General features: G+C 68.5%; 55 protein-coding genes (1 of these 55 only partly in view). 31 read left to right on the top strand and 24 right to left on the bottom strand.

What is annotated here, in order from left to right; translation table 11 throughout:
* Positions 1 to 553 carry the 5' portion of an NAD(P)-dependent oxidoreductase gene (locus tag PC39_RS00275; protein ID WP_353251353.1) on the bottom strand. It extends 314 nt beyond the left edge of the window, so the window shows 553 of its 867 coding nt (coding positions 1-553); it begins with the start codon at positions 551 to 553; its stop codon lies beyond the left edge, outside the window.
* 90 nt (positions 554 to 643) lie between these two features.
* On the opposite strand from PC39_RS00275, the gene PC39_RS00270 reads away from it, so the two are divergent.
* A complete protein-coding gene (locus PC39_RS00270) occupies positions 644 to 3,118 on the top strand; it encodes a DUF748 domain-containing protein (RefSeq protein WP_353251352.1) in 2,475 nt (824 codons plus the stop codon).
* 15 nt (positions 3,119 to 3,133) lie between these two features.
* Here the strand turns inward: PC39_RS00270 and PC39_RS00265 are convergent, their stop codons facing one another.
* Together PC39_RS00265 and speA are read right to left on the bottom strand one after the other, a co-directional pair.
* The gene (locus PC39_RS00265) at positions 3,134 to 3,961 is read right to left on the bottom strand and encodes an SDR family NAD(P)-dependent oxidoreductase (RefSeq protein WP_353251351.1); all 828 of its coding nucleotides are present in this window, start codon (positions 3,959 to 3,961) and stop codon (positions 3,134 to 3,136) included.
* 637 nt (positions 3,962 to 4,598) lie between these two features.
* Positions 4,599 to 6,440 (bottom strand): biosynthetic arginine decarboxylase, encoded by a 1,842-nt coding sequence (speA, locus tag PC39_RS00260; protein ID WP_353251350.1) that lies wholly within the window; start codon positions 6,438 to 6,440, stop codon positions 4,599 to 4,601.
* 182 nt (positions 6,441 to 6,622) lie between these two features.
* On the opposite strand from speA, the gene speE reads away from it, so the two are divergent.
* A complete protein-coding gene (speE, locus tag PC39_RS00255) occupies positions 6,623 to 7,489 on the top strand; it encodes a polyamine aminopropyltransferase (protein WP_353251349.1) in 867 nt (288 codons plus the stop codon).
* Between the two features lie 21 nt (positions 7,490 to 7,510).
* On the opposite strand, the gene PC39_RS00250 is transcribed toward speE, so the two are convergent.
* The 3 genes from PC39_RS00250 to PC39_RS00240 all read right to left on the bottom strand — a co-directional run bounded on the left by PC39_RS00250 (position 7,511) and on the right by PC39_RS00240 (position 9,360).
* Positions 7,511 to 7,933, bottom strand: a complete 423-nt coding sequence (locus PC39_RS00250; protein ID WP_353251348.1) for a PIN domain-containing protein — start codon at positions 7,931 to 7,933, stop codon at positions 7,511 to 7,513.
* The gene (locus PC39_RS00245; RefSeq protein WP_353251347.1) at positions 7,930 to 8,166 is read right to left on the bottom strand and encodes a CopG family transcriptional regulator; all 237 of its coding nucleotides are present in this window, start codon (positions 8,164 to 8,166) and stop codon (positions 7,930 to 7,932) included. The genes PC39_RS00250 and PC39_RS00245 overlap by 4 nt, the downstream gene beginning before the upstream one ends.
* Before the next feature lie 138 nt (positions 8,167 to 8,304).
* Positions 8,305 to 9,360: a fatty acid desaturase gene (locus tag PC39_RS00240; RefSeq protein WP_353251346.1), complete on the bottom strand. Its 1,056-nt coding sequence runs from the start codon at positions 9,358 to 9,360 to the stop codon at positions 8,305 to 8,307.
* Between the two features lie 253 nt (positions 9,361 to 9,613).
* Between PC39_RS00240 and PC39_RS00235 the strand changes: the two genes are divergently transcribed.
* Positions 9,614 to 10,624: an AraC family transcriptional regulator gene (locus PC39_RS00235; RefSeq protein WP_353251345.1), complete on the top strand. Its 1,011-nt coding sequence runs from the start codon at positions 9,614 to 9,616 to the stop codon at positions 10,622 to 10,624.
* Positions 10,625 to 10,659: 35 nt separating this feature from the next.
* Here the strand turns inward: PC39_RS00235 and roxC are convergent, their stop codons facing one another.
* Positions 10,660 to 13,137, bottom strand: a complete 2,478-nt coding sequence (gene roxC, locus PC39_RS00230) for a putative rubber dioxygenase RoxC (protein WP_353251344.1) — start codon at positions 13,135 to 13,137, stop codon at positions 10,660 to 10,662.
* Positions 13,138 to 13,275: 138 nt separating this feature from the next.
* On the opposite strand from roxC, the gene PC39_RS00225 reads away from it, so the two are divergent.
* Genes PC39_RS00225 through PC39_RS00200 form a run of 6 tightly spaced genes read left to right on the top strand, consistent with a single transcriptional unit; the run spans position 13,276 to position 17,549 of the window.
* Complete coding sequence (locus PC39_RS00225) at positions 13,276 to 13,911, top strand: TetR/AcrR family transcriptional regulator (protein ID WP_353251343.1); 636 nt, start codon at positions 13,276 to 13,278, stop codon at positions 13,909 to 13,911.
* 46 nt (positions 13,912 to 13,957) lie between these two features.
* Positions 13,958 to 14,482, top strand: a complete 525-nt coding sequence (locus PC39_RS00220) for a TlpA family protein disulfide reductase (RefSeq protein ID WP_353251342.1) — start codon at positions 13,958 to 13,960, stop codon at positions 14,480 to 14,482.
* Positions 14,479 to 14,688 (top strand): DUF4266 domain-containing protein, encoded by a 210-nt coding sequence (locus PC39_RS00215; RefSeq protein ID WP_353251341.1) that lies wholly within the window; start codon positions 14,479 to 14,481, stop codon positions 14,686 to 14,688. The genes PC39_RS00220 and PC39_RS00215 overlap by 4 nt, the downstream gene beginning before the upstream one ends.
* On the top strand, positions 14,675 to 15,892 hold the full coding sequence (locus PC39_RS00210; protein ID WP_353251340.1) for a DUF3570 domain-containing protein: 1,218 nt from the start codon (positions 14,675 to 14,677) through the stop codon (positions 15,890 to 15,892). Before PC39_RS00215 ends, PC39_RS00210 begins: the two co-directional genes overlap by 14 nt.
* A 36-nt stretch (positions 15,893 to 15,928) precedes the next feature.
* A complete protein-coding gene (locus tag PC39_RS00205) occupies positions 15,929 to 16,825 on the top strand; it encodes an FAD:protein FMN transferase (protein WP_353251339.1) in 897 nt (298 codons plus the stop codon).
* A 19-nt stretch (positions 16,826 to 16,844) separates the two neighbouring features.
* Entirely contained in the window at positions 16,845 to 17,549 is a 705-nt protein-coding gene (locus tag PC39_RS00200; RefSeq protein WP_353251338.1) for a GNAT family N-acetyltransferase, read from the top strand.
* A 735-nt stretch (positions 17,550 to 18,284) separates the two neighbouring features.
* On the opposite strand, the gene PC39_RS00195 is transcribed toward PC39_RS00200, so the two are convergent.
* Positions 18,285 to 19,520, bottom strand: a complete 1,236-nt coding sequence (locus PC39_RS00195) for an ISL3 family transposase (RefSeq protein ID WP_353251337.1) — start codon at positions 19,518 to 19,520, stop codon at positions 18,285 to 18,287.
* 210 nt (positions 19,521 to 19,730) lie between these two features.
* Here PC39_RS00195 and PC39_RS00190 point away from each other — a divergent pair, with 210 nt between their 5' ends.
* Positions 19,731 to 20,222: a hypothetical protein gene (locus PC39_RS00190; protein ID WP_353251336.1), complete on the top strand. Its 492-nt coding sequence runs from the start codon at positions 19,731 to 19,733 to the stop codon at positions 20,220 to 20,222.
* Between the two features lie 140 nt (positions 20,223 to 20,362).
* On the opposite strand, the gene PC39_RS00185 is transcribed toward PC39_RS00190, so the two are convergent.
* The gene (locus PC39_RS00185; protein ID WP_353251335.1) at positions 20,363 to 21,373 is read right to left on the bottom strand and encodes a hypothetical protein; all 1,011 of its coding nucleotides are present in this window, start codon (positions 21,371 to 21,373) and stop codon (positions 20,363 to 20,365) included.
* A 38-nt stretch (positions 21,374 to 21,411) separates the two neighbouring features.
* Here PC39_RS00185 and PC39_RS00180 point away from each other — a divergent pair, with 38 nt between their 5' ends.
* From PC39_RS00180 to PC39_RS00170, 3 genes are all read left to right on the top strand, one after another.
* Complete coding sequence (locus PC39_RS00180; RefSeq protein ID WP_353251334.1) at positions 21,412 to 22,143, top strand: glutathione S-transferase family protein; 732 nt, start codon at positions 21,412 to 21,414, stop codon at positions 22,141 to 22,143.
* A 20-nt stretch (positions 22,144 to 22,163) separates the two neighbouring features.
* Complete coding sequence (locus tag PC39_RS00175; RefSeq protein ID WP_353251333.1) at positions 22,164 to 22,541, top strand: hypothetical protein; 378 nt, start codon at positions 22,164 to 22,166, stop codon at positions 22,539 to 22,541.
* A 193-nt stretch (positions 22,542 to 22,734) separates the two neighbouring features.
* Positions 22,735 to 22,947 (top strand): cold-shock protein, encoded by a 213-nt coding sequence (locus tag PC39_RS00170; RefSeq protein WP_353251332.1) that lies wholly within the window; start codon positions 22,735 to 22,737, stop codon positions 22,945 to 22,947.
* Between the two features lie 61 nt (positions 22,948 to 23,008).
* Here the strand turns inward: PC39_RS00170 and PC39_RS00165 are convergent, their stop codons facing one another.
* The gene (locus PC39_RS00165; RefSeq protein WP_353251331.1) at positions 23,009 to 23,416 is read right to left on the bottom strand and encodes a hypothetical protein; all 408 of its coding nucleotides are present in this window, start codon (positions 23,414 to 23,416) and stop codon (positions 23,009 to 23,011) included.
* A 171-nt stretch (positions 23,417 to 23,587) separates the two neighbouring features.
* Between PC39_RS00165 and slyD the strand changes: the two genes are divergently transcribed.
* The 3 genes from slyD (at position 23,588) to PC39_RS00150 (ending at position 25,983) form a co-directional block, all read left to right on the top strand.
* Complete coding sequence (gene slyD, locus PC39_RS00160) at positions 23,588 to 24,067, top strand: peptidylprolyl isomerase (protein WP_353251330.1); 480 nt, start codon at positions 23,588 to 23,590, stop codon at positions 24,065 to 24,067.
* 79 nt (positions 24,068 to 24,146) lie between these two features.
* Complete coding sequence (gene purT, locus PC39_RS00155; RefSeq protein WP_353251329.1) at positions 24,147 to 25,328, top strand: formate-dependent phosphoribosylglycinamide formyltransferase; 1,182 nt, start codon at positions 24,147 to 24,149, stop codon at positions 25,326 to 25,328.
* A gap of 52 nt (positions 25,329 to 25,380) precedes the next feature.
* A complete protein-coding gene (locus PC39_RS00150) occupies positions 25,381 to 25,983 on the top strand; it encodes a lysophospholipid acyltransferase family protein (protein ID WP_353251328.1) in 603 nt (200 codons plus the stop codon).
* Here PC39_RS00150 and PC39_RS00145 read toward each other — a convergent pair.
* Together PC39_RS00145 and PC39_RS00140 are read right to left on the bottom strand one after the other, a co-directional pair.
* The gene (locus tag PC39_RS00145) at positions 25,980 to 27,620 is read right to left on the bottom strand and encodes an AMP-binding protein (RefSeq protein ID WP_353251327.1); all 1,641 of its coding nucleotides are present in this window, start codon (positions 27,618 to 27,620) and stop codon (positions 25,980 to 25,982) included. The two genes, PC39_RS00150 and PC39_RS00145, sit on opposite strands and share 4 nt — an antisense overlap.
* Before the next feature lie 37 nt (positions 27,621 to 27,657).
* On the bottom strand, positions 27,658 to 28,599 hold the full coding sequence (locus tag PC39_RS00140) for a helix-turn-helix transcriptional regulator (protein ID WP_353251326.1): 942 nt from the start codon (positions 28,597 to 28,599) through the stop codon (positions 27,658 to 27,660).
* A 176-nt stretch (positions 28,600 to 28,775) separates the two neighbouring features.
* Between PC39_RS00140 and PC39_RS00135 the strand changes: the two genes are divergently transcribed.
* A complete protein-coding gene (locus PC39_RS00135) occupies positions 28,776 to 30,212 on the top strand; it encodes an amidase (RefSeq protein WP_353251325.1) in 1,437 nt (478 codons plus the stop codon).
* A gap of 623 nt (positions 30,213 to 30,835) precedes the next feature.
* On the opposite strand, the gene PC39_RS00130 is transcribed toward PC39_RS00135, so the two are convergent.
* The 4 genes from PC39_RS00130 to PC39_RS00115 form a co-directional block, all read right to left on the bottom strand.
* Positions 30,836 to 31,342, bottom strand: a complete 507-nt coding sequence (locus PC39_RS00130) for a DUF1993 domain-containing protein (RefSeq protein ID WP_353251324.1) — start codon at positions 31,340 to 31,342, stop codon at positions 30,836 to 30,838.
* Positions 31,339 to 32,409: a synaptic vesicle VAT-1 family membrane protein gene (locus PC39_RS00125; protein WP_353251323.1), complete on the bottom strand. Its 1,071-nt coding sequence runs from the start codon at positions 32,407 to 32,409 to the stop codon at positions 31,339 to 31,341. Before PC39_RS00125 ends, PC39_RS00130 begins: the two co-directional genes overlap by 4 nt.
* Positions 32,410 to 32,434: 25 nt before the next feature.
* Complete coding sequence (locus PC39_RS00120) at positions 32,435 to 32,749, bottom strand: HPF/RaiA family ribosome-associated protein (protein ID WP_353251322.1); 315 nt, start codon at positions 32,747 to 32,749, stop codon at positions 32,435 to 32,437.
* A gap of 67 nt (positions 32,750 to 32,816) precedes the next feature.
* Entirely contained in the window at positions 32,817 to 33,725 is a 909-nt protein-coding gene (locus tag PC39_RS00115) for a DUF3014 domain-containing protein (protein WP_353251321.1), read from the bottom strand.
* 138 nt (positions 33,726 to 33,863) lie between these two features.
* Here PC39_RS00115 and PC39_RS00110 point away from each other — a divergent pair, with 138 nt between their 5' ends.
* A complete protein-coding gene (locus PC39_RS00110) occupies positions 33,864 to 34,346 on the top strand; it encodes a hotdog fold domain-containing protein (protein WP_353251320.1) in 483 nt (160 codons plus the stop codon).
* Between the two features lie 193 nt (positions 34,347 to 34,539).
* Here the strand turns inward: PC39_RS00110 and PC39_RS00105 are convergent, their stop codons facing one another.
* Both PC39_RS00105 and PC39_RS00100 read right to left on the bottom strand, forming a co-directional pair.
* Positions 34,540 to 35,286 (bottom strand): enoyl-CoA hydratase/isomerase family protein, encoded by a 747-nt coding sequence (locus tag PC39_RS00105; RefSeq protein ID WP_353251319.1) that lies wholly within the window; start codon positions 35,284 to 35,286, stop codon positions 34,540 to 34,542.
* Positions 35,283 to 35,699: a DUF1499 domain-containing protein gene (locus tag PC39_RS00100; RefSeq protein ID WP_353251318.1), complete on the bottom strand. Its 417-nt coding sequence runs from the start codon at positions 35,697 to 35,699 to the stop codon at positions 35,283 to 35,285. The genes PC39_RS00105 and PC39_RS00100 overlap by 4 nt, the downstream gene beginning before the upstream one ends.
* A 67-nt stretch (positions 35,700 to 35,766) precedes the next feature.
* Between PC39_RS00100 and PC39_RS00095 the strand changes: the two genes are divergently transcribed.
* Positions 35,767 to 36,360, top strand: coding sequence for a hypothetical protein (locus PC39_RS00095; protein ID WP_353251317.1), 594 nt, complete (start codon positions 35,767 to 35,769; stop codon positions 36,358 to 36,360).
* A gap of 4 nt (positions 36,361 to 36,364) precedes the next feature.
* On the opposite strand, the gene PC39_RS00090 is transcribed toward PC39_RS00095, so the two are convergent.
* Positions 36,365 to 36,889: a hypothetical protein gene (locus PC39_RS00090; protein ID WP_353251316.1), complete on the bottom strand. Its 525-nt coding sequence runs from the start codon at positions 36,887 to 36,889 to the stop codon at positions 36,365 to 36,367.
* 249 nt (positions 36,890 to 37,138) lie between these two features.
* On the opposite strand from PC39_RS00090, the gene PC39_RS00085 reads away from it, so the two are divergent.
* Positions 37,139 to 39,016, top strand: coding sequence for a cation:proton antiporter domain-containing protein (locus PC39_RS00085; RefSeq protein WP_353251315.1), 1,878 nt, complete (start codon positions 37,139 to 37,141; stop codon positions 39,014 to 39,016).
* 65 nt (positions 39,017 to 39,081) lie between these two features.
* Positions 39,082 to 39,948 carry a carotenoid biosynthesis protein gene (locus tag PC39_RS00080; protein ID WP_353251314.1) on the top strand — a complete coding sequence of 289 codons (867 nt, stop codon included), beginning with the start codon at positions 39,082 to 39,084 and terminating at the stop codon, positions 39,946 to 39,948.
* Positions 39,949 to 39,967: 19 nt separating this feature from the next.
* On the opposite strand, the gene PC39_RS00075 is transcribed toward PC39_RS00080, so the two are convergent.
* Positions 39,968 to 40,264, bottom strand: coding sequence for a DUF3634 family protein (locus tag PC39_RS00075; protein ID WP_353251313.1), 297 nt, complete (start codon positions 40,262 to 40,264; stop codon positions 39,968 to 39,970).
* A 218-nt stretch (positions 40,265 to 40,482) separates the two neighbouring features.
* The gene (locus tag PC39_RS00070) at positions 40,483 to 41,379 is read right to left on the bottom strand and encodes an alpha/beta hydrolase (protein WP_353251312.1); all 897 of its coding nucleotides are present in this window, start codon (positions 41,377 to 41,379) and stop codon (positions 40,483 to 40,485) included.
* Positions 41,380 to 41,533: 154 nt separating this feature from the next.
* On the opposite strand from PC39_RS00070, the gene PC39_RS00065 reads away from it, so the two are divergent.
* Positions 41,534 to 42,094: an EF-hand domain-containing protein gene (locus tag PC39_RS00065; RefSeq protein ID WP_353251311.1), complete on the top strand. Its 561-nt coding sequence runs from the start codon at positions 41,534 to 41,536 to the stop codon at positions 42,092 to 42,094.
* A gap of 33 nt (positions 42,095 to 42,127) precedes the next feature.
* Here the strand turns inward: PC39_RS00065 and PC39_RS00060 are convergent, their stop codons facing one another.
* Positions 42,128 to 42,490, bottom strand: a complete 363-nt coding sequence (locus PC39_RS00060; RefSeq protein WP_353251310.1) for a flagellar biosynthetic protein FliO — start codon at positions 42,488 to 42,490, stop codon at positions 42,128 to 42,130.
* A 148-nt stretch (positions 42,491 to 42,638) separates the two neighbouring features.
* On the opposite strand from PC39_RS00060, the gene PC39_RS00055 reads away from it, so the two are divergent.
* From PC39_RS00055 to PC39_RS00015, 9 genes are all read left to right on the top strand, one after another.
* Positions 42,639 to 43,181 carry a prepilin-type N-terminal cleavage/methylation domain-containing protein gene (locus PC39_RS00055; protein ID WP_353251309.1) on the top strand — a complete coding sequence of 181 codons (543 nt, stop codon included), beginning with the start codon at positions 42,639 to 42,641 and terminating at the stop codon, positions 43,179 to 43,181.
* Between the two features lie 4 nt (positions 43,182 to 43,185).
* Positions 43,186 to 43,512 carry a DUF3301 domain-containing protein gene (locus PC39_RS00050; RefSeq protein ID WP_353251308.1) on the top strand — a complete coding sequence of 109 codons (327 nt, stop codon included), beginning with the start codon at positions 43,186 to 43,188 and terminating at the stop codon, positions 43,510 to 43,512.
* A gap of 8 nt (positions 43,513 to 43,520) precedes the next feature.
* On the top strand, positions 43,521 to 43,949 hold the full coding sequence (locus tag PC39_RS00045) for a DUF6918 family protein (protein WP_353251307.1): 429 nt from the start codon (positions 43,521 to 43,523) through the stop codon (positions 43,947 to 43,949).
* A 274-nt stretch (positions 43,950 to 44,223) separates the two neighbouring features.
* Positions 44,224 to 46,371 (top strand): Ig-like domain-containing domain, encoded by a 2,148-nt coding sequence (locus tag PC39_RS00040; RefSeq protein WP_353251306.1) that lies wholly within the window; start codon positions 44,224 to 44,226, stop codon positions 46,369 to 46,371.
* A 34-nt stretch (positions 46,372 to 46,405) separates the two neighbouring features.
* On the top strand, positions 46,406 to 48,838 hold the full coding sequence (locus PC39_RS00035) for an Ig-like domain-containing domain (RefSeq protein ID WP_353251305.1): 2,433 nt from the start codon (positions 46,406 to 46,408) through the stop codon (positions 48,836 to 48,838).
* Positions 48,839 to 49,084: 246 nt separating this feature from the next.
* Complete coding sequence (locus tag PC39_RS00030; RefSeq protein ID WP_353251304.1) at positions 49,085 to 49,318, top strand: type II toxin-antitoxin system Phd/YefM family antitoxin; 234 nt, start codon at positions 49,085 to 49,087, stop codon at positions 49,316 to 49,318.
* A gap of 3 nt (positions 49,319 to 49,321) precedes the next feature.
* Entirely contained in the window at positions 49,322 to 49,717 is a 396-nt protein-coding gene (locus PC39_RS00025) for a type II toxin-antitoxin system VapC family toxin (protein WP_353251303.1), read from the top strand.
* Positions 49,718 to 50,141: 424 nt separating this feature from the next.
* Positions 50,142 to 50,450 carry a helix-turn-helix domain-containing protein gene (locus tag PC39_RS00020; protein ID WP_353251302.1) on the top strand — a complete coding sequence of 103 codons (309 nt, stop codon included), beginning with the start codon at positions 50,142 to 50,144 and terminating at the stop codon, positions 50,448 to 50,450.
* Positions 50,440 to 51,645 (top strand): type II toxin-antitoxin system HipA family toxin, encoded by a 1,206-nt coding sequence (locus PC39_RS00015; RefSeq protein WP_353251301.1) that lies wholly within the window; start codon positions 50,440 to 50,442, stop codon positions 51,643 to 51,645. Before PC39_RS00020 ends, PC39_RS00015 begins: the two co-directional genes overlap by 11 nt.
* A gap of 112 nt (positions 51,646 to 51,757) precedes the next feature.
* Here PC39_RS00015 and PC39_RS00010 read toward each other — a convergent pair whose 3' ends face one another.
* Both PC39_RS00010 and PC39_RS00005 read right to left on the bottom strand, forming a co-directional pair.
* Positions 51,758 to 53,989: an Ig-like domain-containing domain gene (locus PC39_RS00010; protein ID WP_353251300.1), complete on the bottom strand. Its 2,232-nt coding sequence runs from the start codon at positions 53,987 to 53,989 to the stop codon at positions 51,758 to 51,760.
* A gap of 120 nt (positions 53,990 to 54,109) precedes the next feature.
* The coding region (locus PC39_RS00005) for an Ig-like domain-containing domain (RefSeq protein ID WP_353251299.1) at positions 54,110 to 56,022 on the bottom strand (1,913 nt) is incomplete at its 5' end.

Below are 56,022 nucleotides of genomic sequence, written 5' to 3'. Positions count from 1 at the left end.
CCTCGCCCACGGCCTGGTTGATGCCGGCGGCCATCACCTGGTTCACCGCCTTGGTGGCCTGGCCGCTGCCGACCGGCCCCATGTGCACCACGCGGCCACCCATGGCGTCGAGCGCCGGCCGGGCCTTGGCGAAGGCCGACTCGTCACCGCCCACCATCATCGACAGGGTGCCGGCCGCCGCGCCCTCCGTGCCCCCGGACACCGGCGCGTCCAGGAAGGCGCCGCCGGCCGCCGCCACTTTGTCCGCCGCTTGGCGGGCCGTGTCGCTGGCGACGGTGGAGCAGTCGACCACCACGGCATCGCGGCGCAGGCCCGGCAGCAGGGCCTCGACCACGGCCAGCACGTCGACGTCCGCGGACACGCAGGTGACCAGCAGGTCGCACTCCCGCGCCAGGGCGGCGGGATCGTCCGCGACCGTGACGCCGTGCTCGTCGGCGAAGCGCGCGGCGGTATCGCGCCCGCGGTTCCAGACCGCCGCCAACAGGCCCGCCCGTCGCAGGTTGGCCGCCATCGGGTAGCCCATCGCCCCCAGCCCCAGGAATCCCGCTCGCATGCTCGTCCTCCGTCGTCGGATACCGTCGCGTTCCCGCCCGCGATGGTAAGGTCTCGTGGATAAAGGGCAAGTTCAGGAGGGGACCACCGAATGCCGCGCCTGCCCGCGATCCGACGCCGATACCGCATCGCCGCGGCGGTTGCCGCCGCGATCCTGCTGTTCCTGTGGCTGCTGCCGATCGGCCTGCGCCTGGGCGCCGAGCACTGGCTGGAATCGCGCGGCTACACGGCCGCCATCGACAACGTCGACCTCAACCTGTTCACCGGCCGACTGGCAATCGACGGCGCCCGGGCCGAGGACACGGCGGGCGACGGCTTCCACATCGGCCATGCCGCGGTGGACCTGCATTACCTGCCGCTGTTCGACCGCCAGTTGCACCTCGCCGGTCTTACCCTGCACGACGCCGCCCTCGACCTGCGCCGCGACGACGGCCTGCGCGTGGCCGGCTTCGATCCCGCTGCCGGCGAAACGCCCCCCGAGGATACCCCGGCGCCCGCCGAGCCTTGGGGATTCGGCCTGGACAGCGCCGACGTCGACGGCCTCACGCTGCGCTACCACGAGCCCGGTTTCAGCCGCGAGATCACCCTGGCCACCTCCACCGCCTCCGACGTGGCCACCTGGACGCCGGGCAACCCGTTCCCGCTGGACGCGAACCTGCGCCTGGGCGACGCGCGCGTCGCCGTCGAGGGCCGGCTGCGTCCCTTCGGCGACCGTGTCGCCGGCGAGCTGTCCCTGCGCGTGGAGAAACTGACCCTGCAGGCCTTCGCGCCCTTCGTGGAGGGACGCGGCGGCGTCGAGCGGCTCGCCGGCACCTTCGGCGCGGACCTGGACATCGCCGTCGACTATGCCGGCGATACGGGGCTCGACCTGGACGTCACCGGGCAGGCCGGTCTCGCGGACGGCGAGATCGAGCTCGTCGAGATCGCCACGATCGCGGCCGGCATCGACTGGCAGGGCGAGATCGAGGCGCGCCTGCTGCGCCCGGACGGCGGCGACCGCGTCGACACCGACGGCCGTCTGAGCCTGTCGAACGCCAGCGCGGGCCTGGCGACCGCGCCCTACGATATCGCCGCGCGCGAGCTCGCCTGGGAAGGCCGCGCCGGCCTGCTGCCCGGCGCGGATGCCGTGCCGGCCGACGCCGAACCGCCGGTGCGCGTCGCCGGCACCCTCGGCGGCAGGGATCTGCGCGTCGACGACCGCAACCTCGGCCGGCGCCTGCTGCGGGCGGCGGACCTGACCGTCGAGGGCATCGACCTCGCCGGTCCGGCGGATCTCGCGATCGCCCGGGTCGCGGCCGCGGACGTCCAGGCCCTGGCCCGCGCGGCGGATGCGCCGTCCCGCGACGACTACCCGCGCACCCTGGACCTCGCCGGCCTGGAGGCGACCGGCCTGGCCCTGACCGGCGGCGATCGCCTGACGATCGAGCGGCTGGCCCTGGACACGCCGCGCGGCATCGTGGTGCGCGACCCCCAGGGCGGTATCGAGCTCACCGAGTGGTTCCCGCCCGGCGGCGACGAGACCGCCGACGATGAAGAGGGCGGCCTGCGCGTGGCCGTGGCCGAGATCGCTATTGGCGGCGACGGACAGTTGCGCTTCGAGGACCGCGGTGTCGAACCGAGCGCGGTACTGGACTTCAACAAGCCGGAACTGACCCTGCGCGACCTGGATACCGGCGCGCCGGCGCAGGCCAGCCCGCTGACATTCGCCACCGGTGTGGGCCGCTACGGCCGGATCGAGATCGACGGCGACATCCGGCCGCTCGCCGACCCCCTGTCGCTGGACCTGACAGGCCGGGTGCGAGCACTCAACCTGACCCCGGCTTCGGGCTACATCCGGCAGGCGCTGGAGCGCCGCATCGAGCAGGGCATCCTGGACGCAGAGCTGGACCTGGCGGTGGACGCCGGCGCCATCGACGGCCTGGCCGAACTGAACCTGCGCAAGTTCCGGCTCGGCGGGGTGGTCGGCGACAGCGGCACGGTCGAGCGCAGCCTGGGCCTGCCGCTGGACCGCGCCCTGTCCCTGCTGCGCGACGAGGATGGCAGCATCGGCATCGACCTGCCACTGGGCGGCGACCTGGAAAACCCGCAGTTCTCCCTCAACAGCGTGGTCCGGCAGGCGGTGCTGGAGGGGGTGCAGGTCGCGATCCTCAGCTACTACTCGCCGCTGGGCGTGATCAAGGTGGCGGACACCCTGGTGGATCTGGCGACCGCGCTGCGCTTCGAACCGGTGCCCTTCGAGCCCGGCAGCGCCGAGCTCGGCGGCGACGCCCGTGCGTATCTCGACCGCATGGCCGGGCTGCTGGAGGAGCGCCCCCAGGCCCGCTTCGTGGTCTGCGGCCGGGCCGTGCCCGCGGACCGCGAAGCCCTCGCACCGGACGACGAGGAGGACAAGACCGCCGCGGCCGAGGATCTCCGCGAGCGCCTGCTGGCGCTGGCCGGGCAACGCACCTACGCGGTCACCGGCTACCTGGTCGACGCCGGCATCGACGGCCAGCGGCTGGTGCCCTGCAATCCGAGCGTGGACGACACCGAGGGCGCGGCGCCGCGCGCCACGATCTCGCTCTGATTCGCGGCACCGGCCTCAGGGCATGGGGTTGGTGGGCGGCCGTTCCTCCAGGATGTCGTGCATGCGCGCCTCCACCGCGCCCTTGATGCGGGGATGCGTGAGGATATAGAAGCGGTCGTCCTTGACCGCGGCCACGGTCGTCTCCGCCACCTCGGCGGCGGATATCCGGCCCGAGCGCACCGCCTTGCGCACGCGCGCCTCGTATTCGGCGGCCTGCGGATTGGTCTCGCCCAACTCCGGCGGCCGGTTGCGGTCCGACTCGGCGATGCCGGTGTTGACGTACGCGGGGCACAGCAGCGACACGCCGATCTCCGCGCCGGCGGCGCGCAGGTCGTGGTAGAGGCACTCGGAGAGGGTCACCACGCTGTGCTTGGTCACGCAGTAGACGCTGGAGCCGGGCACCGACAGCAGACCGGCCACCGAGGCGGTGTTGACCACATGCGCCGGCCCGCCGCGGTCCAGCATGCGCGGCACGAAGCTGCGGATGCCGTGGACCACGCCCATGACGTTGACGTCCAGCATCCATTTCCAGTCGTCCAGGGTCGCCGTCCAGGCCGGGCCGGCCACCGCCACGCCGGCGTTGTTGAACAGCAGGTGGGTACCGCCGAACCGCTCATCGGCAATGTCGGCGAGACGCTCGACCTCCTCGGCCCGGGCGACGTTGCAGGTCACACACTCGGCCTCGGCGCCGTCCAGGCGCTCGACGGTGCCGTCCAGGCCGTCGCTATCGACGTCCGCCAGCACCAGCCGCATGCCCTCGCCCGCGCAGACCGCCGCCAGCTCGCGGCCGAAGCCGCTGCCGGCGCCGGTGATCACCGCGGTCTTGCCGCTGAGTTCCCGCATGCTTCTCCTCCGGTGATTGGTGATCCGCGGATTAACGCCGATTGACGCCAATGCATCCACAGATTACACCGATGACACGGATTTCCTGAAAACGGTCTTCAATCTGTGTATATCTGCGTAATCAGTGGACTATTAGCTTTCTAGGCCAGGCGAATCGGGCGCCCCGGCGCTTCGCGGTCAGCCTGGACGATGACCGACGGGTTCCGGGCCTTTTCTTATCCGCAGATGCACGCCGATTGACGCTGATTTTCCGTGGGCAAGCCTTAGTGCATCCACAGATTACACCGATGACACGGATTTCCCCGAAATACTCTTTAAACAATCTGCGTTCAACCGCGTCAATCTGCGGATTATTTTCTTTCTGACTCAGACGATTCGAGCGCCGCGGCGCTTCGCGTTCAACCTCGGCGACAACCGGCGGACTCCCGGTTTTTGTTTATCCGCAGATGAACGCCGATTGACGCCGATTTGCCGTAGAGCCTCTCGTGTATCCACAGATTGCACGGGTTACACTGAATTTACTGAAAACAGTCTCTAATCTGCGTCCATCTGCGGATTATTTTCATTCTTGATGAATCAATTACCGAATGACTCTTCAATCAGTGTATATCTGTGTAATCCGTGGATTGCTTCCCCTTCAATCCAGAAGATACGTGTAGCCGGACAAGCCGTCCTCGAGCAGGGTCAGGCAGTCTTCGCGGGCGGCGGTGTCGAGGTCGGACGCGGCCAGCTTGTCGCGGTAGGCGGCGCGCAGGGATGCCGGCTCGAAGTGGACGTAGCGCAGCAGCTCGTCGGCGCCGTCGCCGCGCTCGGGCTCGGTCAGGCGCCAGCCGCCGTCATCGGTCTCCACGTTCACCGCGTCCGTGTCCCCGAACATGTTGTGCATGTCGCCCAGGTTCTCCTGGTAAGCCCCCACCATGAAGATGCCCAGGCGGTAGGGCTCGTCCGGGCGCAGGGCATGCAGGGGCAACGTGGTGTCCAGGCCGTCGGCGTCCACATAGCGGTCGATGCGGCCGTCGGAGTCGCAGGTCAGGTCGCACAGGCGCACGCGGCGGTCCGGGCGTTCGTCCAGCCGCGCCAGGGGCAGGATGGGGAAGATCTGGTCCAGGGCCCAGACGTCGGGGATGGACTGGAACACCGAGAAGTTGCAGAAGTACTTGTCCGCCAGCTTCTCGCGCAGCGCGTCCAGGGCCGCCCGCTGCTCGGCGTCCGCCGGGTCGAGCCGTGCCGCCAGCGCGCGCAGGGCGCCGTAGCATTCGCCTTCCACCGCCGCCCGCGCCGCCAGGTCCAGCTCGCCATGCACGAACCCGGCCTGGGCCTCGTCCAGCCGGTGCTGCACCGCCCGCAGGGCGGTCAGCGGCGGCTCGTCGCCGGGCACCGGCGCGCTGCCGCCGTCCAGCGACTCGCTGTCGATCACCTCGGTCAGCAGCACGGCGTGGTGGGCGGTCAGGGCGCGTCCCGATTCGCTGATCACGTGGGGGTGCGGCAGGTCATGGGCACGACAGGTCTCGGCCAGGGCCGCCACCACCAGGTCGGCATAGTCCGGCACGCCGTAATTCATCGAGCAATAGCTGACGTCGCCGCGGCCTTCGTAGTCCACGGCCAGGCCGCCGCCGACATCGACGCAGTCCACCGGCGCGCCCAGGCCGCGCAGGCCGCGGTACAGGCTCGCGGTCTCGGTCATGGCGCGGCCCAGGGCGGTGCGGTCGGCGACCTGCGAGCCCACGTGCACGTGCAGCATGCGCAGGCTGTCCAGATAGCCGGCGTCGCGCAGGCGCCGGACCGCTGCCACGGCCTGGCCGGCCGTGAGGCCGAACTTGGACTTGTCACCGCCGGTGTTCTGCCAGTGGCCGGCGGCCACGCCCGCCAGGCGCACGCGCAGGCCGATGCGCGGGCGCAGGCCCAGCTCGTCGGCGAGCGCCAGGATGTCGTCCAGTTCGGAGGGTTTCTCCACCACCAGATAGACCGGGTGGCCGAGCTGCTGCCCGGCCAACGCCAGGCGCACGAAGGCGCGGTCCTTGTAGCCGTTGCAGACGACGGTGCAGCCGGGCGGCGCCAACGCCAGCACTGCCATCAGCTCCGGCTTGCTGCCGGCCTCCAGGCCGACACGACCGTCGCCGGCGCGCACGATGTGCTCCACGACCGTGCGCTGCTGGTTGACCTTGACCGGATAGACCGCCGTGTAGCCGCCCGCGTAGCCGTGGCGGGCGCGGGCCTCGTCGAAGGCCGCGCACAGGCCCCGCACGCGGTCGCCGAGGATGTCCGTGAACCGCACCAACACCGGCAGGCGCAGACCGGCCGCGGCGACCGCGTCCGCCACCTCGGGCAGTGGGATGGCCGACCCGCCCCGCCGCGGCCGCGCCACCGCCCGGCCGGTGTCGTCGATGTCGTAGTAGCCCTCGCTCCAGGCGCCGACGCGGTAGAGCGCGCGCGCCGCAGCGGGCGACCAGTCGTCGTCGCGGGTTGGGTCTGAGGTCATGGCCGCCCTTATACTCCGGGGTCCGATTCACGTTTCGCAACCAATTCGCCACAGGGCGGCCGTGCCGGGCCGCGGGACCGTCGGCGGCCAGGACGGCCGCCGTCGAGCCTACAGGGACGTATTCACGGCGTGTCCCGCGGGCCGGCGCGGCCGCCCTCCCCGGCGCCGAACACGAGGCCAGCATGATACGGGATGACAAGTGGTTCACCGAAGAGGCGGAGGAGATCGGCACCGCCTTCTCGCTGCGTATCCACGACAAGCTGCACGAGGAACGCAGCGACTTCCAGACCATCGCGGTCTACGACACCACGCATTACGGGCGGCTGATGACCATCGACGGCTACATCATGCTGTCCAGCCGCGACAACTTCGTCTACCACGAGATGATGACCCACCCGGCCATCCTGGCCCACGGCGCGGTCCGCGACGTGGCCATCATCGGCGGCGGCGACTGCGGCAGCCTGCGCGAGGTGCTCAAGCATCCCGGCGTGACCGCGGCCACCCAGATCGACATCGACGAACGGGTCACCCGCGTCGCGGAACAATATTTTCCGGAGTTGTGCGAGCGTAACGACGACCCCCGCGCGACCCTGGCCTTCGCCGACGGCATCGCCTGGATGCGCGAACGCGCGCCGGAAAGCCTGGACCTGATCGTGGTCGACAGCACCGATCCCATCGGTCCGGCCGAGGGGCTGTTCAACGAGGCCTTCTACCGCGACTGCCGGCGCGCCCTGCGGCCCGGCGGCATCCTGGTGCAGCAGAGCGAGTCGCCCCTGGCCCATACGCAGCTCATCTGCGCCATGCACGCCGCCATGACGGCGGCCGGCTTCGCCCGGACCCACGTGCTGTCCTTTCCCCTGCCCGTCTACCCCACCGGCTGGTGGTCCGCCACCCTGGCCCGAGTCGACGACACGCCCCTGATCGAGCCGGAGGATGAGGATATCGGCGACCTCGCCACCGACTACTACACCGCGGCCATCCACCGCGGCGCCCTCGCCCAGCCGGCCTTCCTGCGGCGGGAGCTGGCGGAGAAGCTGCCTGCCGATTGACGCGCCCCGGCCGCGCGGGAATCAGCGAGGCTTGAGCCGGACCAGGAATCCGGACGGACCCTCCACGCGGGCATACGCCGGCGGCGCGGCGATCAGGGCACGGTCCCCGGTCACCAGCAGGCCGTTCTCGATGGCCGCCAGAAGCCGCCACAGGTGATCGTCGCCGCGATCCGGCGCCGGCGGCGCCGCCACGGGCTCGCGGAATACGGCATAGCGGACGATCTCCGTGAGCAGGCGGTCGACGCCCTCCGCCGGCAGACCGTGGCGGGCGCATAGTTTCGGGCGCAGCAACACCCGGCGGTATTCCGCCAGCAACTGGTCCGACAGCAGGCAACGCATGTCACCAACCAACATGGCGTCGAGGATCCGGCAGACCGGGGAGTGGCGATCCGCGGAGAGCAAGCCCGCCGCGACTACATTGGTATCGACGACGGCCGGGGTCATCCGCCCCGCTCTTCCCGTACCTCCGACACGGCCAGGTCGATGGCCGCCGCCTCGTCCATACCGGCGGCGCGACGCGCGCGCTCGACCAGCTCCCGGGCCTCGTCGCCGGTCTTGATGCCGTAGGCCTCGAGGCTCTCCTCGATCAGGTGACCGATGGTCGTGTTGCGGCGGGCCGCCGTCTCCTTGAGGGCGCGCTGGCGCTCATCCGACAACGTGATGGTCAATCGTCCCATGGCGCGAAGTCCGGTCCGTATCACCGAGACACTATAACACCAAAACACTAAAGAACAGCGGAGTCGGACGACGGGCGAACAAAAAGCCCGGCCCGCCAGAGGCGGACCGGGCCAAGGTCCTCCCGCGTTATGGCGGGTTTACGCGTTCTGCGCGCGCTCGCGGAAACGGTTGGCGCGGCGGAAGGTGCCGAAGTCGTTGAAGCGCACCCCCATCTCCCGCATCACCTTGTGCGCCGTGCCGGCGGTGGCCTGGCGCACGTAGAAGGGCTCCTTGACCACGAAGTGGTGGATGGCGTGGGTGGAGCCGAAGTTGAAACAGAACAGCTGGAACGGCGCCAGCCACCAGGGGTTGAATACCTGGGTCTGCTGCATGACGTTGCCGTCCTCGATGTCGCCGAAGTAGTGCATGTTCGAGGACACGAAGTGCAGGCAGAAGCTGCGCAGCACGTTCGGGCCGATCAGCACCACCACCATGAAGTTGGTGAAATCGACGAACGCCAGGGTGCCGGCCGACCAGCCGGGCTCGATGCCGGCCAGCGCGGCGGCGCCGTTGGCCGCGTGGAAGCTCAGGAAGAACCACCACAGGCCCCAGTGGAACCAGCCCAGCGGGAAGTAGGCGATCAGGCCGCGGACGACCATGCGCAGGCGCAGCTTCGCGGTGGGGGCACGCTGCAGGCGCAGCAGGATCGACAGAAAGCCGTCGCCGGTCATCAGGAAACGGCGGATGCCCCACTCTTCGCCGTTGGTGATGGCGCGCTCCTCCAGGTCGCTCTCGGTGCCCGAGTGCTTGTGGTGGTGCAGATGCATGTGGCGCCGGATCCACGGGTTGATGGTGGACGGCCGCGCCAGCCAGGCCAGCGCCAACATCAGGTTGTGCGCCACCTTGTTCTTGCGGAAGTACATCAGGTGGATCAGGTCGTGCTCGAGCTCGTGGGTGAACGAGGCGAACAGCGCCACCAGCGGGATGCAGGCCCAGGCCGGCAACGCGCCGATGTAATAGAGCCAGCCGCAGGCCAGCATGCCCAGGAGCGAGCCCGCCAGGATGGACGCGCCGATGGCGTTCTGGCGCCGCAGCCACGGATGGCGCTCGCGCAGGTCCTCGCCCGCGGCCAGGACCACCTTCTTGATGTGGGCGGTCTTCTCCGCGTCGCTCATGCTCGTAACCGGCTTGGGCGGCGTGGTGTCGATGGACATGGATCGTTTCCTCCGATACAAACGACTGCAACCCAGGGGCTGCTGAGAAAGCGGCCCCCGGCGCGGGACAGGGATGTCCCGCCGCCGGTCAAGCACGTAAGCGCTTGATCGGGCGAAGCCGAGGCCGGACATGTGCCGGGCTCGACGCGCTGAAAAGGACAGGACAGTCCTTTTTCAGCATGGCCCTAGAGTAAGTGGCGGCCGCCACGGCCGCCCGACCGATCGCGCCAATCCCCTGACCGTACGCGCCAACATGACCCGCACCGCGACCGCCCTGGCAAGCTGGATCAACGCCATCCGCAAGACCCTGATCGCGCGGGGCGTGGACGCGGACGCCCTGATGCACGAGGCCGGCCTCGACGCCGGGGCGGTCGCCGATCCCAATGCCCGCTACCCGGTGGCCGCGACTACCCGGCTCTGGCGCCTGGCGGTGACGGCGACGGGCGACCCCGCCCTGGGCCTGGCGGTCTCGCGCCAGGTGAACCAGACCACCTTCCACGCCCTCGGCTACACCCTGATGGCCAGCACCACCCTGGCCGAGGCCTTCCGGCGGCTGGTGCGCTACTTCCGCGTGGTCACCGACGCCGCCGACCTGGCGTTCGAGGCGACCGCCGAGGGTTACCGCTTCCGGGTGGACGTGGATGGCGTGACACCGCGTCCCGCCGACGAGTCCATCGACGCATTCCTCACGGTCAACGTGCGCATGTGCCGGCGCCTGTACGGCCCCGACCTGACGCCGACCCGGATCCACCTGCAGCGGCCGGCGCCGGCCGATCCCGCGCCCTGGCGGGAAGCCCTGCGCGCCCCGATCGAGTTCGGCGCCGACGTCAACGTGGTGGATTTCCCGCGGCAGCCGTTCGAGACACCGCTGGAGACCGCCAACCCGGAGCTGGCCCGGCTCAACGAGCAGGCCCTGGCCTCGCATCTCGCCCGCATCGACCAGCCCCGCGTGAGCGAGCGCGCGCACGCCGCGATCGTGGACATCCTGCCCAACGGCGCGCCCACGCAGGCCCAAGTCGCGGCGCTGCTGCACATGAGCCCGCGCAATCTCCAGCGCAAGCTGGCCGCGGAGGACACCACCTACCAGGCGCTGCTCGACCGCACCCGCCGCGACCTGGCACGGGCCTATCTCGCCGATCCCCGCTATACCATCGACGAGATCACCTACCTGCTGGGCTTCGCCGAGGCAAGCAGCTTCGCCCGCGCCTTCAAGCGCTGGACCGGGATGTCGCCGACGGCCTGCCGGGAAAACGGCGGCGGCTGACCCCGGCGGGGCCGCACCGCCGCCGCGCCCCGCCGCTACAGCGTCTTCAGGTACTCGATCACCGCCCGGCGCTCCTGTTCGGTGAGCACGTCGGTGAACTCGTGGCCCTCCTTGCCGTTGCCCAGGATGCGGCTGTCATAGACCAGGCGCTTGTCGAAGCCGTCCTCGCTCGGGTCCGTGAGCGGCAGCAGCCCGGCCCAGCTCACCGTGCCCTTGAGGGCGTTCTCCACCGTCTGCACCAGCGACGGTCCCTCGTCCTGCATCGGACTGCAGTTGGCGACGGCGTTGCCCGGTATCTCGGCACAGGTCAGCTCGTCGTGCTTCCAACCGACACGCTCGTAGTCGTAGGCCGTCTCCATGCGCAGGTCGAAGCCCTTGACCAGGCCTTCCTCGCGGATCCGGCGCTGCCAGATGGCGGGCCGTTGCGAGGGGTCCAGGACCTGCTCCAGGGTGGGCACCGACCCGTTGTGGAAATACGGCGGACTCGCCCACACGCCGTACAGCGGCGGCGCCTGGTAGCCGATCACGTCCTTCTGCCAGCCGCAGGCGCCGGACGGGCGCTGACTGGTCGGATACATGTCGTCGGCCGACTCCAGCGCATACGACTTCTCCTCCGGCGGGATGTAGTTCTCGCTGCCCTCGGGGAAGGCCCAGTAAGTCGTGTCCCAGCGCTCGCGCAGCGTGGGCGTGAGCATGTCCGAGCGGGCGCGGTCGGTGCCGATCACGTCCAGCGGCGAGATGTGCCCGGCCACGCCTTCCAGCGCCGGGTCCTCCAGGTAGGTCTCGTCGTGCACGTAGCGCGGCGAATAGGCGCCGTGGCAACTCGCGCAGGAACCGTTGCCGCCCAGCGGCTCGGGCCGGTCCTCGTTGCCGGACCGCGACCACAGGTCGAGGCTGTGGAAGATCACCGCGCCCTGGCGCGCCAGATCCTCGTCGATCTCGCCCGGGAACGGCGGCGACTCCAGCGACAGCAGGAACGCCTCCACCGCCTGGTCGTACTCGGCGATGTGGTCGCGATAGGCCTTGCCGTCCGAGCTCAGCAGCAGCGAGTACTCGCCGGGGCCCGCCGCCATGATGATGCGGGTGCTGTCGCTGGACACGCCGGCATCGAAGAACTTGCGCGGGCGGTGGCTCAGGTTCCACCACTGCGGCGTGTCCTGGGTATGCGCCAGCGGGTGGGCGATATCCTGCAGGCCGCTGTCGCCGACCACGGTCTTGAGCGGATTCGGGTTGAGCCCGAGCGAATCCAGGTCCAGCAGCGTGATCAGCACCTCGAACGCGCCCACGGCGTTGTTCTGGCCGCGCTGCTTGATACCGATGTTGAACAGCCGGTTGACGTCGAGCACGTTCGGCAGGCGGCCGGACAGCGGCGTGCCCGCCCACAGCGCCCGGTCCTGGGCGTCCATGCGCACGTCGTAGTTGCTGTTGCCGATGCCCAGGTTGTCCAGGCCCACGACCTCCCGGTCGCCCGGTCCGTCGATATAGCCACCGTGGCACTGGAAGCAGGCGGCGGTGCCGATCTGCCCGGTCCAGTTGCCGTCCTCGTCCTTGATCTGGCGCAGACCCTGCGGCAACTGCCCGCTGCCGCCGTCGGTGGCCACCGGATCCTCGCCCGGCAGGGGGTACGGATTATCGAACGGCGCCTTGTTCAGGCCGTAGCGCAGCCGGTACTGCTCTTCGAAGTTCTCGGGGCGCTCGTCGTAGCCCCATTTCTCCCAGGTGCTGTTGAACTCCTCGGCGCTCATCGCGGACGCCGGCAGCACGTCCTTGAGGAAATGCAGGCCCTTGTCGCGCCGGGCCCGGTACTCGCCGCAGGTCGTCACCTGCTGCTTGTGCTCGGGCAGCTCGGCGTGGCAGTCCTGCCAGTAGGCGTTGTAGAACACCGCGTTGCCCTCGTTGGCGCCGGGCCGGACCAGCGTGCGCGGGTCGGCCGGCAACTCGGCGTCGTCCGGCTTGTCCGCGCAGAAGGTCTCCCAGACATGGCGGGCACGGCTGCTGCCCAGCAGCGGCCGTTGTTCGCCGACATCGCCGTCGGCCCGCAGGTCGCAGTTCTCGGGATCGTCCCAGCACTGAAGGAGTGTGACCACGTCGCGATAGATGCCGCTGTCCTCGGGCCAGTTGCGGCCGCCGCTGTGGGACTCGCCGCCCTCGGTGTTCATCACCAGCAGGCGGCTGTCGGCCACGCCACCGCCCATGGCCTCCCAGGCCGCCTTGAAGTTGGCATAGTCCTGGGCCTCGTTGGCGGACAGCATGAAGCGGCGGCCGTCGTCGGTGTCGGCCACGCCGTCCGGTACGTGGCAGGTCCGGCAGAAATCCATGTGAGGCGCCACGCGGGCGTCGAAGAATGCCTCCGTGCTGGCGAAGTCGCCGTCGCCACCGCCGCTGTTGGAACCGTCCCCGGCGCCGGTGTCGCCGGACCCCGAGCCGGAGCCCGAGTAGTCGCCGTTGCAACCGGCGATCGTCATCGCCCCCGCAAGCAGCCCCAAGGCCGCCAGAACGCGTGCTCCCTTCATTGTTTCTTCCCCGCACCGTCGGGTCCGGCCCGGCGGGGAAAGTACCCCGGCGGCAGCCGGCCCGTTGTGTGATTTATGTCTTGTGCGGGGATTAAGTAACATTTGTCTCTTTTGGTGTCAATCAGGTATGCTGCGCCCATGGAAGCCGCACTCGACGAACGCGCGATCGCGCGCAAACCCCAGCAGCAGCGGGCCAAGGACCGTTTCGAACGGGTCCTGGACACCGCCGAGACGCTGCTGCTGGAGGCCGGTCTGGGCGGTTTCTCGATTCCGGAGCTGGCCAACCGCCTGGGCTACACGCGGGCGAGCATCTACAAGTTCTTCCCGACGCCCTACGCGGTGCTCAACGAGCTGCTGAACCGGCATCTGCACGCCCTGGAGACGGAACTGAACCGGCACGCCGAGCGGCTGCTGGACCTGCCCTGGCCGCGGCTGACCGAGGCGATCGTGACCCTGGCGGCGGACTTCCACAACGCACACCCGGTGGGGCGGCTACTGATACTGGGCGGACCGGTCACCGACGACAGCTACCGGGCCCAGGAGATCACCATCCAGCACCTGGGCCGGCTGGCGCGGGTGCTGATGCACCGCCAGGGCGTCGAGCTGCCCGACGAGCCGGACGCGGCCACGCTGGCGGTGGACATCGGCACCACCTGTTTCCGGGTATCGTTTTTCAAGCACGGCGAGATAACGCCGGCTTACCGCGACGAGGCGGCGCGCGCCATGGTCGCCTACCTGTCGCATTACGCGGGCGAGGAGAGCGGCGCCGGATAACCGACAAGCCGCCACCCGCGATAACAACTTGGGAGGGGATATGGTGATGGCACGCGTCGCGAGAACGCGCCTGACTCTGATCGTATTGGCCGTCTTGTCGCTGCCGGCAGGTGCCTCCGCCGGGGACGGCCCGGCCGTGGGCGATCCGGCGCCGGCCTTCGAGCTGCCGCGCCTGGACGGCGAGGGCACGCTGGGCCCGGCCGATTTCGAGGGGAACTGGCTCTACGTGGATTTCTGGGCGAGCTGGTGCGCGCCCTGCCGCGATTCCTTCCCCTGGATGAACCGCCTCGCCGACGGCGGTGCGCCCGGCGACCTGCGCATCGTCGCCGTCGGCCTGGACCGCGAGCGCGCCGACGCCGAGGCCTTCCTGCGCCGCTACCCGGCCGACTTCCCCGTGGTCTGGGACGGCGACTGGACCACGCCCGAGGCCTACGGCGTCGAGACCATGCCCTCGTCCTACCTGATCGGGCCCGACGGCACCGTGCGCTTCGTGCACCGCGGTTTCCGCGAGAAGGACGCCGCGCGCCTGCGCGAGGCCCTGGCCGCCACTATCCGGGGGGAACAGCCATGAGCCGGATCGCCCTGCTGTTGTCGGCCTGCGTCCTGCTGGGCGCCTGCGCGCACGTCGAGCCCTGGCAGCGCGGGCACCTGGCCCGCGCCGAGATGGCCTTCGATCCCGATCCCCAGGCCACCGCGCTCTGGGGGCTGACCTATGCCAGCAAGGAGGCCGCCTCCGGCGGCGCCGGTATCGGAGGGGGTGGCTGTGGCTGCAACTGACCGATCCCGTCCGGACACCTCGTCCACCGTCACCGCCCTGATGACCGCCGCCCTGGCCCTGCCGGGCGCGCCCGCCGGCGCCCGCGAGCCGGTCTCGGATCTCCAGGCCGACTATCGCTACAGCGCCTACCGCGAGGACGCCCTGCCCGACGGCGCGGTCCAGGCCGGCAGTACCTCGCGCTTCGAGGTCGACACCCACCAGCTCGACCTGCGCCTGCCCCTGGCCGCGCCCTTCGGCACCGGCGCCGATCTCGATGTGTCCCTGCAGCACGAGACCATGAGCGGGGCCTCGCCCTGGTTCGTGGTCCCCGACGCCGACGACCGCCCCGTGCAGGTCATGAGCGGCGCCACCATCCAGGACGAGCACGACGACATCCTCGCCCGCGCCAATTTCCTGGGCGAGCGCCGTCGCGTCAGCGTCTCCGCGGGCTTTTCCGAGGAAAAGGATTACCGCGCCGTCAACGCCGGCCTCGAGGCCGGCGCCGATTTCCACGACGGCCTCACCACCGTCGAGGCCGGCCTCGGCTACAGCGACGACACCATCGAGCCGGTCGACGCCGAGCGCTTCCCCTCGCGCGTGCGCGAGGCCGACAAGGACAGTCTCACCGCCTTCGCCGGCCTCAGCCGTGTGCTCGACCAGCAATCCACGATCCAGACCAGCCTCAGCTTCACCGAGAACGAGGGCTTTCTCTCGGATCCCTACAAGCAGGTCTACGTCGGCGGCGAGATCCGCGCCGACACCCGGCCCGAGCGCCGCCGCCAGGGCACCTGGATGCTGCGCTACCGCCGCTTCGTCGCCCGCCTCAAGGCCGCCCTGCACGCCGACTACCGCTACTACCTCGACGACTGGGGCATCCACGCCCACACCCTGCGGCTGTCCTGGTTCCAGACCCTGCCCGGCGGCTGGCGCGTGACCCCCAGCGTGCGCTACCACAGCCAGAGCGAGGCCGACTTCTACGCCCCCTTCTTCGAGTCCGAGCCCGACGACCGCCTCTACACCAGCGACTACCGGATGTCGCCGTTCGGTGCCGTCAGCGGCCGACTGCGCGTGGACAAGGCCTTCGGCGGCCTCGAGATCAGCGTCAGCTACGAGGTCTACGACAGCGACCCCGACCTCGCCCTCGGCAACGTCGATGTCGCCAATCCCGCCCTCGTGGACTTCGACGTGATCTCGGCCTCCGTCAAGTACCGGTTCGACCGCTAGCGCATGCCCGGCCCGGTCCTGCGCTAGTCTGGGCGCATGGAACACGCGCGACGCGGCTTCCGCGCCATGGGCTCGCCCTGCGAGCTGCGCCTGTACGCGCGCGACGCGGCGGCGGCCGCGCGCGCGCTCGATCTGGCCGAGGCCGAGATCGCCCGCCTGGAGGCCAAGTACACCCGTTACCGCGACGACAGCGAAACCACGCGCATCAACCGCGGCGCCGGCGATGCCCGCGGGGTCGAGGTGGACGCCGAGACCGCCGCATTGCTCGACTACGCCGCCGTGGCCCACGCCGAGAGCGACGGCCTGTTCGACATCACCTCCGGGGTGCTGCGCCGGGTCTGGCGCTTCGACCGCGGCACCCTGCCCGATCCCGGCGACGTGGCCGCGCTGCTGCCGCTGATCGGCTGGCACCGGGTGTCCTGGCGCCGGCCGCGGCTGGTGCTGCCGACCCGCGGCATGGAGATCGATTTCGGCGGGGTGGTCAAGGAATACGCCGTGGACACGGTGGTGGAGCTGTGCCGGCGCGAGGGCGTGGCCCACGGCCTGGTCGACCTGGGCGGGGACATCGGCGTGATCGGACCGCATCCGGACGGCTCGCCCTGGCGCGTGGGCATCCGCGATCCCTGGAACGCGGAACGCGCGGCGGCGGTGCTGGCGATGGCGGACGGCGGGCTGGCCACCAGCGGCGACTACGAACGCTGCATCGAGATCGACGGCCGGCGCTACGGCCACATCCTGGACCCGCGTGACGGCTGGCCCGTGCGCAGCCTGGTCAGCGTCAGCGTGCGCGCGCCGCGCTGCATCGTCGCCGGCACGGCGGCGACCACCGCGCTCCTGCGCGGGCGCGAGGGCGGTCCCCCGTGGCTCGCGGGGCTGGGGCTGCCCCATCTCACCATCGACCGCGACGGCACGATCGGCGGCACCCTGGAGTGACGCCGGCGAACGGGCGACAATGACAGCCAGCCGCGGCGCGACCACGCCGCGACGGGAGGTCGACGCGATGACCGCCACCAGCCGGGCCGCGACACCGCCGGACGACGCCTTCTTCGAACGGCACACCCGCGATTTCTCGCTGCGCGACGGCAGCCGCATTCGCGTGCGGCCGGTGCGGCCCGACGACAAGCGGGCCCTGGCCGAGGGCCTGGCGCGACTGTCGCCGGCCTCGCGCTACCGGCGCTTCCTGTCGCCGGTCGGGGACCTGCCGGAGCGTACCCTGCGCTACCTCACCGAGATCGACTACGACCGGCACTTCGCCTGGGCCGCCTTCAGCCTGGACGAGCCCGGCACGCCCGGCATCGCGGTGGCGCGCTACGTCTGCGACCCCGACGATCCCACCATCGCCGAGCCGGCGGTGGCGGTGATCGACGACTACCAGGGTCGCGGCCTGGGCATCCTGTTGCTGCACATCCTGACCAGCACGGCCGCGGACCACGGCGTGCGCACGTTCCGCGCCTCGATCCTGGCCGACAACGAACCGATGCGGGCGATGTTCCGGGACATGGGCGCGCGCCTGCGCGCCGACGGCCCCGGCGTGCTGCGGGCCGAGGTCGACCTGCCCGGCCGCGAGCGGGCCCGCGCCCAACTCATATACGACGGCCTGCGCTATGCCTGCGAGGGCGCCATCGCCCGGGCGCGGCGGGTGCTGCTCGGCGGATAGGCCATCGACAACTGAGTTGCCGATCATCCCTGTCCTGGAGAAAGATCAGTCGAGGATCGCACACCGCTCGCAACTCCCCATTTTCTATTGTTATTGTTTTTCGCGGGATGATTGCGGCCAGGGAGGCCCTTATGCAATTCGGGAACTGCTTTTCGAGACTGGCACTATGGACGGCTACGCTCGCCCTGGGTTCAACAATGGCGTTGGTGGCTCAGGCCAGCGATTCCTCCCTCGATATGCAACAACGGTTCACTTCGGCATCCGGGGGAAAGCCATCCCCTGTCATCGCCTCCGGACCGGAAGTGACGCTAAGCGGTCCCGATGTCACGCATTATCCCCCGCCGGAGGTACCGATCCGAGTCCTGGAAAGGTACATCCTCCAGGGAGAGCATACTGAGGAGGGCTGTCGCTATGCCGAAACGGCCTCTCTCAGCCTGCGGTCGGAGCAAAGCGGCCGACACTCCTTCATTACCTACGATATCGCTCGAGACCCCGTGAACTGTCAGGTACTACGGGTGCGCGGCCGCATCAGCAACAAGTCCGCCGACACACTTCACGAACAGAAGATCGAGCACCACAAGGATGAGCGAAACCCGGAAACGGACGGAGCGAAGCGGCAAGACGATTCCCGACAACGAGGCGGCGGCGCAAACCCGCACACGCCTGACACCAGCAATGCTTCGCAATCTGATGCAGTCGAAAATTTGGCTCCTCTGACATGGTTTGAGCCAATTTTCACGTCAGAGCATACAGCCCGAGGTCAGGCTCGGGCAGAGCGCTCTGTCGGATCTTGAGCTTGAAGTAGTTGGTATCGAGCAGTCCACGGGCGCGTTTTCGGATCAGGCCGATGGCCACGTTGCCGGCCTCCAGCCGGGCGGTAGTGATCGGGTGATTGGCATAGTTGCAGATGCCTTGTCGGTGGTTGCGCAGCATCGCCGCGAAGCGCTTGATCGGCGCCAGCCGGGTCGCCTCGGCCAGCGCGCACCAGTGATCCAGGCGCCGGGCCATCTCGTGTGACGTGGCCGGCGCCTGCCAAAGCTGTTGCAGTTGTTCCTTGAGGCTGTAGACCGCCAGCAGATTCGTGTTCGCGGCCAGCAGCGTATCCAGGCGCTGGGCTTGGCGCGGGCGCAGCCGCTCGGGGTTTTTCAGCAGCAGATAACGGCTGCCGGTGAGCAGGGCCTTGTCGGCGGCCTTGGCCCGCTTGAATTCGGCCCGGCGCACTTGGTCGATGACCTTGGAATAGTTGGCCATCACGTGGAAGCGGTCGTAGACAATGGCCGCGTGCGGCAGGGACTCGGCCACCGCGTTTTCAAACGCCGGCCACATGTCCATGGCCACCGCCTCGATGGCCTGGGCGGTCTCGGGCATCAGCCGGTCGAGGAAGGCCTGAAGGCCGGCCTTGGAGCGGCCCTCGGTGACCCACAGCAGGTGGCCGGCTTCCAGGTCGTAGACCAGGGTGAGATAGTCATGGCCCTTGGCGCGGGCGACCTCGTCGATGCCCAGATAGCGCACGCCGGTGATGTCCTGCGGGTGCAGCGCCGGCAGCTCGGCATGCAGGGTGCGTGCATCCATGGCCTTGACCGTGCGCCAGGCCAGACCCGTGTAGCGGGCTACCGCGTCAATGGCCATGTGCCGACACAGCTGACACACGAACCGGCAGAAACGGTGGGTATAGCCCCTCCCCGGATCAACGAAGACCAGGTGCTCCATGCGCCGATCCGTGGCGCCGACCTTGAGCTGGCAGTACTCGATCTCCAGCGTCACCGCGCGTCCCCACAACGGCAGATCCCGGACCCGCCGACGCAACCAGCGATTGACTGTACCGCGCGCCCCGGTGCGGTGGTCCACCGGGGCAAAACGCTGATCGCGCGTGCAGCGCACCACCAGCTCATCGGCCGCCTGGTCCCAGGACAACGACTTGACGCACTGGCCCCGCAGGCCAAGAATCGACGTCGGGATGATTGCCGCCATCTACAAGCTCCTTCTTTTCTGGTGTAGGAACTTGTATTAGAACGAGTTTGTCGGCGGCAGTCATCCCTTTCTAGCTCACGTCAGTGCAGAAGAGCCGAAAATTTTGCCCGACTGTACACCTATGTAACGGACGGCAATAACAACTTCGCGAACACTCCGCTCGCTAACCTATTTGGATATCCGACGACCGTAGCAGGCGTCGAGGAAGTATTGACACATCGCACCAACACCGACGAAACCGGCAATTCGCCCTATTGCATTCCGTGGTCGGGCGGCAATCCGCAGTTCCCGAACCCGGAGGCACAGTCTGGCGTTACCGACCAAGGCAGATTTTGGATACTGGAGAATGAAGTCACCACATGGGCCTATGTGGACGAACAGTCCTGTGCCGGCCCTAGTGGACTTCAAGTGCACACGGACGCCGGGTTCAGCACCAACGCTAACCCAGCGTTGGCGAACGCGCTAATCCGGTTGCTGGGAGGAAACGACACGATAGATTGTTCGGAAGGCGCGAGCATCGAGTACGAGAATCATCGGGTTTTCATGGATTATTCGAATCCTGGCTCATATACCATTCCCGAAGTCGTCTTCACGAATGAAGTTATGATCACCGGGGATAACGACCATTGCACCGAGTTCTTGCAGCTCGTCGGTCCCGTGACAACGGTGGATTTAGGGCGGCCGTATCCACCGGAGGACTGAACCCAGAGCTTGGAACTTGGCTTCCGACTCAAGGACTGGTCTAACCTTCACGGAAATCTGCATCGCAAGCCGATATCAATTGGCGCTGCCGACAAGAACGGTCAGCAGCATCTACCTGCACAATTTGAAGACCTTCGCGACTAATCCAGAATCCGAGCAGCCGTTTTCGATGCGTAGAACGGCTCCAGTCGCCGCCGGATCAGTGCCTCCAGGTAACCGCCCTCCCGCAGCGCGTCCACCACCGGCGGCGCCAGGGCCAGCGCCTCGCGCTCCAGGGTGTCGCGGCCGATGCCGACGATCGCCGCGGCCTCGGTCAGCGGGCGGTCGCCCCAGCGGCCGTAGAAATCGTCGATGGCCGCGTCCACCAGCGTGCGCACGTAGTCCGAGGCCCGCAGGCGCTCCCAGACCGCCAGCCCGAAATCCGTCAACGCCTCGGTCTCGTCGCCGTCGAGCACGTCGTCCACCGCCAGCGTGCGGTCCGCGGCGGCGGCCCACACCTCGTCGGCCAGGGCGTGGATGCGCTCCGCGGTGAGGGCGCCGAGCAGGAACGTCTCGCTGTGGCGCAGGGTCCGCTCCAGATTGCCCTCCAGGTAGGCCCGGACCTGGCGCTCGATCTGCGCCTCCAGGCCCGGCAGGCGCTTGTTGACGCTGCCGGCGCCCTTGCGGAGCAGCGACGATACCCCCGGGATACGCTGCAGCAGGGCGCGATCGCTGAACAGGAACCCCTTGATGCCGTGGTAGAGCAGGTCGGAGGCCAGCATCCGGTAGAGGCGGCCGTGCAGTGCCCGCCGGATCAGGCGTTCGCGCAGGTCCTCCAGGTCCGCGATCAGGTCGACGCCCCGATCGAACAGCTCGCGGTCGATCACGTCCGCGACCGCGGTCTCGCGGTTGACCGGATGCGTCACCAAGTGGCGGGCGACGGCGCCCACCTCCGCCGCCAGGTCCTCGCCCAGCGGCCGTTCCAGCACCAGCCGGCGGGCGGCGCCGCGTACCGTGGCCGCGTCCGCCACCGCGGCGAGCGGGGTTTCCCCGGCCCAGTCCCACAGGTGCCGGACCTCGCGTGCGAGGTGGCGTTCCAGGGTCTTGCCGCGCCATTGCCGCAGCTCGAAGGCGACGTGCGCGTCCAGCAATTCGCGGGCGATCTCGTTCATGGGCCGTGGAACCGGCGACTCAGCCAAGGCGCGTCATCTTGCGCGATCGCGCCGGCGCTGACGAGCCCCGGCCGCGCGCCCTGCGTTATGCTGCCCGGCACATCGGGTCGCGACGGCCCGCCGAGGAGGATGCGTCGATGATCCTGTACGACTGGCAAGTGGCCCCCAACCCGCGCCGGGTGCGCATGTACCTGGCCGAGAAGGGCCTGACCGTGGAGACCCAGCAGGTCGCGCCGCCCGACAGCCTGGAGCTGGACCCCGAGTTCCTGGCCAAGAGCCCGCGCCGCCGGGTGCCGCTGCTGGAGCTGGACGACGGCACCCTGATCGGCGAGGCCATGGCCATCTGCCGCTACTTCGAGATCCTCCACCCCGAGCCGCCGCTGTTCGGGCGCGACGCCCGCGAGGCCGCCCTGGTCGAGATGTGGGAGCGCGAATCCGAGATCGCCGGGCTGCACGCCGCCGCCGAGTGCTTCCGCAACGCGGTGCCTGCCTTCGCCGGCCGCGCCCTGCCCGGCTACCCCGACCGCGTCGAGCAGATCCCGGAGCTCGTGGAACGCGGCCGCTACCGCTACAACGTCTTCCTGGAGGGCCTGGACCGGCACCTGGCCGACAACGTCCACCTGGCCGGCGACAGCTTCTCGGTGGCCGACATCACGGCCTTCTGCGGGATCGACTTCGCACGCAAGTTCCGGTTGCCGGTCCCCGAGGAACTGACTCATCTCCGTCGCTGGTTCGACGCCGTGGGCGGGCGGTCCAGCACCGCGGCCTGACACGACCGGGGCCGGACACCGTGGCCAATCTCTACGACGCGGTCATGCGCGAGGCCATGCAGCGCCGGCTGGGCGACCTGACCCTGGTCTCGTTCGGGCTGCGCGGGGGCGCCCTGCTGGTCGACGGCAACGACTTGGCGGCCGCGCGGCAATGGGCCTACCAGAAGCCGGCCAGCGGCGATCCCAACCGCGACCTGCAGCTCCTGCTGGGGCGCCTGGAATGCTATGTCAGCCGCTTCGGCACGGGCATCGCCCCCAAGGGCTCGCCGGCGCGCCTGCTGCGCCTGGCCCGCTCGCTGCGCGAGATCGGCCTGGAGTGGGAGGACTGGAACTTCCCGCGCGCGGTCGCCGACGAGCTGCGCAAGCGCCCGGCAACCGGCGACGAACCGCCACCCTGAGCCGCGAAACTTTTTCTGGACAGAATCCCCGGCATGGGGCATGCTGGCCGTACATTCGTTTCAAGCCGTGCCCACTGCGGTCTCTGCGGCCCGTCTCCCCGACGGGGTTACCAGGTTACCCCAGACACGTTTCTTGATCGCTTGTACACCACGGGCGTGGCCCGTGTAATTTGTTGCTATATGAGGAAACGTCATGTCTGACGTATTGACCGGTACCGTGAAGTGGTTCAACGACGCCAAGGGCTACGGGTTCATCACCCCGACCGACGGCGGCAAGGACGTCTTCGCGCACGCCAACGAGATCGCCGGCAGCGGCTTCCGCTCGCTGACCGAGGGCCAGACGGTCCAGTTCGTGATCACGCAGGGCAAGAAGGGGCCGCAGGCCTCCGACATCCGTCCCGCGTAACGCGCGAACGCGATTATCGCGATCAGGGCCCCCGGCTTCGGCCGGGGGCCTTTTTCGTGGACTACTCGCCGAGTAGCCGCATCCCCAGCGCCACGCCGAAACCCCAGGCACCGTTCAGCATCAGCGCGCCCGCGATCACGGCGGGATCCCAGCCGCCGGCCAGGCCCAGTCCCTTCAGGGGGAACACCACGAACAACGCCACCGCGCTGGGCGCCAGCGCGCCGAACACCACGGCCCGCACCCAGTAGCCGACGCGGCCGCTGTCCCGGAACACCAGCCAGGCGGGAATCGCCCAGACCCCGCCCCAGAACGCCAGCGACAACACGTCGGGCACGCCGAACGGCCAGGTGCGCGCCAGGCTGTAGGGGGCCTCGGGCGCAAGCCCGGCCAGGTAGAACACCAGGAACAGGCCCTGATGGAAGATCAGGGTCGACATGAACCCCGCCAGAAACGGTTTGCCGTAGGTCATCGCACCTCCCTTTGCATGGTGCCGGGGACCGCCCTTGCGCGGCCGCCCGCCGGACCCGGACAGTGGTTATCGGCCGCTCTCCGCGACACCGCAGCCGGCCGCACCCTGTTCGCGAGCGCCCCGAGGGATTACCCTGGGCGGCCATTCACCGCATAGACAGCGGGGCATTACATGCAGATCGCAGAGAACACCGTCGTCAGCTTCGACTATACGCTGCGCAACAACGACGGCGAGACCCTGGACACCTCCGAGGGCCGCGAGCCCCTGACCTACCTGCACGGCCACGGCAACATCATCCCCGGCCTGGAGAAGGCCATGACCGGCCGCGACGAGGGCGACTCCTTCTCGGTGACGGTTCCCCCGGAGGACGCCTACGGCCAGCACCGCGAGGAACTGGTGCAGAACGTGCCGCGCAGTGCCTTTCAGGGCGTGGAGCAGCTCGAGCCCGGCATGCAGTTCCAGGCCGAGTCCAACGCCGGCCCCATGGTCGTGACCGTGAAGGAAGTCGGCGACGACGAGGTCACCGTGGACGGCAACCATGTGCTCGCCGGCCAGGAGCTGCAGTTCGAGGTCGAGGTCAAGACTGTACGCGGCGCCAGCGACGAGGAGATCGAGCACGGCCACGTGCACGACGGCAGCACGCACGAGTAACCGCCCGCCAGCCGCGGATCCCGCCACGCCCGGCGCCAGGGCGACCGGGCCGGGATTCGCGCCCCACCGGACCCCGGACATGACCACGATCGGCACGCCCCTGTCGGCCACCGCCACCCGCGTGCTGCTGCTCGGCAGCGGCGAACTGGGCAAGGAGGTCGCCATCGAGCTCCAGCGGCTGGGCTGCGAGGTGATCGCGGCCGACCGCTATGCCGGCGCGCCGGCCATGCAGGTCGCCCATCGCGGCGAGGTGCTGGACATGCTCGATGCCGCGGCCGTGCGCGCCCTGGTGGAACGCGAGCGGCCGCACCTGATCGTGCCCGAGATCGAGGCCATCGCCACGCCCGCCCTGGTGGAGCTGGAACAGGAAGGTTGGCACGTCATCCCCACCGCCCGCGCCGCCCTGCTCACCATGAACCGGGAGGGCATCCGGCGCCTGGCCGCCGAGGAACTGGGCCTGGCGACCTCGCCGTACCGCTTCGCCGAGAGCGAGGCGGAATACCGGGCCGCGGTCGCCGAGATCGGCCTGCCCTGCGTGGTCAAGCCGGTGATGTCCTCCTCGGGCAAGGGCCAGAGCCTGGTGCGCACCGAGGCCGACGTGGACGCCGCCTGGGAATACGCCCAGTCCGGCGGCCGTGCCGGACAGGGCCGGGTGATCGTCGAGGGTTTCGTCGACTTCGACTACGAGATCACCCTGCTCACGGTCCGCTACGCCGGCGGCACCGCCTTCTGCGAGCCCATCGGCCACCGCCAGGAGCGCGGCGACTACCGCGAGTCCTGGCAGCCACAGCCGATGACCGCGGCCGCGGCCGAGGAGGCCCGGCGGGTGGCCCGCGCCATGACCGACGCCCTGGGCGGCCTCGGCATCTTCGGCGTGGAGCTGTTCGTCAAGGGCGACCGCGTCTGGTTCAGCGAGGTCTCGCCGCGCCCGCACGACACGGGCCTGGTCACGCTGATCTCCCAGAACCTGTCCGAGTTCGCGCTGCACGCCCGCGCCATCCTGGGACTGCCGGTGCCGGCGATCCGCCAGTACGGCCCCTCGGCCTCGGCGGTGATCCTGGGCGCCGGCGATTCCGACCGCATGGAATACGGCAACCTGGACGCCGCCCTGGCCGAGCCCGACACCGAGCTACGGTTGTTCGGCAAGCCCGAGGTCCACGGCGAACGCCGCCTGGGGGTGGCCCTGGCCCGCGGCGTGGACATCGACACCGCCCGCGCCAAGGCCCGCCGAGCGGCCGAGGCGGTACAGATCGAACTGTAGCGGTGCACCGGGCAGCTACCCCCGCCCCGCCGCAACCGACGGTGACCGCCGCTTGACCGCGTTGCGGCTACCGCCGGTCGGCGACAACGTACCCCGGCGCGGCAACCGCTTCACCCGCGCCTTCGGGCGTGTCGTGCTGCGGCTGTTCGGCTGGCGCATCGAGGGCGGGCTGCCGGACGTCCCCCGCGCGGTGGTGATCGGCGCCCCGCACACCTCGAACTGGGATTTCGTCGGCAGCGTCGGCGCGATGCTGGCGCTGGGCCTCGACGTCGGCTGGCTGGGCAAGCACACCCTGTTCCGCCGGCCGTTCGGACGGCTGATGCGCCGGCTCGGCGGCATCCCGGTGAACCGGGGCGCCGCGGCCGGCGTCGCGCGCGACAGCGTGGAGGCCTTCCGCCGGCGCGAACGCCTGTGGTTGGCGATCGCGCCCGAAGGCACGCGCCGCTCGGGCGGCACCTGGAAGAGCGGCTTCTACCGCATCGCCCGCGCGGCGGACGTGCCCGTGCTCATGGTCGCCCTGGACGCCCGCGGCCGACGGCTCACGGTCGGCCCGCTGCTGCGGCCGGGCACGGACCCGGAGGAGGCCGACTGGCAACGCCTGCGCGATTTCTACGAGCCGCACCTCGCCCGCCACGGCCGCGCGCTGCGGCGCTAGCCGTTACCGGCGGCGCTCGCCGAGCCGCCCTCGTCCTCCTCGACGGCGATCTCGCGCATGCGGAATTTCTGCACCTTGCCGGTGACCGTGACCGGGAACTCGTCCACGAACTTCCAGCGCCGCGGCACCTTGAAGCCCGCCAAACGCTCGCGGCAGTGCGCCTCCAGCGCATCGGCGTCGGGCTCGACCCCGGCCGCCGGGCGCACCCAGGCCATCACTTCCTCGCCGTAGCGCTCGGAGGGCACCCCGATCACCTGCACGTCGGCCACCTCCGGGTGGCCGTGCAGACATTCCTCGATCTCGCGCGGATAGATGTTCTCGCCGCCGCGGATGATCAGGTCCTTGATCCGCCCCACGATCGCCACATACCCCTGCTCGTCCATCGTCGCCAGGTCCCCGGTGTGCATCCACCCGGCCTCGTCCACCGCCTTGGCCGTGGCCTCCGGGTTGTTCCAGTAGCCGCGCATCACCGAGTAGCCCCGCGTACACAGCTCCCCGGCCTCGCCCACCGGCAGCAGCCGGCCGTCGCCCGGGTCGATCACCTTGATCTCCAGGTGCGGGTGCACCCGACCGACACTACCCACCCGCTTGTCCAGCGGGTCGTCCACCGCCGTCTGGGTGGATACCGGCGAGGTCTCGGTCATGCCGTAGCAGATGGTGACCTCTTCCATGTGCAGGCGCTCGCGCACCTGCTCCATCACCCGCACGGGACAGGTGGAACCCGCCATCACCCCGGTGCGCAGCGAGCCCAGGTCCAGCTCATCCACCAGCGGGTGCGCCAGCATGTCGATGAACATCGTCGGCACCCCGTACAGCGAGGTGCAGCGCTCCTCGGCCACGGTGCGCAGCACCGCCTCCGGGTCGAAGGCTTCGCCCGGGATCACCATCGCCGCCCCGTGGGCCACGCAGTTAAGGTTGCCGATCACCATCCCGAAGCAGTGGTAGAACGGCACCGGGATGCATACCCGGTCGGTCTCGCCGTAGCCCAGGGCCCGGCCGATGAAGTAGGCGTTGTTGAGGATGTTGTGGTGGGTCAGGGTCGCGCCCTTGGGCGCGCCCGTGGTGCCCGAGGTGTACTGGATGTTGATCGGATCGTCGAACTGCAGCGTCGCCTCGCGCTCGGCCAGGGCCGTGGCGTCCACCTCGTCGGCCCGCGCCAGCAGGTCCGCCCAGTCGTCGTCGAGCACCAGGGCGTGGCGCAGCGCCGGCAGCGAATCGCGCACCGAGGCCAGGATCGCCGGGTAGTCGCTGCCCCGGAATTCGCGCGCCAGCAGCAGCACGCTCACCTCCGACTGCCGCAGCGCGTATTCCAGCTCCGGCGCGCGGTAGGCCGGGTTGACGTTGACCAGGATCGCGCCGATGCGCGCCGTGGCGAACTGCGTCAGCACCCATTCGTGGCGGTTGGGCGACCACAGGCCCACGCGCTCGCCGCGCTCGACACCCAGCGCCAGCAGCGCCTTCGCCAGGCGCTCGACCTGGTCCCACAGCTCGCGGTAGCTCGCGCGGTAGCCCTGCGAGCGCACCACCAGCGCCTCGCGCTCGCCGAAACGCTCGACCGTGCGTCGCAGATTCTCGCCGATCGTCTGACCGAGCAACGGCTCGCCGCTCGGGCCGCTGGCATAGGACATCAATGGCATGGGCTCCTCCGTTCGTTCGCGGCCGATGCGTATGGGTTCAATCGTCCGCCAAGCGCCGCGCCAGCGCGGCCTTGTCGGACACGCCCAGCTTGGCGTAGGCGTTGCGCAGGTAATGGCGCACCGTGGACGGCGCCAGGTCCAGATCCCGCGCGACGGCCTTGTAGGACGCGCCGCGGCCGTAGGCGTCGGCCACGGCGCGCTCGCGCGGGGTCAGGCAATCGCCCGGCGGGCGCGGGCGCAGCTCCACCTGGAACAGGTCGCCGACGACCCGGCGCTCGGCGACCAGGCTGGCGCCATACCAGGCGCCGCGCCGCAGCGGCGCCGGCAACGACGGCCCCCGCCAGTGCGGCCATTCCCGCCGCAGCAGGCGCCGGAAACCGCCGTCCGCCGCGTGCGTGACGCCGCGCCGGTCCGCCAGGGCGCGCACCACCCGCGGCCCGCCGGCGGCCGCCTGACGGCGAAGATGGGTCAGGCGGTTGCCGCGCCAGGCCTCGGCGATATGCGGCATCGCCGCCTGGCAGAAGGCGCGCTCCGCGTCGCCGAACGGCGGCGCGCCGGGGCCCCGGTACAGCGACAGGAAGGTCGCCAGCCCCCGCACCGGCTCCAGCACCACGGTGGACAGGGCGTCGCGGATGCCGCAGGTGTCGACCAGCGACCGCAGGCCCGGGCTGCGGCGCAGGCCCGCGGCGTCGTAACGCAGGGTCGTGCCCGGCCGGCGGGCGATCGCGCGCGCCAGGGCGTCCTCGTGGCGCACGCCCAGCCAGCGTCGGTCGTAGTCGCCCGGCAGGCCGACCGCGTGGGAACTGTGCAGCCGGATGTCGTCGCGGCCGAAGGCGGCCATCCCCCACCAGGCCGCATCGAAGCCGACCGCGGCCGCCAACCGGTCCAGCACCGCGTCCTGGAAGCGGTCGGCGGGCAGACGGCGCTCGGCCCGGTGCAGCGCCAGCAGGAATCCGCTGAACGCGTCGAGATCGACCATGGCTCGTCACCTCCCGGGGTCGCGGCGCCCCGTCGCATCGGTTCTTGTCCGTGCCGCCAGCCTACCCCCTCCCCGGCCGCTTGGCAGCCCCCGCATATGCACGGGACCATCCAGCCGGTTTACGGCGTGCCCGGCATCCGCTACCAAGGGGGATCGAACCCGACCGGAGCCCGCCCATGTCCGCCGACCCCGTGATGTCCCATGCCGAGTACGCCGCCCACGACGCCACCGCCCTGGCCACACTGGTGCGCGCCGGCGAGGTCCGGCCCGCCGAGCTCGCGGCCCAGGCCCTGGCCGCCATCGAGCGGCTGAACCCGCAACTGAACGCCGTGATCGAGAGCTACCCGACACGCGACTACGATGCGCCCGCCGACGGCCCGTTCGCGGGCGTGCCCTTCCTGATCAAGGATCTGGTCTGCCACGAGGCCGGCCAGCGCTACGAGCTGGGCAGCCGGCTGGCGCGCGGCATGACCGTGCCGCACGACACCGACCTCGCGGCCCGTTTCCGTGCCGCCGGGCTGGCCACGGTCGGCCGCAGCGCCACCCCCGAGCTGGGCTATTGCGCCACCACCGAGAGCCTGCTGCACGGCCCCACCGTGAACCCGTACGCCCCCGGCCGCAGCCCGGGCGGTTCCAGCGGCGGGTCCGGGGCGGCCGTGGCCGCCGGGATCGTGCCCATGGCGCACGCCAACGACGGCGGCGGCTCCATCCGCATCCCCGCGGCCTGCAACGGCCTCGTGGGGCTCAAGCCGACGCGCGGGCTGATACCGGCCGGGCCGGACTTCGCCAATCCCCTGAACGGCTTCGCGATCGAGTTCGCCGTGACCCGCAGCGTGCGCGACTGCGCCGGCCTGCTGGACGCGGTGGCCGGCCCGGCACCGGGCAGCTACACCCGGCCGCCGATGCCCACCGGGACCTATGCCGACGCCCTGGCACGCCCGCCGGAGCGCCTGCGCATCGGCTGGACGACGTCCCCCTGGGCCGACATCCCGGTCGCGCCGGCCGTGCGCGAGGGCATCGAGGCCACCGCCGCGACCCTGGCCGAACTCGGCCACGAGGTCGTCGAATTGCGCCCCGAGCTGGACTGGGTCCCGTACTGCCGGGCCACGCTGGACGTCTGGTCCAGCTTCGTCGCCGCGGTCGCGGACCAGCTCGCGGCCGCCACCGGCCGCGCCGTCGGCCCCGACACCCTGGAGCCCTGCATCCTGGCGACGTACGAGTACGGGCGCCGGGTGACGGGCGCCGACCTGGTCGCCGCCGATCCGGTGGTGGCGGACGTGACCCGGCGGGTGGACGGCTGCCTCGCGGAATGCGACCTGCTGCTGACCCCGACCCTGCCGCATGCCGCGCCCGCCCACGGCGTGCTCGCCTCCAGCCGCGACGACCTCGACCACCAGGGCTACTTCGAGGTCACCTTCGAGTTCGCGCATTTCACCGGCGTGTTCAACATGACCGGTCACCCGGCCCTGTCCCTGCCGCTGTTCACGGACACCGACGGCATGCCGCTGGGGGCGCAGTTCGTGGCGCCGCACGGCGGCGAGGCGACCCTGCTGGGGCTGGCCGCCGTCCTGGAACAGGCCCGACCCTGGGCGCAGCGGTATCCGGATGCATGAAAATACAGTGCCGCACCGCATCGTCGTGATCGCGGCCGGCTCAGAGGGTGTTGACGACACGCCGCGAGCGAAGGCAGACCGTAGGCCGGGATAAGCGAAGCGTTCCCGGCATCTCCCTGTCGAATATCACGACGGCGGAAAGCGTCTCGGCAAATAGCCAGCCAGAAAATTAACCACAGAGGCGCACAGAGGAACACAGAGGAAACTGACTGTCGTCCCGGAAGCCGCGGCAGCGGCTATCCGGGACCCAGGGAAACGTTCGCCAGGCCAGGGATTGTCCGGATACCGGATCCGGACGAAAGCCTGCCCCGGACACGATCCAGGGCGCCCATCAAAACCTCTGTGCGCCTCCGTGCGCCTCTGTGGTTTCATGTCCTGCCAACCAAAGCCTGTAGACCGGGATAAGCGAAGCGTTCCCGGCATCCCCCTGTCGAAGAGCACGACGGCGCAAAGCGCCTCGGCAAACGGCCAGCAAGAACATGGACCACGGAGGCGCACAGAGGGAACGAGACCTCTGCACAACCTCGCGAGTGAGGCAGGTTGATCGACGCCGGAGCGCGGGATCCGCAGCGTTTGCCGCAATACGTGAGGATGCGGAACGCCGTCGTTTTGTAGACACCCTCTCAGGTGCCGCCCATGTAGTCCAGCTTGCCGATCGCCACGCCGCAGTGGCGCAGGATGCCGTGGGCCGTGGTGACGTGGAAGAAGAAATTCGGCAGCGCGAAATACAGCAGGTACTGCATGCCGGTGAAGTCCAGCGTCGCGATCGGCAGCTCCAGCTTTACCGGCTTGTCGTCGGTGCCGGCGATGTCGTCCGGCTTGAAGTCCCGCAGGTAGTCGACCGTGCGTTGGATGCGCGCCTGCAATGCCTCGAAGCTGGCCTCGTCGTCGGCGTCCGACGGCGCCTCGGTGCCGGTCAGGCGCGCCGCGCAGCGCTTGGCGGTGTCGCAGGCGATCTGCACCTGCCCGGTGAGCGGCAGCATGTCCGGATACAGGCGATAGCCCAGCATCACGGCCGGCTCGATGCCCTGTGCCTCGGCGTGCGCCTCGCCCTTGTCCAGCAGATCGGACAGGTTGCCGAGGAACCGGATGAACACCGGGATCGAGGCTTGGTACATGTCGATGGTCATGGTCGTTTCTCCTCCGGGTGGCGGGGATCACCGCCGGTCTCCAGCACCAGCTTGCCGACGGTCTGTCCCGATTCCAGGTCGCGGTGCGCCCGCGCGACCTCGGCGAACGGGTAGGCGGTGACCGGCAGCGGCCGGATGCGGCCGGCGGCCGCCCAGCCGAGCAACTCGTCCAGGGCCGCGCGCAGCAGGTCGGCGCGGTCGGCCAGGAAACTCAGGTTGAAGGCGAGCACGCTCTTGTTGTCGCCGGTCAACGCCATCGGATTGAAGCGCGGCGTGCGCAGCCAGTCGCGCAGCAGCCGCGGCCAGGGCGGCCGCCCGCCGCCGTCCTTGCGGAACATGCTGTGGAAACCGTAGACCACCAGCTTGCCGCCCGGCGCCAGGTGGTCATAGCCGGCGCGCAGGGTCTCCGCGCCGTTGGCGTCCAGGATCACGTCGAAACCGCCGGGCGCGGCGCGCTCCGCCTCGGCCCAGAGAGCGGCGCGGGACTTGTCGATCACCGCGCCGGCGCCCAGGGCCGCGACCGCCGCCACCTTGTGCGGCGCCCCCACCACGCCGGTCACCTCGCAGTCGGCGAGACGAGCCAACTGGACCAGGGCCTGACCCACGCCGCCGGCCACGGAATGCACCAGCACCCGCGCGCCGGGGCGCGGATGGGCCAACTCGAACAGGGCGTACCAGGCGGTCAGGAAGGCGGTGGGGAAGGCCGCCGCCTCGGCCGGCGACCAGTCCGCCGGGACCGGTGCCGCCTGCGCCCGCGGCACGACCGCCCGCGTGGCGTAACCGCCGAACAGGGTCAGGGCCAGCACCGGCGTGCCCGGGGTCAGGTCGTCGACGCCATCGCCGACGGCGGCCACCCGCCCCGCCACCTCGAAACCCGGCGTGATGGGATACCCCACCAGCGCCTTGGCCGAGGCGTACAGTCCCATGCGGGTGATGCAGTCGGCGAAGTTGACACCGGCCGCGGCGACCTCGATGGCGACCTCGCCCGGACCGGGTGTGGGGTCCGGGGCCGCCGTCAGGGTCAGTCGGTCGTAGCCGCCGGGCCGGTGGATGACGATGCGGCGCATGGCCCCGGCCCGGCGGGCGACCGCGTCAGCCGCGCCTGTCGGCGCGCGCGGTGCGATGCTCCAGGGCCCGGTCCAGCTTGTCCGCGGCCTGCTTGGCGGCCTTGTACGGGTCCTCGTCCTGCGCCTCGACGGCCACCGGGTCGATCCCCGCGGGCCGGGCCTCCATGGTGCAGGCCTTGTCGATGCCGCCCTTGCCGCCGTTGACGTCCTTGAAGAAGACCTCGATCCGGGTCAGGCGGTCGCCGAAGCGCCGCTCCACCGGGCCCAGCTTGCGATGGATGAAACCGTCCAGCGTCTCCGAATGCTGCACGCCCTCGCCCAGGTTGATCTCGATATGCATGGCGACCTCGCGGGATGGTCTGTGACTAAGCTGCCTGCCTTCGAGCCTTGGGGCCGGGCACGGCATTTCAACCGCCGGCCTGCCCGCCGCCGGGATCGCCGCCGTCTTCCCCGCCGTTCTCTGTCATGGCGTCGTCCGCGGGCTCGCGGTCCGCGATCTCGGCCCGAAGCGCGCGCAGCTCGGCCTTGACCGTCGCCATGTGTCCGGGCCCCATGCGGATCAGGGTCTTCTGGCCCCAGGAGCGTTCCTCCAGATCGGGGTCGGCGAACTCCCAGAGGGCATCCGGGCGGACCACCGGGATCGGGTATTCGACCGCCGGCGTCGCCAGCAGATGGTCGATCACCGCCACCAGCCGATCGTTGAAGTAACGGTCGGGATAGCCCATGGCCTCGTACGCCTGCTGGAACAGCGGGTAATAGCGTACGTACAGAGCGGCCAACGGCGCCGCGTCCACCGCCGTCAGGGCATCGACGTAGGCGTCGTAGCGGGCGGCGTTGTCGGCCGTCAAATAATGCGTGCCGTCCTCGCCGGCCTCCACGGCGGGCTGGCCGGAGACATGCTCGACCGGCCGGTAACGCAGGGGGATCGCCTTGCGGTCGAGATTCTCGATGGTGACCACCGTGTGCTCGATCAGGCGCTCGGGAACCAGGAAATCGGGCAGCGCGCCGCCGCCGAGCAGCGTCTTCAGGTCCGCGCGCACCGGCTTGTCGCTCTCCGCCAGCGGCGGCAGCGGCTCACGCGTCTCGGATTCGTCCTCGTCCGCCCCCGGCGCATCCGCCGCGGCCGGCTCGGACGCCGGTTCGGGGATGGGATGTCGTATCGGCGGGGGCTCCTCGGCGTCGGGGGTCTCCGGCGACGCCGGCACGGCCTGCCGCGTCCCCTCGGATGCGGTGAGCTGATCCCAGCGCTGATGGACGAAGATGCCCGCGATCGCGATCAGACCGAGAACGATCGCGGCCCAGCCCGTTTTCTGCATGGCGTTCGGCTCCGGATGTCGGTCGTCCAGCTTAACCGACAACGTCCGCCGGCTCCGAGTGGCATCCCGGCCGCGCGCGATTGCCGCCATAAAGGCGCCGGTATAGCATCCGGTGACGCCTTCTCTTGAGGCCGAGGCATGGCATCACCCGCGCAACTGTTCCAGCGCGCCCGGCGGTTCCCGCTGGGCGACCGCATATTCTCCCGACTGGTCACGATGCAGGCGCCCTACTTCGCAACCATCCGGCCGCGCTTCCTGCGATTGGAACCGGGCCATTGCGAGGTGGCGATGCGTAACCGTCGGGCGGTGCACAACCACATCGGGACCGTTAATGCGATCGCCATGTGCGCCCTCTGCGAGGTGGCCGCCGGCACCATGATGGAATCGTCCCTGCCGCGCGGCATGCGTTGGATCCCGCGGGGCATGACCGTGCGTTACCTGAAGAAGGCGGACACCGATCTCGTGGTGACGGTGACCCTGCCCCGATCGCCGGCCGAGGGCGAGAGCGCCGACATCGAGGTGCCGGCGCGCGTGCGCAATACCAGGGGCGAGACGGTCATGGAAGCGGACATCGCCATGTACGTGTCGCCGCGGCACCACGAATCAACGGCCACCGCCTAAAGCCGGACCGGTCGACCCCGAATTCGATTACCCCTCATCCAAACCTTCTCCCCCAAGGGGAGAAGGCTTTTACTATTTTCCGCCGAACGACCGGAGGTTCACGGATTCCCGGTCCATGATCCCAGCGGTGGACTTGTCCCCTCTCCCCCTTGGGGGAGAGGGCCAGGGAGAGGGGGAGCGCCGCCGATCGACGTCACTTGCCGAGCACGTCCCGGACGTAGGCGCGCAACTCCTCGTGGGTGCCGGGATCGCACCAGCGCTCCTCCAGCTCCGCGGCGAAGCGCTCGCGCCGGCGGCGGATGCGGTCCACCGCCTCCGAGCGCAGCATGCGCTTGACCACCGAGAAATTCTCGGTACGCATGCCGGCATAGCGCCCGGCCACCTCCAGGGCCCGGCCCATCAGCCGGTCGTGGGGCACCACCTCGTCGACGATGCCGCTGCGCAGCGCCGCGTCCGGCGACAGGGTCTCGCCGCTGAACAGCAGCCACTCCACGTCGGTCGCGCCCACCGCGTACTGCACCACCTCGATCGCCGAGGGCGGGAAGGGCACGCTCAGGCGCAGCTCGGGGATACCGAGACGGGCCTTGCCCTTCACCATCAGCCGGTGGTCGCAGGCCAGGGCGAGCATGCAGCCGCCGGCCACGGCATGACCGTTGAGGGCGGCGACGACGGGCCGGGGCAGCGCGAACAGCTTTTCGAAGACCTCGTCCAGAACCGGCAGGAAACGGCGGGCGTAGTCCGGCCCGCCCGCGACCAGGCGCGGCAGGTCCACGCCCGCCGAGAAGATATCACCGGAACCGGTCAACACCACCGCGCGGGCGTCCAGGGCCTCGTCCAGGGCCGCCGACATCGCCTCCATGAGCTCGATGTCCAGGGCGCCGGCCTTGCCGTAGTTCAGCCGCAGGGTAAGGATGCCGTCGCTGGCGAGGTGCTCGATCATGTGTCGCTTGCCTTGTCGTTGTATGTCGCTTCGTAGACCCGCCGGATGCGCTCCACCCGCTTGCGGTTGACGCCGAGGTCGGAATAGCCGAGGCGGGACGCCGACCGGACCTGGATGGCCCGGCCGTCGTACAGGAATTCGAGGTCGTCGACGAAGCCGAGCACGCGCGTGGCGCACTCGGCGTAGAGGTAATCGGGCTTGGCCTCCAACACCTCCGTGCGCGGCATCGCCGAGACGATCTCGTGCAGCCGCTGCATGGCCGCGGCCGGCTTGCCGTGCACCGGGAAGGGCTCGATCGCATGCCGCCGATCCGCCGCGCCGCTGTGCACGCAGTTGGGGCTGTCCGGACAGGGCGCCAGCGCGCCGTCGCGCGGGCCCAGGTCCCGTGGGCGTTTGCCGGGGAACAGTCGCATCGAGGTTCGATCCTGGATGGTACGTCGCGCGCCAGTATCGCAAAATCGATCCGGACACCGTAGCCGCATGGAGACCGTCATCGCCAGATACCTCACGATCGCCCTAGTCGCCGTCCTGATCGCCTGCTCCGACGGCGGGCCGACGGAACGGCCCGAAACCCGCGAGGGCGAGATCCGCGTCGAGGGCCAGGCGCAGCCCATGACCTTTAATCGCTTCCGGCCCGGCGAGGCCTTCGCGCTGCCGTTCGAGACCTATGTGCCGGCGGACATGACGGCGGCGACCGCGAACTCCGGCCAGGGGGCGGTGGTGGTGATCCGCGCCGCCTTCGACGGCACGCCGGTCGACGCCGCCGCGATCCACATCGCGACGCTGCCGGCGGGCACCCGTCAGGCCGATGCCCTGGCCACCGCCCGCGCCCTGGCGGCGGGCGTCGCGCGCGGCGAGGCGGTGCGCGCGCAGCCGCCGGCCTGGACCCGCGACCTGCACCGCCTGGAGGGCGACCGGCTCGGCTTCGTCGCCCTGGGCGAGCACGCCGGCCGCTGGTTCTACGTGCTGGTCGCGTATCCGCCCGAATACGCCGACGGCATGGCGCCGCGGGTGGACGCCATCCTCGCGGCCTGGCGCTGGCGCGACGACGGGTCGCCGCTGCGCGCGGAGTGACGGCTCAGGACCGTTCCAGGCGCCGCTCCAGCTCCGCCATCGCGGCGTCGACGACCCCGACCAGGTGGGTCACCAACTCGCCGAACACGATCGACAGCACCAGGCCGCCCACGGTCAGGGTCCACAACAGCCGGGTCTCGCCCGCGGGCGGGGTGTCGCCGAGCATGCCGGCGGTGACGATGTAGTAGCCGACGGCACAAAGGGCCGTGCCGAACAGTACCCCGCCCATGCCGTAGATCGCCCGCCGTAACCTGGCCAGCCTTCGCTCGGCGACCGCGTCCAGGCGCGTCTGGTGGCGATGCAGGAAGGCGCGGACATACCAGGCGACCCGGCAGAGATTGATCCCGGCGCACAACACCGCCAGCGCACCCACCACCTGGGTCAGGCGGCCGACGACCTCGGCCGGCCCCACGATCCAGAGGGTCATGCTGCACACGAAGAAGCTGGGCAACACGAAGCGCGTCAGCGGCACGCGCTCGGCGTCCACGTGCGGCAACAGCGGTCGGGTGAGTCGCGACGGCTCGGACATGGTCGCTCGCAAGGCCGGTCCGGTCCCTGCGCCCCATTGGACGACAGTGTCGTGACGGGCGCGTTAAAGCCCGGACGGCGGCCTTGGGCGCGAATGCCGGAAGCGATAACGACGGCGGCCACTCGACAGGGCCCGGGTCCCATCGGGTAGGCTGCGCCGGGTTTGCCGGAGCCGGCCGCCGGCACGAGCATCGAGGCCGCAGACTCATCCGGGCCCGCGCGCCGGGCCACGGCAACCGGACAGCCCGCCATGCACGAATCCGATCTGTCCTTCATTCCGCTGCTGATCGTGATCGCGCTCAGCTTCGTGGTGCCGCTGGCGCTGTCGCCGGTGCGCCGGCTGGGCATCCCGGTGATCGTGGGCGAGATCGTGGCCGGCATCGTCGTCGGCAAGAGCGGGCTCGGCGTGGTCAGCGAGGGCCCGGTGCTGGAGGTGTTGTCGGTGTTCGGCTTCGCCTACCTGATGTTCCTGTCGGGCCTGGAGATCGACTTCACCCAGATCCCCAGCCGCCGCGGCCTGCGTGCCGGCAGCCGCCTGCAGCGGACCGTGCGCAATCCGTTCGCGGTGGGCATCGCCATGTTCCTGCTCACCGGCGTCGGCTCGGTGCTGGCGGGGTTCTGGCTGCGACACGTCGACCTCGTGGACAATCCCTGGCTGATGGCACTGATCCTGTCGACCACCTCGCTGGGCGTGGTGGCGCCGGTGCTCAAGGAGCGCGGCCTGATCGGGCTGCGCTACGGTCAGACCATCCTGGTCTGCGCCCTGATCGCGGACTTCGTCACCATCCTGTTGATCAGCAGCTACGTGATCCTGCGCAGCAAGGGCGTGACCCTGGAGCTGTTCCTGGTGCTGGTGCTGGTGCTGATCTTCCTGGGCGCCTACCGGATCGCGGCGCGGGTGCGCGAGAACGTCCCGGCCCAGCGCCTGATGCGGCTGCTGTCCTCGGCGACCTCGCAGATCCGCGTGCGGGGCTCGCTGGCGCTGGCCCTGGTGTTCATCGCCCTGGCCGAGGGTCTGGGCATCGAGAACATCCTCGGCGCCTTCCTGGCCGGCGTGATCGTGTCGCTGCTGGCCGGCAGCCAGAGCTCGTTCCTGCGCGAGAAGCTGGACGCCATCGGCTACGGCCTGTTCATCCCCATCTTCTTCATCACGGTGGGCGTGAACTTCGACCTGCCGGCCCTGCTGGCCTCGGGATCGGCGCTGGAGCTGGTGCTGCTGCTCACGGCGGTGGCCTTCGGCGTGAAACTGCTGGGCGGGCTGGTGTTCCGGCTGGCCTACGGCTGGCGCGAGACCTTCGCCGCGAGCACGCTGCTCAGCTCGCGCCTGTCGCTGATCATCGCGGTGGCCACCATCGGCATGGAGATCGGCGCGATCTCGCCGGCGATGGACGCGGCCATCATCCTGGTGGCGATCATCACCTGCATGATCTCGCCGGTGCTGTTCTCGAAACTGCTGCCGGCGAGCTACGAGGCCCGCGAACGGGTCCTGGTGGCCGGCGACGACGCCGACGCGGAATCCCTGACCCGGCGCCTGCGTCACCAGCACCTGGATGCGATCCAGGTCACCGGCCTGCCCGACCACGAGACGGGGGGCGCGGGCGGCGAACGCCCCGCGGCACCGCCGCAGGCCATGGTGCGGGATCTGCGCGAGGCCGGCATCGAGCAGGCCACGGCGGTCGTCGCCATGCAGGCCGAGGACGAGCGCAACCTGCACGTCTGCCGGATCGCGCGCGAGCTGCACGCGGTGCGCAACGTGGTGGCCTGGGTGCGCGACCCCGACCGCAACCGACGTTTCCTCGACCTCGGGGTGCGCGTGATCAACCCGGCCAACTCCAAGCTGCTGATCCTGGAGGGCATGGTGCTCAGTGCCGAAGCCTTCGCGTCGGAACCCGAGGCCGAGGCCGACCAGGACGTGCGCGCCGTCAAGCTGCACAACCGCCTGCTGGCGAACCAGCCGCTGCGCAACCTGGCGCTGCCCGAAGGGGTGACCGTGCTGCGCATCCAGCGGCGGGACACGGTGCTGGTGCCCGGCCAGGACACCATGGTCCGGGCCAACGACATCCTCACCCTGGCCGGCGACGCCGAGCCGGTGGACGCCGCCGCCCGGCGGCTCACGCGGCGCTGGTAGCGCGACGGTTACCGCCGGGGCAAGATGGGCGGGATTGTATGACAATAATGCGAGGAGACCGCTCCATGTCGGAAACGCTCACCCACCGCGCGCCGCCCGGCGCGCGGCCCCTGTGCCTCGGCCTGATCGGCATCTGGTTCCTGGCCTTGCTCGCCGGCCTTTTCTATCCGTCGATCGGATCCGAGGCCTACTACGTGCAGCTCCTGTCGCTCAGCCTGTTCGGCCTGGTGCACGGCAGCGAGCGCTACGGCCTGCCCGCCATGCTCGCCTTCCTGGCAATCATGTTCGTGGTCGTGAACCTGACGGAGAACCTGAGCATCGCCACCGGCGTTCCCTTCGGCAACTTCGAGCACACGCCGGCGATGGGGCCCAAGCTGTTCCAGGTACCGGTGATCGTCGGCTTCGCCTACTTCAGCGCGGGCTACCTGGGCTGGGCGCTGGCCAACCTGCTGCTGGGCGAGCCGGACCGCGACCGCGGCGCCCTGGCGCTGTTCGCCACGCCGGTCGTGGCGATGTTCATCACCACCGCCTGGGACGCCTGCATCGACCCGATCGGCGGCACCGTGGCGCGCAACTGGATCTGGAAAGACGGCGGCGGCTATTTCGGCGTGCCCCTGTCCAACTTCATCGGCTGGATGATCACCACCTACATCGCCTTCCAGCTCTTCGCTCTGCTGCCGGCACGCCGGCCGGCGATCGTTCGCACCGGTCAGGACCGGCTGTGGTGGGCCCTGCCAGCGATCCAGCTCGGAGTGATGGGCCTGCAATACCCGCTCAACCTGATGTTGCTGCCGGACGCCGAGATCACCGACCCCTCCGGCACCACCTGGCAGACGGGCGACATCTTCGAGGGGACCACGGTGGTGAGCCTGTTCACGCTGATCTTCATCGCGGTCACCGGCCTGTTCGCGGCCGCGCGCCGCGAGCCCTGAAGCCGGCCCGGCGGCGCGTTCAGCCGCGTCGCCGGGCGCCCTCCCGGCCGGGACCCGGCGGCGGGGTCCAGACGTTGCGGATACGCTGGCGCACGACATCCGGGACATTGTCGGAAAAACGCAGGCGCGGCCGGGTGCCGCCGACCTGCGCCACCCAGGCGTCGTCCAGGTCCGCCTCGCGCAGCAGGTCGCCGCAGGCGTGCACGAAACGCGGCGGCGCCGGGCCGCGCAGGACCCGCGTCGCACCTTCCTCGCGCACGATCACGAAACGGGCCCCGCGCAACCGCAGGCCCAGCTTGGCAAGTCCCTTCGGCATGGCCGTCATGCTGTCAGAGCGCGGGGTGGTTAGCCAGCCGCCGGGGGTGGGGTGAGGAAATCCCCCTATTATCCCCCTTTGGGAAAGGGGGATATCCATGCCGTAGGAGGCCGGCGGGGACTTGCCTCTCCCAGGGACGCCGGGAGTTGGAAAATCCCCCTGTTGTCCCCCTTTGGGAAAGGGGGACATTCACACCGTAGGCGATCGGCGGCGGTTCGCTAGGTCAGGTGCGTCAGGAACCAGTCCCGCTGCTGCGGCGCCGAGATCGCGAACGCCTCGCCGGTGTAGGCCTCGAAGTGGCCGCCCGGCAGCACCACCAGCTTCTTCGGGTGCAGTGCCTTCTCGTAGACCGCCGCGGTGAGGTCGAAGGCCGTGAGCACGTCGTCGCGCGCGGCCGCGATCAGCAGCGGCGTGGGGCAGATGCGGGCGACGTAGTCGCCGGGCTCGTACTCGGTGAACATCTCCACCGAGCGCAGGGTGACCTCGTTGCGCCAGTTGGCCTTGCGCGCCGGATCCAGGTTCAGGAAGAAATCGGTCGAGTCCTCGGTGGGCAGCACCGCGGGATCACCCTCGTTCTCCGCGACCACCGGCAACATCCCCGGCGCCCCGCCGGCCAGGCGCGCGCGCCGGTCCTCGTCGAACATCCCGCGCATCGCCACCAGCGCGTCCGAGCGCACCAGGCGCGAAGCGCTGGTGCCGCCGCTGACCAGCGGCACCTGCGAGACCACGCATTTCACGCGCCGATCCAGCGCCGCCACCATCAGCACGTGGCCGCCGCTGTAGCTGGAGCCCCAGATACCGATGCGCTCCGCGTCCACGTCGTCGCGGTCGCCCACCCAGGTGATGGCGTCGCGGTAGTCGCGCACCTGTTGCCAGGGATCAACCTCCTGGCGCGGCTGGCCGTCGGATTCGCCGAGATTGCGGTGGTCGTAGACCAGCACGTTCAGGCCGGCCTCGGAAAAGAAGGCCGCGAAATCGTCCAGGTACATCTCCTTGGTGGCGGAAAACCCGTGGGCCATCACCACCGTCGCGCCGTTGCCCCCGGCGCCGCCGGGATACCACCAACCCCGCAGGGTGACGCCGTCCTCGGTCTTGAATTCGACATTCTCACGCATCGATGCACTCTCCTCGTTCTCGCATCCGTCCGCCGACGGGACGGCGAACACGGTACTTTATCGGCACAAAAGGTACCATCGCCAGGCCGGCAGCGGTTGAATAACCGTTATGCCCCCTCAGGTTGACGTGTAAGGCTTCTTCTAGGGAGGCGACATGCGATATCGCCTGACATGGCTCACCGCCACCGCACTCGCCGCGACGGTCACCGCCGCGTCCGCGCAGGAGATGGCCGTGGGCGGCGGCACGTCCTACGTCAGCGGCCCGATGGCCAAGGTGGACGTGGACGGCGACGGCCTGATCGACCTGGGCGAGTTCAAGATGGCGTTCGACGCCGACCGCTTCTTCAAGCACTGGGACCGCAACGACGACGGCCGGCTGTCCCGCGGGGAGTACGTCACCGCCCATTTCTCGATGGTCGATCTGAACAAGGACGGCACCATCGCCAAGAGCGAATGGGACTACAGCGGCCGCTTCTGGCTGGAACAGGACTACAACACCGATTTCGACCACTGGGACATCGACGGCGACGGCCGCATCCAGCGCGAGGAGTTCGCGCAGCGGCTGGATGTCGACGAAGTGTTCGCCCTGTGGAACACGGACGACGAGGGCGGCCTGACCCGCACCGAGGTCACGGCCGGCATCCACGGCGCCTGGGACAAGGACCGCGACGGCGTCATCGACGAGGGCGAGCGCCGCCACGGACCGGGGACCTGACCCCGGTCCGCGCCCGTCCCGACACGGGCCGGATTAGAGCGTCGGCTCGCGCGGTTTCTCGTCGGCGGCCGCCGGCTGGACCGGCGCCCGCTCGAGTTGCCGCAGCAGGCTGATCCGCTCCTGGGTCGCGCCCAGCAGCAAGTACTCGCCCGACACCCGGACCAGCAGCAGGCGCTCGCGCCCGCCGATATCCAGCTCCTGCAGCAATTCCACGGGACCGCGGCGGCGGGCGCCGCGCCCGCGCTGGCGGAGGAACAGCCAGACGGCCAGCAACAGCAGGACGCCGGCGGCCACCGCCAGGGCGATATCCAGCCAGCGGGCACCGGCCGCGGGCGCCGCCAGGGCGGCCGGGGCCGCGGCCAGGACGGTCAGGGCGAGGACGGCACGCGATGTCATGGCATTCACCTTCGTGGGCTCGACCGGAAAGATACCGCTACGGGCGCGGGTACGGCCAGCGCCGCCCCGCGCGCGGGGGCCGGCAGGCGACCGCTGCGAGGCAGCGGAAATATTTGACAGATAACGGGAATTGCGGTCACTTAGCAATATGGGACATGCCGCACAAGCGCCCCGCACACATTGCGGCAACCGTGGCTTCAGCCTGATCGAACTGCTCATCGCGGTAGCCATCGTCGCGATCCTGGCCGCCGTCGCGATTCCGGCCTACCAGTACTACGTGGTCCGGGCCAAGGTCACCGAGGGCCTCACCCTGCTCAGTGCCAAGAAGCCGGATATCGCGGCCTTCCACGCCAACGTCTCGCGCCTGCCGCGCGACTTCACCGAACTCGGCTGGCCGGAAGCCACGGGCACCGCTCACGGCGGCGACGCCGCGTCCTTCCAGCACGTTTTCGGTTACGAGAGCGACATCTGGGAACAGGTGGAATATCAGCCCAAATCCGGCGGCTTCGCCCTGGTGCTGCGTTCTTACCAGAAGCCGCAGTGGAACAACGTCGACATCGGCCTGCACCTGCAGATCAAGAGCGACGACGGCGCCGTGCGCTTCCGCTGCACCGTGAACGAACAGTCCCAGAGACATCTGTTCGTGCCCGCCAACTGCCGCAAGGGCAGCGTGGACGACTGGAACTGGTAACACCGTGGGCCTGAACGGGATCGGCCTGCTGCTCCTGCTCGCCCTGGCCGGCCTGGCCTGGTGGCACAATCTGGGCGCCCGCACGACCGCCCGGCGGGCGGCGCGCAAGGCCTGCGCCGAGGCCGGCGTCGGCTTCATCGACGAGCTGGCCCTCAAACGCCTGCGTCCGGCGCGCGCCCCGGGCGGCGGCCTGTGCCTGCGCCGAACCTACGGCTTCGAGTTCTTCGTCGCCGGCGACCGACGCTACGCCGGCGAGGTCGAGATGCGGGCCCGCCGCATCGCGCGAGTACACCTCGACCCGTATCCTTTCCCGGACCCCGACCCGGAATGACACCGACGATGAGCCGACCGCCCTCCGAACGCCTGCTCGCCCCCGGCACCTTCGAGCCGCTGGTCGCCGACTGCGCCGCCGTCGTGCGCGACGAGATCGGCCGGCGCGGGCCGGTGATACGCACCGGCTTCAACCTCGTCCGGCGCGCCCGCCCCGACCTGGTGGAACGCGCCCTGCGCTACCTGTTGCCGGCATTCGCCCGCGCCCTCGATCCCTACCACGCCGAGGCCGAAGCCGCCGGCGAGGCCCTCGGCCCCCACCTGTTGGCCCGCGACGGCGACGTCGCCGACAGCCTGCTCGCGGTCACCGACCGCCGCATCGAGCGGGTCGAGAACCGCGCCGTGCGCAACCTCTACGGCAAACTGCGCGGCCGGGCCCGCGCCGAGGTCGTGCGCTCGCTGCCGGCCGTGGTCGCCGTGCTGGAGCGTCACCTCTAACCTCCCCTCCGGAGCCATAGCGGGGCGGCATCTCAGCCGCCCAACTTGAAAGTCGGTCAATCGGACCGACACTGCCACCACCAACTTCCGGCTGCGTCTCGAAGCCCCGGCCGAGGGCACCACCGGCGATGTCGTCGGGCCGCGCATCACAGCCCAGTATCCGAGCAGTTGCCTCTACACCTTCAACACCGAAGGATTCGAATACAGCGATGCCGTCAGCGGCGAGACGGGTCTGACGACGCTTTCGGCGCCGGAAGCCGATTGCATCGAGGCATTGACTCTGCGCGAGGATGTAACAAGCGATCCGCTCGATCCAGATGATCCGCAGCACGTTATCACCACGATCTACAACTTCACCGAGCCCAGAGCAGACAGCCTGCCGCTGCGGTCCAGCCCGTCGATCACCTTTTCCGAGCCGGTGGACCCGATGAGCCTCGATGCCAACATCATGCTCATCAACAACGCGGACAGCACCGAAGTGCCGGTGCATCTGCGCAGCGAAGGGTCGAGCGTGGTCATCGACCCGCTCGACGCGCTCGCGCCCGATACCCAGTACACCGTACAGGTGGGCTTTGGCATAACCGATCTCGCCGGTAACACGCTGGAAGGCAGCTTTCCGGACATCACCTTCAACACCGAGCCCATGGTTGTGCCGGTCGGCCCCGATGGTCAGCCCAGCGACGTCGATCCGACCGAGCGGGAACCCGTGCGCCAGGCGGCACCCTTCCTGACCGTGCTGACGCCCGGCATGCCGTGTGCCCTGAAGCCAGCGTCGGACGAGCCGGCTTCAGATTTCCGCACCGGCGGTGATACGGCGGGGCGCTGTGTCGGCGACGACCCGGCAGCGGAAGGTGAGTTCCCCGCGCCGCCACCGTTGGGCACGGAAGAAGCGCCCGCCAATTTCCCAGGCATCGACGAGGCCGTGGTCCAGTTGCCGGCACCGGTGGGGTCGGTCATCAACTACCCCGTGTTCCCACAGCCGGCGAACGTGGCCGTGGACGCCTACTTTTCCAAGCCGGTCCGGGCCGACACCATCCGATTGGCGGACGGCTGTCTGATCGGGGGCAACGGCGGGAACGCCAATACGGTCAACGACGCCACCGTGGCGATCCAGGTGATGGACGACAGCGGCAACTGCACCGGCGTGGTGGACGGCCGCTTGTCCATGCTCACGCCGAACGAGCCGCTCACGCGGGGCTTCACTTTCCGACCGGTCGGCGGTTTCGCGGAGGGCCAGCGTTACTGGACCGTGATCTGCGGCAGTGACGATCCTGTCAACGGCAGCACGGGCACGTCGTGTAATACGAGCACGACGATTCTCGGCCAGAACGGATTGCGGCTGAATACCAATCCATTGCTGGGGACCGGCACCCGCTCCATAGGTTCTGCGCAGACCGAGGGCGATTCCTGCTTTGACCCCGACGCGGGACGTAATCTCTCGTGCTACGACGATAATCGGGGACAGGGTGGACCTGATATCACGATGCCGTTCGACGGCACGGCGCCGACGCGCGATTTCTACGCAACCACGCTGGCCTTGCCGGAAACCGACACCAACGGCAATGGCTATCTGGATAATCAGCTGGTCGAAGAGTTAAATTCGACATCCCCGAACGGACTCACCGCGCTTGTCACCGGCGAGCATACCGACGAACAGACCGGCTCAAGAATGCCGTTCAACGATGCGTTCGGTGTGGAGCGAATACAACAGGCGAACATTGCCTATGTGTTTACGGGTATTGGCCTGATCCCACACCGTGCGGGGGAAACGAATCGTGCTGCGGACGTAGGTTACCTGGGGGGCGGGGTCCCGACGGCCATACGCGAACGCGTAGACGGCGAATCCTGTGCCGCGGCGGCGGAGGTGCGCTTCGACGATGGCACCTCCGTCCTCGGCGCCAGTGCCCCGGACACCTGTGTGCCCGTCGACCTGTTGCCCGGTGGCCTGACCACAATTTCGAATCTTACGGGTGGCGGTATTGGCAAAACGGGCCGCGTGTTGCTGCGATTCCCCTATGCGCTCGACGAGCAGGGCAATTCGACGGACCGGCCGCAGACGGGCTACATCGTCCCGGAATGCACCGGCACCGACCTGCAGGGCGAGGACTACCGCTACGCACCCTGTTTCGTGGCCGATCTGACGGTCACGGTCGTCGGCAATGACGGCTCGACGAACCCTGGTGGACTCGAGACTTTGATTCCGCAACAGGATATCAACGTGCAGGCCTATGGGCCGGTGGCCTTCGAGCAGAACGGCCGGCTCGTGATCTCGACGAAGAACGCCAATGTCTTTGCGCCTGTCGCCTATCTAAACTTTATGGGGTTCACCGCCGCGACACTCCCGACACCGACGTTCGCGGGCGGTCAGTCGCTTCAGCTGGTCGGCCCCGCCATCCACGGCGGCATCTCTTTCCCGAAATAAGGCAGAGGCGAGACAAGGGATCGGACACATTTGTTTGATCCACCTTGAACAAGGGGAGGCTTCGGCCTCCCCTTTTTTGTCCTCTAACACGCGCTTCTGCATTCCCCCCGCCCGGCAACGATTGTCGTCCCCGTCGACCGACAGCGGCGGGGATGTCACCGCCCCACGGATCACCGCGCAGTATCCGAGTGCCTGTGCCTACACCTTCAACACCGAGGGCTTCGAATACAGCGAGGCGGTCAGCGGCGTGCCCGACCTGACGACGCTCTCGGCGCCGGAAGCCGATTGCATCGAGGCATTGACTCTGCGTGAGGTGATAACAAGCGATGCACTCGATCCCGATGGCGACGAGCCCAGCGAGACCACGTTCTACACCTTCACCGAACCCCGGGCGGACAGCTTCCCGCTGCGATCCAGCCCATCGATCACCTTTTCCGAGCCGGTGGACCCGACGAGCCTTGATGCCAACATCATGCTCATCAACAACGCGGACAGCACCGAGGTGCCGGTGCCCCTGCGCAGTGAGGGGTCGAGGGTGGTTATCGATCCGGTCGAGCCGCTCGCGCCCGATACCCAGTACACCGTGCAGGTGGGCTTCGGTATAACCGATCTCGCGGGCAACACGCTGGCGGGCAGCTACCCGGACATCACCTTCAACACCGAGCCCATGGTCGTGCCCGTCGGTGCCGATGGCCAGCCGAGCACGGTCGATCCGACGCAGCGGGAAGTCGTACGCCAGACGGCACCCTTCCTGACCGTGCTGACTCCCGGCCTGCCGTGCGCCCTAAAGCCGGCCTCGGACGAGCCGGCGTCGGATTTCCGTAGCGGCGGCGACGTGGCGGGACGCTGTGTCGGTGACGACCCGGCGATGCCGGGTGAGTTACCTGCGCCGCCGGCATTAGGCACGGAAGAGGCACCCGCCAATTTCCCTGGCATCGACGACGCTGTGGTCCAGTTCCCGGCGCCCGTGGGGGCGGTCATCAACTACCCCGTGTTCCCACAGCCGGCGAACGTGGCCGTGGACGCCTACTTTTCCAAGCCGGTCCGGGCCGACACTATCCGGTTGGCGGACGGCTGCCTGATTGGGGGCAACGGCGGGAACGTCAACACGGTCAGCGATGCGACCGTGGCGATCCAGATGATGGACGACAGCGGCAACTGCACCGGCGTGGTGGACGGCGGCTTGTCCCTGCTCACGCCGAATCAGTCGTTGACTCGCGGCTTTACCTTCCGACCCGTGGACGGTTTTGCGAAAGGTCAGCGCTACTGGACGGTGATCTGCGGCAGCGACGATCCGGCCAATGGGAGCACGGGCACGGCGTGCAACACCGGCGCGACGATTCTCGGTCAGAACGGATTGCGGCTGAATACTAATCCGTTGCTGGGAACGGGCACCCGTAGTACCGGCAGAGTGGGAGCCGCCGGTTCTACTTGCTTTGACCCGGATTTAGACCCGACTAGTTCTCCCTTCTGTTACGACGATAACCGTGGTCAGGGCGGGCCTGATGTCATGATGCCATTCGAAGGCGCCGCGCCGACTCGCGATTTCTATGCAACCACGCGGGCTTTGCCGGAAACCGACACAAACGGCAACGGTTTTTTCGATAGTCAACAGAGCGGGGGCGTGACTTCAACATCGCCGAACGGGTTGGATGCGATTGTTACCGGCGCGAATACCGACGAAAAGACATATCTTCGCGGTTCGGGTGGTACCATTCCACTGTTTAACGACGCTCTGGGTCGAGAGCGGATACAACAGGCGAACATCGCGTATGCGTTTACGGTCATTGGTCTGAGTCCCGGTCGTGTCGCGACGTCCAATCGTTTTGCGGACGTAGGCTACCTGAGCGGTGGGGCCCCGACGGCCATACGAGAACGCCTCCAGGGCGAATCCTGTGCCGCGGCCGCCGACGTGCGCTTCGACGACGGCACATCCGTCCTGGGGACCGGCATCCCGGATAGCTGCGTGCCCGTCGATTTGTTGCCCGGTGGTTTGATCTCGATCACGCATCTCCAGGCTGCCAACCAGGCGCCAACGGGCCGCTTGTTGCTGCGATTCCCCCACGCGCTCGACGAGCAGGGTGATTCGACGGGCCGGCCACAGACGGGCTACATCGTCCCCGAATGCACCGGCACCGACCTGCAGGGCGAGGATTATCACTACGCCCCCTGTTTCGTGGCCGATCTGACGGTCACGGTCAGCGGGCCTGACGGCGCAGAGAATCCTCTGGGACTCGATACTTTGATTCCACAGCAGGATATCAATGTACAGGCCTATGGCCCGGTGGCCTTCGAGCAGAACGGTCGGCTCGTGATTTCCACGAAGAACGCCAATGCGTTCGCGGTTGTTGCTTATCTGTCCTTCGGTGGATACCTCGGGCCACTGCCCGCGCCAACGTTCTCGGGCGGCCAGTCGCTTCAGCTGGTCGGTCCCGCCATTCACGGCGGCATATCTTTCCCGGAATGAAGAAGAGGCGAGACAAGGGGTCGGATACATTGATCTGATCCGGTTTGAACAAGGGGAGGCTTCGGCCTCCCCTTTTTTGATTCATCGCACTTTGCCGGGGAAGGCGGACTTGATTGTGAGCAATACTGCGCCTTATCGACTTTGATGTAAGGCCGAGCTAGTGCCGCACGCACGGGAGCTTGCTATTGTGGACGCGCAGCTCTAATATGACCATATGGTCATATTTTTTAGGTCTCACAGATACAGATGAAAACGGTCTCCATCGTGGAAATGAAAGCCCATCTCTCCGCCATCCTGGCGGAAGTAGAGTCGGGGAACGAGATCGCCGTGACCCGTCATGGCAAGATCATAGGCCGATTGGTGCCGGATGCCCCGCGCATGGCCGCCGACGCATTTCGTGATTTCTGGCAAGCCGATGACATCGACCTGGAGGCCCCGGCCGATCCACCCGCGGAACCCGTCCCCGAACTGGGCCGTTAGGTCGTGTACCTGCTGGACACCAACATCGTCATCGCTTCGATGAAGGGTGATTCGCGGGTTCGCCGAACACTCGAAACCCTGCCCCTGCCGCAACTACGACTCTCGTCCATCGTGCTGGGCGAACTCGAATTCGGTGCGGAGAAAAGTGCCTATGGCGAGCGCAATCGTGCTCGGATCGACACATTGGCGAAACGCCTGCCGCTACTGGGGATAGATCGCGAAACCTGCCGCCAATATGCCCGGGTACGCGCGCATCTGGAACGCCAGGGCACCCCGATCGGCGCCAACGACACCTGGATCGCAGCGCAAACGCTCGCCATCGGCGCCACCCTGGTTACAGACAACAAGCGCGAATTCTCCCGAGTCCCCGATCTATCGCTGGAAAACTGGCTTGAATAGCGGCCGGTGGCATCGTCGGATGCGGTACTGAAAAGGGGAGGCTTCGGTCTCTTTTTTTCGCCGAGCGCGGTCGATAAAGGATAAAAGGGGTCAGACACATTTATCTGATCCGATTTGAACACGGGGAGGCTTCGGCCTCCCCTTTTTAGCGCTAGGCAGGAAATCGGGGATACGTCAGTCTTTCGATGGTTGAGGGTAGCCTTCGCACCTATAACGAGTCCATATGTTCAGTAAGCGATTTGGCCGGGATATTCTCGTGATCCGGCATGCACGGGGCCGGGAAGTCGGGGTCAGGTCTTGCAATCCAGCAAATCACAAGACCTGACCCCGACTTCCCTGTGAATGGCAATAACTGCGGCTGTCCCTTTCGTAGTCTTGAACAAGATATTGCGCCTTGAAAGCATTAAGGCGTAGTATATTGATCATGAGAAGTCGTATCGCGCAAGGAGAGACATTGCCAGTGCCGGTATCGCGGGACCTGGCTGAACTGGGCGCAGCGCTGCGTGCCGGTCGCGCACGGCGCCGAGAGACGCAAAAGGCGCTGGCAGCACGCCTGAATATCAGCGCCACGACCGTACGCGCCGCCGAGCGCGGCGATCCTGGTGTCGGCGCTGGAATCTATGCCGCGCTGGCGTGGGCACTTGGACTGCCGGGGCTTAGCACGGGCATGCCCCCGGCCGACGATCCGCCGATGCGTGTTCGCTCGCCGAAGAAGCCGATAGATGACTTCTGAAGCCTATGTCTGGGTCTGGCTGCCGAAGGCAACCTCGCCTGTCGTCTGCGGGCGCCTTCTCGACGAGAACGGCGTGATCCGATTCGTTTACGGTCGCAGCTATCGGGACCGCGCTGAGGCAATTCCCCTGGATCCGCATGCCTTGCGTCTTGGGCCGGCTCCGGTATCCGGCCCGATGCCGGGTCGGTTGCCCGGTGCCATCGCGGATGCGGCGCCCGACAATTGGGGACGGCGGGTGATCGAGTACCGCTCCAATCAGGCTCGGTTGAGCGAGATCGAGTATCTTTTGTCGGGCGGCGGCGATCGCATCGGCGCACTCCACTTCCAGCCCGATCCGCACTGCTACCAACCACCGAAGCAATCGACGGCCACGCTTTCGCAGATCCTAGACGCAGCAGCATACGTGGAAAGTCAGGCCCCGTTGCCCGAAGATCTACGATTGGCCCTGGAGCACGGCACCAGCATTGGCGGCGCGCGGCCCAAGGCCGCCATTCGTGACGAACACGGTCATTGGATCGCCAAATTCAGCTCGTCTCAGGATCGGTTTTCGGTGGTCGAATCCGAGCTTGCCACGCTCTCACTGGCCCGGCTCTGCGGTATCGATGTTCCGGAGCATCGGCTGGCGCATGTCGACGGAAAGTCGATACTGCTGGTACGGCGATTCGACCGACTGACAGGGCACAGCGGCATCACCAGGCGCCTCCTGCTGAGCGCCCTGACCTTGCTGCAACTGGACGAAACCGAAGCCCGCCTGGCGAGCTATCCTGAGCTCGCTGAAGTTCTCAGGCGCCTGTCCCGTCGTCCGCAAGAAGATACCGTCGAGCTATATCGGCGCATGGTGTTCAACATCCTGATCGGTAACACGGACGACCACGCCAAGAACCATGCCTGCTTCTGGGATGGCGAATGGCTTGAGCTCACGCCCGCCTACGACCTGCTCCCCACGCCGCGAGTCGGACAGGAAGGCCGCCAGGCCATGGACGTTGGCGATGCCGGCAAGGCATCGACACTGAGCAATGCACGCTCCCAGGCCGGCCGATTCGGTTTGACAGTGGATCAGGCAGAAGCCGTTATCGCAGACACGTGCGCACGGATGGCTGACTGGAAAGATATGTACGAGCAAGCAGGCGTCCCGCCAGCCGAGATCGATCGACTGTCGCAGGCCACGATCATGTCGCCCGTGGCGCTGACGTAACGGCGTATGCGCGTGAAGAAGGAGTAAGGGGTATCTGTCCCCATTCTCCGCTCGGCGAAAAAAGGGGAGGCCGAAGCCTCCCCTGTGGATCGTGGCAGGTCACGTCCCCGGATCAGGGCACATCGAAGCTCTGAACCGGGCCGCCGTGGATGGGCGGGCCTACCAGTTGCAGGTGCTGATCGCCTGCATTGGTGGGTGCCGCAAGACCAACGTCAAATCCTGCGAGGTAGGAGGTCACTGAGAAGGTGTTTGCGTTCCTGGTGGAAATAATCTGCCTGCCGTTATGCGCGAGGGTCACCGGGCCGAAGGCCTGGACATTGATATCCTGCTGTGGAAGTGTCAGGCTGCCGCCGGGTTCCAGGTAGCTAGCGCCGGGTAGTCCCTTCGCGTCGTTGGCATTCACGGTGACGCGCAGGTTCCCCACGAAGCAGGGCTGGTAATCGTAGGCCTCGCCCTGGAAGCTGCCCTGGCAGCGCGGCACGATGTAGCCCCGCTGCGGCTTGTCCGTGGCGTTGCCGGCCTCGTCCGTCTGGTAGGGAAAACGAAGGAGGAGACGTCCCGTCGGGGTAAGGTTAGTGCCTGAGATGGCGCTGAGGGTCAACAGCCCGCCGGGCAGCAGGTCCACCGGCACGCATTCCTCGGGGGCGTCCGGACCGACGATAGGCACATCGTCGCTGTCATCCAGGCGCGTGCCCATCTCGTTCATGATGTTCATGGCATCCGCGCACTCATCGCCACTCGTGCGCTGACGGATGGCCACCGCCTGACCGCCACTTAGGAACGCGGCCTCCGCGAGTTGGGTGCCGAATGCTTTTATGGCACCGACATAAGCCATATTGGCGCGTTGAGCGCGTTCCAGCCCGAACACATCGTTGAAGCCCGAACGGTCGACCTGAGAGCGATCCTGACCGGTATGGAAACCAGCGATGAGAGTCTCGGTTGAAGGGTCAAGGCCTTCGGGGATCGGCAGGTTGTCGAACACGCCGTTGCCGTTGGTATCCGTCTGCGGCAAGGCAAGCTGAACGGCATAGAAATCCTCGGTGGTCGGCGCGCCGTCGAAGGGCATGACGATATCGGGGCCACCCTGGCCACGGTTGTCGTCCCAGCAGTCGATTCTCGTAGATTCGCCTTCCTCGCAGCCAATCCGACTATTAGTACCAAGAATCCGTGTGCCGGTGCCGAGCAATGGTGTCGTGTTCAGGGAGAGGCCGTTCTGCCCTAGGATGGTCTGCCCGCTGCTGCATTCGCTCGGCCCCGCGTCCCAGACGGGGTCCGGGCTGCCGCAGACGACGATCCAGTAGCGTGCGCCGGGCTCGAAGCCGTCGGCCGGGCGGAAGCTGAAGTCGCGCGTCAGTCCCGCGTTCGGGTGGCTGAAGGTGAGCGCGCCTTCCACGACACCCTGGCACTCGCCGGTCTCGCTCATGCGCTGTACCGCGACGGTGCCGCTGGTCGCCATGGCGCCGTTACCGCCGATCAGGCAGCCGTCCGCAAGCGCAACGGTCTTGGCCCGCACCGGCTTCGAGAAGTGCGCCTCGATAGCGAGGTTGGCGGGGTGATTGAAGACCGGGTACTGGATCTCCGCGCTCACCGGGGAGTCGAGCACCGGAAGGTAGCCCGCGGGGTTGGCAACCGGCGGCGGGAAGTCTCCGCTTTGCGTCGCCGAATCGCCGACACAGCGGCCCGCCATGTTGCCGCCCTCGCGGAAGTCGCTCTCCGGATTATCCGCGGCGGACATCAGGGCGCACGGCATACCCGGCGTGAGCACCGTCAGGAAGGGCGCGGCCTGCCGGACGGGCTCGCGCTCGGTAGGCACGACATCGCCCTGCGGAGCCACCATCGTCTCGGTGGTGAAGGTCAGCAGGCCCGGCGCATAGCTGCCCTGCAGCCCGTTGCCGGCCAGGTCCGTGACGCCGTTGGACACGGTGATGGTGTACTCGGTGTCGGCATCCAACCGATTGGCCGGATCGATCACGATGCTCGATCCCTCGGCGCGAAGCCGCACGTCGACGGGCGTACCGCCGCCGTCGGTCATCAGGATGTTGCCGTCCAGCGAGGTGGGATCGACGGGCTCGGAGAAGGTGATGGCGGGATTGCCATCGAGCGGAAAGCTGTTCGCCTCCGGGTCGAGAAATTCGACGTCCGCCTCACGCTCCGGGGGCGCGTGCGCCTCATTGGTAGTGGTGCATCCCGCTTCGGACGCGGCGACCGTCGCAAGCCCTGCCGTCAGGTCTGCGGAAGCGTCGAAGGCGGTTCGCCCGAAGGTATACAGGCACGCGCTCGGATACTGCGCCGTGATCCGTGGGGCGGTGACATCTCCGCCGGCGTCGGTCGAAGGGGACGACAATCGTTGCCGGGCGGGGGAATGCAGAAGCGCGTGTTAGAGGACAAAAAAGGGGAGGCCGAAGCCTCCCCGTGTTCAAATCGGATCAGACAAATATGTCCGACCCCTTGTCTCGCCTCTGCTTTATTTCGGGAAAGAGATGCCGCCGTGGATGGCGGGGCCAACCAACTGAAGCGACTGACCGCCCGCGAACGTCGGTGTCGGGAGTGTCGCTGCGGTGAACCCCATAAAGTTTAGATAGGCGACCGGGGCAAAGACATTGGCGTTCTTCGTCGAGATCACGAGCCGGCCGTTCTGTTCGAACGCAACCGGGCCGTAGGCCTGCACGTTGATATCCTGTTGCGGGATCAATAGCTCGAGCCCGCTGGGATTCGTCGCGCCGTCATTGCCAATGACCGTGACCGTCAGATCGGCCACAAAACAGGGGGCGTAGTGATAGTCCTCGCCCTGCAGATCGGTGCCGGTGCATTCCGGAACGATGTAGCCCGTCTGCGGTTTGCCGGTCGGTTCGCCCTGCTCGTCGAGCGCGTAAGGGAATCGCAGCAACGTGCGGCCTGTCTCGCCAACACCGCCCCCCTCAAGACTCGTGATCGTGGTCAGGCCGCCGGGCAACAGGTCCACGGGCACGCAGGTAGCCGGGGCGCCGGCGCCGAGCACGGACGTGCCGTCGTCGAAGCGCACCTCCGCGGCCGCGGCACAGGCTTCGCCCTCGACGCGCTCGCGTATGGCGGTCGGCACCCCACCGCTCAGGTAGCCTACGTCCGCCTCGCGGTTCACTGTCGCCGCCTTGTCGGGGACCAGCCCAAAACCCGTGAACGCATACACGATGTTCGATTGCTGTATGTGTTCCCGGCCGAGGGCGTCGTTGAACGGCCGTCCAATGCCTGCAGAGTTCGATGCCGTCTGTTCGTCGGTGTTCATGCCGCCGACTTTCGCGTTGAGCCCGTTCGGCGTTGTCGCATTGACGCCGGTATCCTGGTTATCCAGGAAGCCGTTGCCGTTGCTGTCGGTCTCCGGCAAGGCCAGCGTGGTCGCGTAAAAGTCGCGCGTCGGCGACGTGCCGTCGAACGGCATGGTGATGTCGGGCCCGCCCTGTCCCCGGTTGTCGTCATAGCACTTGGGGTTGGGGTGGTTATTCGGGATGTAGCAGTCCAGGCTCTGATCCGATGTCGAACCGATAACGCGGGTGCCGGTGCCCAACAACGGATTGGTGTTCAGGCGCAATCCGTTCTGACCCAGGATCGTCGCGTCGGTATTGCACACCGTGCCCGTGTCGCCGTTGACCGGGTCGTCACTGCCGCAGATCACCGTCCAGTAACGTTGGCCTTCCGCGAAACCGTCGACTGGCCGGAAGGTGAAGCCCCGAGTCAACGGCTGGTTTGGCGTGAGCAGGGACAAGCCGCCGTCCACCACGCCGGTGCAGTTGCCGCTGTCGTTCATCACCTGGATTGCCACGGTGGCGTCGCTGACCGTGTTGACGTTCCCGCCGTTGCCCCCGATCAGGCAGCCGTCCGCCAGGCGGATGGTGTCGGCCCGGACCGGCTTGGAGAAATAGGCGTCCACTGAATTGTTCGCCGGCTGCGGGAACACGGGGTAGTTGATAACCGACCCCACCGGTGCCGGGAACTGGACCACGGCCTCGTCGATGCCGGGGAGGTTGGCGGGCGCCTCTTCCGTACCCAGCGGTGGCGGCGCGGGGTACTCGCCCGGCATTGCCGGGTCGTCGCCGACACAGCGTCCCGCCACGTCGCCGCCGCTACGGAAATCCGAGGCCGGCTCGTCCGAGGCCGGCTGCAGCGCGCACGGCATGCCGGGGGTCAGCACCGTCAGGAAGGGCGCTGTCTGGCGCACGGCCTCCCGCTGCGTCGGATCGATCGTGCTGGGCCGGCCGTCGGCGTCGAACGGCACGACCATGCTCTCGGTGTTGAAGGTGATGTCCGGGAAGCTGCCTGTCAGCGTGTTGCCGGCCAGATCGGTTATACCGAAACCCACCTGCACGGTGTACTGGGTATCGGGCGCGAGCGGCTCGACCGGAT

The sequence above is a fragment of the Salinisphaera sp. PC39 genome, from assembly GCF_040361335.1.
Lineage (GTDB): Bacteria > Pseudomonadota > Gammaproteobacteria > Nevskiales > Salinisphaeraceae > APNM01.
This window is presented reverse-complemented; position numbering and strand designations above follow the sequence as displayed.

Bases quoted from the DNA above. Each gene is read 5' to 3' on its own strand.
- PC39_RS00115 (WP_353251321.1), bottom strand. From the start codon at position 33,725: ATGCAGAAAACGGGCTGGGCCGCGATCGTTCTCGGTCTGATCGCGATC.
- PC39_RS00200 (WP_353251338.1), top strand. From the start codon at position 16,845: ATGACAGCCAGCCGCGGCGCGACCACGCCGCGACGGGAGGTCGACGCG.
- PC39_RS00090 (WP_353251316.1), bottom strand. From the start codon at position 36,889: ATGTCCGAGCCGTCGCGACTCACCCGACCGCTGTTGCCGCACGTGGAC.
- PC39_RS00100 (WP_353251318.1), bottom strand. From the start codon at position 35,699: ATGCGACTGTTCCCCGGCAAACGCCCACGGGACCTGGGCCCGCGCGAC.
- PC39_RS00125 (WP_353251323.1), bottom strand. From the start codon at position 32,409: ATGCGCCGCATCGTCATCCACCGGCCCGGCGGCTACGACCGACTGACC.
- PC39_RS00220 (WP_353251342.1), top strand. From the start codon at position 13,958: ATGGCACGCGTCGCGAGAACGCGCCTGACTCTGATCGTATTGGCCGTC.
- speA (WP_353251350.1), bottom strand. From the start codon at position 6,440: ATGACCTCAGACCCAACCCGCGACGACGACTGGTCGCCCGCTGCGGCG.
- roxC (WP_353251344.1), bottom strand. From the start codon at position 13,137: ATGAAGGGAGCACGCGTTCTGGCGGCCTTGGGGCTGCTTGCGGGGGCG.
- PC39_RS00145 (WP_353251327.1), bottom strand. From the start codon at position 27,620: ATGCCATTGATGTCCTATGCCAGCGGCCCGAGCGGCGAGCCGTTGCTC.
- slyD (WP_353251330.1), top strand. From the start codon at position 23,588: ATGCAGATCGCAGAGAACACCGTCGTCAGCTTCGACTATACGCTGCGC.
- PC39_RS00015 (WP_353251301.1), top strand. From the start codon at position 50,440: ATGACTTCTGAAGCCTATGTCTGGGTCTGGCTGCCGAAGGCAACCTCG.
- PC39_RS00020 (WP_353251302.1), top strand. From the start codon at position 50,142: ATGAGAAGTCGTATCGCGCAAGGAGAGACATTGCCAGTGCCGGTATCG.
- PC39_RS00030 (WP_353251304.1), top strand. From the start codon at position 49,085: ATGAAAACGGTCTCCATCGTGGAAATGAAAGCCCATCTCTCCGCCATC.
- PC39_RS00105 (WP_353251319.1), bottom strand. From the start codon at position 35,286: ATGATCGAGCACCTCGCCAGCGACGGCATCCTTACCCTGCGGCTGAAC.
- PC39_RS00095 (WP_353251317.1), top strand. From the start codon at position 35,767: ATGGAGACCGTCATCGCCAGATACCTCACGATCGCCCTAGTCGCCGTC.
- PC39_RS00135 (WP_353251325.1), top strand. From the start codon at position 28,776: ATGTCCGCCGACCCCGTGATGTCCCATGCCGAGTACGCCGCCCACGAC.
- PC39_RS00075 (WP_353251313.1), bottom strand. From the start codon at position 40,264: ATGCCGAAGGGACTTGCCAAGCTGGGCCTGCGGTTGCGCGGGGCCCGT.
- PC39_RS00120 (WP_353251322.1), bottom strand. From the start codon at position 32,749: ATGCATATCGAGATCAACCTGGGCGAGGGCGTGCAGCATTCGGAGACG.
- PC39_RS00215 (WP_353251341.1), top strand. From the start codon at position 14,479: ATGAGCCGGATCGCCCTGCTGTTGTCGGCCTGCGTCCTGCTGGGCGCC.
- PC39_RS00270 (WP_353251352.1), top strand. From the start codon at position 644: ATGCCGCGCCTGCCCGCGATCCGACGCCGATACCGCATCGCCGCGGCG.
- PC39_RS00065 (WP_353251311.1), top strand. From the start codon at position 41,534: ATGCGATATCGCCTGACATGGCTCACCGCCACCGCACTCGCCGCGACG.
- PC39_RS00205 (WP_353251339.1), top strand. From the start codon at position 15,929: ATGGAACACGCGCGACGCGGCTTCCGCGCCATGGGCTCGCCCTGCGAG.
- PC39_RS00060 (WP_353251310.1), bottom strand. From the start codon at position 42,490: ATGACATCGCGTGCCGTCCTCGCCCTGACCGTCCTGGCCGCGGCCCCG.
- PC39_RS00250 (WP_353251348.1), bottom strand. From the start codon at position 7,933: ATGACCCCGGCCGTCGTCGATACCAATGTAGTCGCGGCGGGCTTGCTC.
- PC39_RS00045 (WP_353251307.1), top strand. From the start codon at position 43,521: ATGAGCCGACCGCCCTCCGAACGCCTGCTCGCCCCCGGCACCTTCGAG.
- PC39_RS00235 (WP_353251345.1), top strand. From the start codon at position 9,614: ATGACCCGCACCGCGACCGCCCTGGCAAGCTGGATCAACGCCATCCGC.
- PC39_RS00070 (WP_353251312.1), bottom strand. From the start codon at position 41,379: ATGCGTGAGAATGTCGAATTCAAGACCGAGGACGGCGTCACCCTGCGG.
- PC39_RS00055 (WP_353251309.1), top strand. From the start codon at position 42,639: ATGGGACATGCCGCACAAGCGCCCCGCACACATTGCGGCAACCGTGGC.
- PC39_RS00170 (WP_353251332.1), top strand. From the start codon at position 22,735: ATGTCTGACGTATTGACCGGTACCGTGAAGTGGTTCAACGACGCCAAG.
- PC39_RS00110 (WP_353251320.1), top strand. From the start codon at position 33,864: ATGGCATCACCCGCGCAACTGTTCCAGCGCGCCCGGCGGTTCCCGCTG.
- PC39_RS00245 (WP_353251347.1), bottom strand. From the start codon at position 8,166: ATGGGACGATTGACCATCACGTTGTCGGATGAGCGCCAGCGCGCCCTC.
- PC39_RS00080 (WP_353251314.1), top strand. From the start codon at position 39,082: ATGTCGGAAACGCTCACCCACCGCGCGCCGCCCGGCGCGCGGCCCCTG.
- PC39_RS00085 (WP_353251315.1), top strand. From the start codon at position 37,139: ATGCACGAATCCGATCTGTCCTTCATTCCGCTGCTGATCGTGATCGCG.
- PC39_RS00130 (WP_353251324.1), bottom strand. From the start codon at position 31,342: ATGACCATCGACATGTACCAAGCCTCGATCCCGGTGTTCATCCGGTTC.
- speE (WP_353251349.1), top strand. From the start codon at position 6,623: ATGATACGGGATGACAAGTGGTTCACCGAAGAGGCGGAGGAGATCGGC.
- PC39_RS00225 (WP_353251343.1), top strand. From the start codon at position 13,276: ATGGAAGCCGCACTCGACGAACGCGCGATCGCGCGCAAACCCCAGCAG.
- purT (WP_353251329.1), top strand. From the start codon at position 24,147: ATGACCACGATCGGCACGCCCCTGTCGGCCACCGCCACCCGCGTGCTG.
- PC39_RS00195 (WP_353251337.1), bottom strand. From the start codon at position 19,520: ATGGCGGCAATCATCCCGACGTCGATTCTTGGCCTGCGGGGCCAGTGC.
- PC39_RS00240 (WP_353251346.1), bottom strand. From the start codon at position 9,360: ATGTCCATCGACACCACGCCGCCCAAGCCGGTTACGAGCATGAGCGAC.
- PC39_RS00165 (WP_353251331.1), bottom strand. From the start codon at position 23,416: ATGACCTACGGCAAACCGTTTCTGGCGGGGTTCATGTCGACCCTGATC.
- PC39_RS00140 (WP_353251326.1), bottom strand. From the start codon at position 28,599: ATGGTCGATCTCGACGCGTTCAGCGGATTCCTGCTGGCGCTGCACCGG.
- PC39_RS00185 (WP_353251335.1), bottom strand. From the start codon at position 21,373: ATGAACGAGATCGCCCGCGAATTGCTGGACGCGCACGTCGCCTTCGAG.
- PC39_RS00265 (WP_353251351.1), bottom strand. From the start codon at position 3,961: ATGCGGGAACTCAGCGGCAAGACCGCGGTGATCACCGGCGCCGGCAGC.